General features: G+C 68.8%; 49 protein-coding genes. 23 read left to right on the forward strand and 26 right to left on the reverse strand.

Annotated elements, in window-relative coordinates:
* Nucleotides 1-392 precede the first annotated feature (392 nt).
* Entirely contained in the window at nucleotides 393-1676 is a 1284-nt protein-coding gene (tyrS, locus tag A5789_RS05550) for a tyrosine--tRNA ligase (protein ID WP_063016127.1), read from the reverse strand.
* Nucleotides 1677-1901: 225 nt separating this feature from the next.
* On the opposite strand from tyrS, the gene A5789_RS05555 reads away from it, so the two are divergent.
* Both A5789_RS05555 and A5789_RS05560 read left to right on the forward strand, forming a co-directional pair.
* Nucleotides 1902-2867, forward strand: a complete 966-nt coding sequence (locus A5789_RS05555; RefSeq protein WP_227462771.1) for an NAD(P)H-binding protein — start codon at nucleotides 1902-1904, stop codon at nucleotides 2865-2867.
* Nucleotides 2868-2969: 102 nt separating this feature from the next.
* Complete coding sequence (locus A5789_RS05560) at nucleotides 2970-3938, forward strand: AraC family transcriptional regulator (RefSeq protein ID WP_064905857.1); 969 nt, start codon at nucleotides 2970-2972, stop codon at nucleotides 3936-3938.
* A gap of 74 nt (nucleotides 3939-4012) precedes the next feature.
* Here the strand turns inward: A5789_RS05560 and A5789_RS05565 are convergent, their stop codons facing one another.
* Both A5789_RS05565 and A5789_RS05570 read right to left on the reverse strand, forming a co-directional pair.
* Nucleotides 4013-4411 carry a DoxX family protein gene (locus A5789_RS05565; RefSeq protein WP_064905859.1) on the reverse strand — a complete coding sequence of 133 codons (399 nt, stop codon included), beginning with the start codon at nucleotides 4409-4411 and terminating at the stop codon, nucleotides 4013-4015.
* A gap of 82 nt (nucleotides 4412-4493) precedes the next feature.
* Entirely contained in the window at nucleotides 4494-5162 is a 669-nt protein-coding gene (locus A5789_RS05570) for a FadR/GntR family transcriptional regulator (RefSeq protein WP_063016124.1), read from the reverse strand.
* Nucleotides 5163-5376: 214 nt separating this feature from the next.
* Here A5789_RS05570 and A5789_RS05575 point away from each other — a divergent pair, with 214 nt between their 5' ends.
* The gene (locus A5789_RS05575; protein WP_064905861.1) at nucleotides 5377-7071 is read left to right on the forward strand and encodes a 2-isopropylmalate synthase; all 1695 of its coding nucleotides are present in this window, start codon (nucleotides 5377-5379) and stop codon (nucleotides 7069-7071) included.
* Between the two features lie 4 nt (nucleotides 7072-7075).
* Here A5789_RS05575 and A5789_RS05580 read toward each other — a convergent pair whose 3' ends face one another.
* The 4 genes from A5789_RS05580 to A5789_RS05595 form a co-directional block, all read right to left on the reverse strand.
* On the reverse strand, nucleotides 7076-7699 hold the full coding sequence (locus tag A5789_RS05580; RefSeq protein WP_063016122.1) for a DNA-3-methyladenine glycosylase: 624 nt from the start codon (nucleotides 7697-7699) through the stop codon (nucleotides 7076-7078).
* A 65-nt stretch (nucleotides 7700-7764) separates the two neighbouring features.
* On the reverse strand, nucleotides 7765-8052 hold the full coding sequence (locus A5789_RS05585) for a DUF3761 domain-containing protein (RefSeq protein ID WP_227462772.1): 288 nt from the start codon (nucleotides 8050-8052) through the stop codon (nucleotides 7765-7767).
* 110 nt (nucleotides 8053-8162) lie between these two features.
* Complete coding sequence (gene sigJ, locus A5789_RS05590) at nucleotides 8163-9086, reverse strand: RNA polymerase sigma factor SigJ (RefSeq protein WP_082940481.1); 924 nt, start codon at nucleotides 9084-9086, stop codon at nucleotides 8163-8165.
* Between the two features lie 52 nt (nucleotides 9087-9138).
* Complete coding sequence (locus tag A5789_RS05595) at nucleotides 9139-10395, reverse strand: NAD(P)/FAD-dependent oxidoreductase (protein ID WP_064905863.1); 1257 nt, start codon at nucleotides 10393-10395, stop codon at nucleotides 9139-9141.
* A gap of 167 nt (nucleotides 10396-10562) precedes the next feature.
* Between A5789_RS05595 and A5789_RS05600 the strand changes: the two genes are divergently transcribed.
* The 4 genes from A5789_RS05600 (at nucleotide 10563) to A5789_RS05615 (ending at nucleotide 13587) form a co-directional block, all read left to right on the forward strand.
* Nucleotides 10563-11312 carry a DsbA family oxidoreductase gene (locus A5789_RS05600; protein WP_064905905.1) on the forward strand — a complete coding sequence of 250 codons (750 nt, stop codon included), beginning with the start codon at nucleotides 10563-10565 and terminating at the stop codon, nucleotides 11310-11312.
* A 102-nt stretch (nucleotides 11313-11414) separates the two neighbouring features.
* On the forward strand, nucleotides 11415-12146 hold the full coding sequence (locus tag A5789_RS05605; RefSeq protein WP_063016119.1) for an ABC transporter ATP-binding protein: 732 nt from the start codon (nucleotides 11415-11417) through the stop codon (nucleotides 12144-12146).
* Entirely contained in the window at nucleotides 12143-12928 is a 786-nt protein-coding gene (locus A5789_RS05610; protein ID WP_063016118.1) for an ABC transporter permease, read from the forward strand. Before A5789_RS05605 ends, A5789_RS05610 begins: the two co-directional genes overlap by 4 nt.
* On the forward strand, nucleotides 12925-13587 hold the full coding sequence (locus A5789_RS05615; RefSeq protein WP_051757202.1) for a TetR/AcrR family transcriptional regulator: 663 nt from the start codon (nucleotides 12925-12927) through the stop codon (nucleotides 13585-13587). The genes A5789_RS05610 and A5789_RS05615 overlap by 4 nt, the downstream gene beginning before the upstream one ends.
* On the opposite strand, the gene A5789_RS05620 is transcribed toward A5789_RS05615, so the two are convergent.
* The 3 genes from A5789_RS05620 to A5789_RS05630 are packed head-to-tail and all read right to left on the reverse strand — an operon-like array spanning nucleotide 13571 to nucleotide 16513.
* Nucleotides 13571-13792: a Trm112 family protein gene (locus tag A5789_RS05620; protein WP_063016117.1), complete on the reverse strand. Its 222-nt coding sequence runs from the start codon at nucleotides 13790-13792 to the stop codon at nucleotides 13571-13573. The genes A5789_RS05615 and A5789_RS05620 overlap by 17 nt on opposite strands.
* A 10-nt stretch (nucleotides 13793-13802) precedes the next feature.
* On the reverse strand, nucleotides 13803-14294 hold the full coding sequence (locus A5789_RS05625) for a GtrA family protein (RefSeq protein WP_321190231.1): 492 nt from the start codon (nucleotides 14292-14294) through the stop codon (nucleotides 13803-13805).
* Entirely contained in the window at nucleotides 14291-16513 is a 2223-nt protein-coding gene (locus A5789_RS05630; RefSeq protein WP_064905908.1) for a hypothetical protein, read from the reverse strand. The genes A5789_RS05625 and A5789_RS05630 overlap by 4 nt, the downstream gene beginning before the upstream one ends.
* 397 nt (nucleotides 16514-16910) lie before the next feature.
* Here A5789_RS05630 and A5789_RS05635 point away from each other — a divergent pair, with 397 nt between their 5' ends.
* Entirely contained in the window at nucleotides 16911-17933 is a 1023-nt protein-coding gene (locus A5789_RS05635; RefSeq protein ID WP_082940487.1) for a glycosyltransferase, read from the forward strand.
* Nucleotides 17923-19059, forward strand: coding sequence for a dTDP-4-amino-4,6-dideoxygalactose transaminase (gene rffA, locus A5789_RS05640; RefSeq protein WP_064905868.1), 1137 nt, complete (start codon nucleotides 17923-17925; stop codon nucleotides 19057-19059). The genes A5789_RS05635 and rffA overlap by 11 nt, the downstream gene beginning before the upstream one ends.
* Nucleotides 19060-19078: 19 nt before the next feature.
* On the opposite strand, the gene A5789_RS05645 is transcribed toward rffA, so the two are convergent.
* On the reverse strand, nucleotides 19079-22030 hold the full coding sequence (locus A5789_RS05645) for an AMP-binding protein (protein WP_082940482.1): 2952 nt from the start codon (nucleotides 22028-22030) through the stop codon (nucleotides 19079-19081).
* 88 nt (nucleotides 22031-22118) lie between these two features.
* Between A5789_RS05645 and A5789_RS05650 the strand changes: the two genes are divergently transcribed.
* Both A5789_RS05650 and idi read left to right on the forward strand, forming a co-directional pair.
* Nucleotides 22119-22442: a hypothetical protein gene (locus tag A5789_RS05650; RefSeq protein WP_064905872.1), complete on the forward strand. Its 324-nt coding sequence runs from the start codon at nucleotides 22119-22121 to the stop codon at nucleotides 22440-22442.
* Between the two features lie 22 nt (nucleotides 22443-22464).
* Nucleotides 22465-23028 (forward strand): isopentenyl-diphosphate Delta-isomerase, encoded by a 564-nt coding sequence (gene idi, locus A5789_RS05655; protein ID WP_227462773.1) that lies wholly within the window; start codon nucleotides 22465-22467, stop codon nucleotides 23026-23028.
* Between the two features lie 4 nt (nucleotides 23029-23032).
* Here the strand turns inward: idi and A5789_RS05660 are convergent, their stop codons facing one another.
* Together A5789_RS05660 and A5789_RS05665 are read right to left on the reverse strand one after the other, a co-directional pair.
* Complete coding sequence (locus tag A5789_RS05660; RefSeq protein WP_063016111.1) at nucleotides 23033-24268, reverse strand: globin domain-containing protein; 1236 nt, start codon at nucleotides 24266-24268, stop codon at nucleotides 23033-23035.
* Nucleotides 24269-24485: 217 nt separating this feature from the next.
* Nucleotides 24486-24968, reverse strand: a complete 483-nt coding sequence (locus tag A5789_RS05665; protein ID WP_030518247.1) for an Rrf2 family transcriptional regulator — start codon at nucleotides 24966-24968, stop codon at nucleotides 24486-24488.
* A 151-nt stretch (nucleotides 24969-25119) separates the two neighbouring features.
* Between A5789_RS05665 and ilvA the strand changes: the two genes are divergently transcribed.
* Entirely contained in the window at nucleotides 25120-26340 is a 1221-nt protein-coding gene (gene ilvA / locus A5789_RS05670; protein WP_064905874.1) for a threonine ammonia-lyase, read from the forward strand.
* Nucleotides 26341-26347: 7 nt separating this feature from the next.
* Here ilvA and A5789_RS05675 read toward each other — a convergent pair whose 3' ends face one another.
* The 4 genes from A5789_RS05675 to A5789_RS05690 form a co-directional block, all read right to left on the reverse strand.
* Nucleotides 26348-26671 (reverse strand): multidrug efflux SMR transporter, encoded by a 324-nt coding sequence (locus tag A5789_RS05675; protein WP_030518245.1) that lies wholly within the window; start codon nucleotides 26669-26671, stop codon nucleotides 26348-26350.
* Between the two features lie 53 nt (nucleotides 26672-26724).
* The gene (argH, locus tag A5789_RS05680) at nucleotides 26725-28140 is read right to left on the reverse strand and encodes an argininosuccinate lyase (protein WP_063016109.1); all 1416 of its coding nucleotides are present in this window, start codon (nucleotides 28138-28140) and stop codon (nucleotides 26725-26727) included.
* Nucleotides 28137-29069 (reverse strand): class I SAM-dependent methyltransferase, encoded by a 933-nt coding sequence (locus A5789_RS05685; RefSeq protein ID WP_369817563.1) that lies wholly within the window; start codon nucleotides 29067-29069, stop codon nucleotides 28137-28139. The genes argH and A5789_RS05685 overlap by 4 nt, the downstream gene beginning before the upstream one ends.
* Nucleotides 29070-29578: 509 nt before the next feature.
* On the reverse strand, nucleotides 29579-30781 hold the full coding sequence (locus A5789_RS05690; protein WP_030518242.1) for an argininosuccinate synthase: 1203 nt from the start codon (nucleotides 30779-30781) through the stop codon (nucleotides 29579-29581).
* 318 nt (nucleotides 30782-31099) lie between these two features.
* On the opposite strand from A5789_RS05690, the gene A5789_RS36305 reads away from it, so the two are divergent.
* Nucleotides 31100-31267, forward strand: coding sequence for a hypothetical protein (locus A5789_RS36305; protein ID WP_156055842.1), 168 nt, complete (start codon nucleotides 31100-31102; stop codon nucleotides 31265-31267).
* A 48-nt stretch (nucleotides 31268-31315) separates the two neighbouring features.
* On the opposite strand, the gene A5789_RS05695 is transcribed toward A5789_RS36305, so the two are convergent.
* Nucleotides 31316-32113, reverse strand: a complete 798-nt coding sequence (locus tag A5789_RS05695) for a maleylpyruvate isomerase family mycothiol-dependent enzyme (protein ID WP_064905878.1) — start codon at nucleotides 32111-32113, stop codon at nucleotides 31316-31318.
* Nucleotides 32114-32160: 47 nt separating this feature from the next.
* Nucleotides 32161-32775 (reverse strand): TetR/AcrR family transcriptional regulator, encoded by a 615-nt coding sequence (locus A5789_RS05700; protein ID WP_064905881.1) that lies wholly within the window; start codon nucleotides 32773-32775, stop codon nucleotides 32161-32163.
* Between the two features lie 72 nt (nucleotides 32776-32847).
* Between A5789_RS05700 and A5789_RS05705 the strand changes: the two genes are divergently transcribed.
* Together A5789_RS05705 and A5789_RS05710 are read left to right on the forward strand one after the other, a co-directional pair.
* Complete coding sequence (locus A5789_RS05705) at nucleotides 32848-33717, forward strand: NmrA family NAD(P)-binding protein (protein WP_064905883.1); 870 nt, start codon at nucleotides 32848-32850, stop codon at nucleotides 33715-33717.
* A gap of 173 nt (nucleotides 33718-33890) precedes the next feature.
* Nucleotides 33891-34697 (forward strand): SAM-dependent methyltransferase, encoded by an 807-nt coding sequence (locus A5789_RS05710; RefSeq protein ID WP_063016098.1) that lies wholly within the window; start codon nucleotides 33891-33893, stop codon nucleotides 34695-34697.
* Between the two features lie 10 nt (nucleotides 34698-34707).
* On the opposite strand, the gene A5789_RS05715 is transcribed toward A5789_RS05710, so the two are convergent.
* Entirely contained in the window at nucleotides 34708-35262 is a 555-nt protein-coding gene (locus A5789_RS05715; RefSeq protein ID WP_063016097.1) for a TIGR03086 family metal-binding protein, read from the reverse strand.
* Between the two features lie 77 nt (nucleotides 35263-35339).
* On the opposite strand from A5789_RS05715, the gene A5789_RS05720 reads away from it, so the two are divergent.
* Nucleotides 35340-35942, forward strand: coding sequence for a TetR/AcrR family transcriptional regulator (locus A5789_RS05720; protein WP_064905885.1), 603 nt, complete (start codon nucleotides 35340-35342; stop codon nucleotides 35940-35942).
* Between the two features lie 39 nt (nucleotides 35943-35981).
* Here A5789_RS05720 and A5789_RS05725 read toward each other — a convergent pair whose 3' ends face one another.
* Genes A5789_RS05725 through argC form a run of 6 tightly spaced genes read right to left on the reverse strand, consistent with a single transcriptional unit; the run spans nucleotide 35982 to nucleotide 41898 of the window.
* Nucleotides 35982-36455 carry an arginine repressor gene (locus A5789_RS05725; protein WP_030518235.1) on the reverse strand — a complete coding sequence of 158 codons (474 nt, stop codon included), beginning with the start codon at nucleotides 36453-36455 and terminating at the stop codon, nucleotides 35982-35984.
* A gap of 59 nt (nucleotides 36456-36514) precedes the next feature.
* On the reverse strand, nucleotides 36515-37453 hold the full coding sequence (gene argF, locus A5789_RS05730; protein ID WP_064905887.1) for an ornithine carbamoyltransferase: 939 nt from the start codon (nucleotides 37451-37453) through the stop codon (nucleotides 36515-36517).
* Between the two features lie 2 nt (nucleotides 37454-37455).
* Complete coding sequence (locus A5789_RS05735) at nucleotides 37456-38643, reverse strand: acetylornithine transaminase (protein ID WP_063016106.1); 1188 nt, start codon at nucleotides 38641-38643, stop codon at nucleotides 37456-37458.
* Between the two features lie 11 nt (nucleotides 38644-38654).
* Entirely contained in the window at nucleotides 38655-39590 is a 936-nt protein-coding gene (gene argB / locus A5789_RS05740; RefSeq protein ID WP_064905889.1) for an acetylglutamate kinase, read from the reverse strand.
* The gene (gene argJ / locus A5789_RS05745) at nucleotides 39587-40804 is read right to left on the reverse strand and encodes a bifunctional glutamate N-acetyltransferase/amino-acid acetyltransferase ArgJ (RefSeq protein ID WP_063016094.1); all 1218 of its coding nucleotides are present in this window, start codon (nucleotides 40802-40804) and stop codon (nucleotides 39587-39589) included. The genes argB and argJ overlap by 4 nt, the downstream gene beginning before the upstream one ends.
* Nucleotides 40801-41898: an N-acetyl-gamma-glutamyl-phosphate reductase gene (gene argC, locus A5789_RS05750; RefSeq protein WP_064905910.1), complete on the reverse strand. Its 1098-nt coding sequence runs from the start codon at nucleotides 41896-41898 to the stop codon at nucleotides 40801-40803. The genes argJ and argC overlap by 4 nt, the downstream gene beginning before the upstream one ends.
* Nucleotides 41899-42267: 369 nt before the next feature.
* On the opposite strand from argC, the gene A5789_RS05755 reads away from it, so the two are divergent.
* The 7 genes from A5789_RS05755 (at nucleotide 42268) to A5789_RS05785 (ending at nucleotide 48470) form a co-directional block, all read left to right on the forward strand.
* On the forward strand, nucleotides 42268-42819 hold the full coding sequence (locus tag A5789_RS05755; protein WP_231956633.1) for an ABC transporter ATP-binding protein: 552 nt from the start codon (nucleotides 42268-42270) through the stop codon (nucleotides 42817-42819).
* A complete protein-coding gene (locus A5789_RS05760; protein ID WP_064905891.1) occupies nucleotides 42813-45161 on the forward strand; it encodes an ABC transporter permease in 2349 nt (782 codons plus the stop codon). Before A5789_RS05755 ends, A5789_RS05760 begins: the two co-directional genes overlap by 7 nt.
* A gap of 163 nt (nucleotides 45162-45324) precedes the next feature.
* A complete protein-coding gene (locus A5789_RS05765; RefSeq protein WP_227462775.1) occupies nucleotides 45325-45933 on the forward strand; it encodes a flavodoxin domain-containing protein in 609 nt (202 codons plus the stop codon).
* A 417-nt stretch (nucleotides 45934-46350) separates the two neighbouring features.
* The gene (locus tag A5789_RS05770; RefSeq protein ID WP_064905895.1) at nucleotides 46351-47103 is read left to right on the forward strand and encodes an N-acetyltransferase; all 753 of its coding nucleotides are present in this window, start codon (nucleotides 46351-46353) and stop codon (nucleotides 47101-47103) included.
* Nucleotides 47094-47318 (forward strand): translation initiation factor IF-1, encoded by a 225-nt coding sequence (gene infA / locus A5789_RS05775; protein WP_227462776.1) that lies wholly within the window; start codon nucleotides 47094-47096, stop codon nucleotides 47316-47318. The genes A5789_RS05770 and infA overlap by 10 nt, the downstream gene beginning before the upstream one ends.
* A gap of 263 nt (nucleotides 47319-47581) precedes the next feature.
* Entirely contained in the window at nucleotides 47582-48007 is a 426-nt protein-coding gene (locus A5789_RS05780; protein WP_064905897.1) for an SRPBCC family protein, read from the forward strand.
* The gene (locus A5789_RS05785) at nucleotides 48000-48470 is read left to right on the forward strand and encodes a MarR family winged helix-turn-helix transcriptional regulator (RefSeq protein WP_082940484.1); all 471 of its coding nucleotides are present in this window, start codon (nucleotides 48000-48002) and stop codon (nucleotides 48468-48470) included. The genes A5789_RS05780 and A5789_RS05785 overlap by 8 nt, the downstream gene beginning before the upstream one ends.
* Nucleotides 48471-48792: the final 322 nt, after the last annotated feature.

A 48792-nucleotide genomic window follows, 5' to 3' on the forward strand; every position in this document is an offset into this window, starting at 1 on the left:
GGATGAACGGAACCAAAATAAATATTTGGCACTGACATTCATCGACACACTATTGAGTTCTCAAAGAACACACGCACCAGCAATCTCGCGGGATTCTTCCCGGTCGATCGGTTGGGCAACTTTTACAGCTTAGCTCAGCCAGAAGTTCCCGACCAAATCGGGGTCCCTCTTACCGAACCAGTGTGATTGTCAGGCGCTCCTCGTCCGACCTCGTTGTCCCGGGCCTCTCGGCTCCGGGTCGGTGTCCGTGTCGCTCTGACTTGGAATAAGTTACGTGGCGGAGAACAGAACGTCAAATCGCCACGTCGGCTCGCATTTTCGCAGGTCACCGGCCCGGCTCCGGGCCGGTGACCGACCCGAATCACACGGATGTGACTCAGGTCATGGCCAGATCAGCTCCCGGCTCGGCGGGCGCCGGCGAAGTTCTTCTTGCCGCGCCGCAAAACCAACCAGCGTCCGTGCAGGTAGTCGGTGTCGGCGGGCATCCACTCCGGGTCGGAGATGCGGACGTTGTTCACCGAGGCGCCGCCGTCGGCGACCGCCCGGCGAGCTGCGCCACGACTGTCCGAGAGTCCCGAGGCGACCAGCAGATCGACGATCGTCGATTCGGGGCCGGCCTCCGCCACAATGCCCTCACCCGCGGCTTCGGCCAGCGCGGAGCCGAGTGTCGCTTCGTCCAGATCGTGCAGATCGCCGCGGCCGAACAGCGCCTGGCTGGCCAGCTGCACCGCGCGGGTGTGCGCCTCGCCGTGCACGAGCGTGGTCATTTCGGCGGCCAGGCGACGCTGCGCTTCCCTGGCATGCGGACGTTCGGCGGTCGCGGTCTCGAGTTCGGCCAGTTCCTCCCGGTCGAGGAAGGTGAACCAGCGCAGGTAGCGGATCACGTCGGCGTCGCCGGTGTTCACGAAGTACTGGTACCAGGCGTACGGGCTGGTCATCTCGGGATCGAGCCACAGACTGCCGCCGCCGGTCGACTTGCCGAACTTCTTACCGTCGGCGGAGGTGACCAGCGGGGTGGTCAGGGCGTGGACCTGCTCGCTGTCGAGGCGGCGGTTGAGTTCGACGCCGGCGATGATGTTGCCCCACTGATCGGAGCCGCCGACCTGCAGACGGCAGCCGTGGGCGCGGCGCAGCTGTACGAAGTCGTTGGCCTGCAACAGCATGTAGCTGAATTCGGTGTAGGAGATGCCGTCGCCGTCGAGGCGGCGCTTGACGGTATCCCGCGCCAGCATCACGTTCACCGAGAAGTGCTTGCCGATATCGCGGAGGAAGTCGACGGCGCTGAGGTTGCCCGTCCAGTCCATATTGTTGGCGATGATCGCGCCGGTCGGCGAATCGTCGAAGTCGACGAAACGCTGCAGCTGGCCGCGGATCCGGTCGGCCCACTCGGCGACGGTATCGGTCGAGTTCATCACCCGCTCCCCCACGTCGCGGGGGTCACCGATCAGACCGGTGGCGCCGCCGGCCAGGACGATCGGGCGGTGTCCGGCCTGCTGGAAGCGTTTGAGCGTGAGCAGCGGAACGAGATGGCCCGCGTGCAGACTCGCCGCGGTGGGGTCGAAACCCGCATACAGGGTGATGGGGCCCTTCGCCGTTTCGGCCCGCAGGGCGTCCAGATCCGTGGACTGTGCGATCAGCCCACGCCAGGTCAGTTCGTCGATGATGTCGGCGCTCACGTCCTCCCATCTTTCCGCACCGAGCCCGCTCGGCTGCGCTGGGTCGGCGATGTCCGGGCCGGGCGGGCCGTTCGGTCAGGAATGAACCGCGCCGATGCGTCGGGGGCCCGGCCGATGCTCGACGATCGTCGGCTGGGCAGTCCGCGAGCGGAGCGTGGACGCGTGCGTATGTGTGCGAGCGTCCGGGCCATGGCCGATCGCCTCGGATCCGGATGTACTCGATACATGACAGAGAACACCATGATCGACAACGAAACCCTCGGCACCACAACGGTTTCCGCCGACGCCGGCACCGACCGCACGTCCACCCCGAAGACCGGCCCCGACCACACGGCCGTGGGCCCCGTCGTCGTCTTGGGCGGCGTCGGGAAGACCGGTCGGCGGGTCGTGGCGCGTCTGGCCGAGCGCGGCATCGAGGTGCGCCCGGCCTCCCGTTCGACCGCGATCCCGTTCGACTGGGAGGACCGGACGACCTGGGCGGCCGCCCTGGACGGCGCTCGATCCGTCTACCTGACCTACCAGCCGGATCTTGCCGCCCCGGGCGCCGACGAGGCGGTGAGAGAACTGACCGCGGTGGCACGCCGGGCCGGGGTGCGGCGACTGGTTCTGCTGTCCGGCCGGGGCGAGCCGGAAGCGCAGCGTTGTGAGGAGATCGCCCTGCGCAGCGGCCTGGCCACGACCGTGGTGCGGTGCAGCTGGTTCGCACAGAACTTCAGCGAGGATTTTCTCGCCGAGGAGATCGCGACCGGACAGGTGACACTGCCCGCCGATACGGTCGCCGAGCCGTTCGTCGACGCCGAGGACATCGCCGATGTCGCTGTCGCCGCACTCACCGAGGACGGGCATACCGGTGAGATCTACGAACTGACCGGGCCGCAGGCACTGACCTTCGCCGAGGCGGTGGCCACGATCGCCGCCGCTACCGGTCGCGCGATCGGGTATCGGCCGGTGAGCCTGGACGAATACGCCGCCGCGATGTCGGAGATGGGACTGCCTCGGGAAGTGGTCGACTCGCTGACCTATCTGTTCGGCACGGTTCTCGACGGCCGCAACACCGCCGTCACCGACGGTGTCGAGCGGGCATTGGGGCGGGCGCCGCGATCGTTCGCCGACTATGCCCGCCGGACCGCGGCCGAGGGCGGGTGGCCGGTGACCGACGGTGGCGAGCCGGCCGGTGTGCCGCGCGGGTGATCGGCGATGCCGGTGATCGTGCGTGATTTCCCGGGGTTCCGTTGTCCCGCCGGTGCTGGGAAGCCGGTTGCCGCACCGGCCGCCATGCGCGATCGTCGTGGCATGGATGCCCTCGCCGACCTGCTCGACGGCCCGCGCGCTCGCGGTGCGTTCGTGATGCGCTCGCTGCTGGACCCGCCGTGGTCGCTGCGGATCCAGGACCGGGCGCCGCTCACGGTGGTGGTGGTGACCCGTGGATACGCCTATCTCGTACCGGACGGCGACGATCCGATCCGGCTCGAGGAAGGTGCGGTCGCGATTCTGCGCGGTCCGGATCCGTACACGGTGGCCGACGAACCGTCGACCCCGCCGCAGGCGATCGTTCACCCTGGGCAGACCACGACCACTCCGGACGGTGAACTGCTCTGTGAGACATGGGATCTCGGGGTTCGCAGCTGGGGGACGAACGCGGCCGGAACCACCGCGCTGCTGACCGGAACCTACGAGGTGGCCGGCACGGTCAGCGACCGTCTGCTGCGCGCACTGCCGCCGCGGGCCGTCCTCGACGGTCACGAGGTCGACGAACGTCTGCTCGGCCTGCTGGTCGACGAAGCCGGCCGCGACATCCCCGGGCAGGCATCCGTGCTCGACCGGCTGCTGGATCTGCTGACCATCGCCGCAGTGCGCACCTGGTTCGCACGGGCGGAGGCGCCGCAGTGGTACAGCGCCTACGCCGATCCCGTTGTGGGCCAGGCGTTGCGGCTGCTCGAGCACAATCCCGCCCACGATTGGACGGTCGCCGAGCTGGCGGCGACCGTCGGCGCGTCCCGGGCGGCGCTCGCGCGCCGGTTCACCGAACTCGTCGGGGATCCGCCGATCGCCTACCTCACCGAATGGCGGCTGGCGCGAGCCGCGGACCTGCTGCGCGGGACCGACGCCACCATCGAGTCGATCGCGCGGCAGGTCGGTTACGGGACGGCGTTCAGTCTGAGTGCCGCGTTCAAACGGCGTTACGGGGTCAGCCCCGGCATACATCGGCGCACCGAAACCCTTGCGGCGGAACCGGAACGTGACGCCGGAGCAGGCGGCTGACGAGTCTTCAGCCGGCATGTCGATGGGCCCGCGCCGGGTGTTTTCCGGAGCGGGCCCATCTGGCGGGTGCGAGTTCAGTGTGCGGGGCGGCGTTCGTAGGCGATCCAGGCGAAGACCGCCATCAGGACCAGCGGGAAGATCGCGCCGGCCGGGGCGTCCATGACGAAGGCCTGGGTAGCGGCCGCGCAGACCATGGTGATCGACAGTCCGGCGGCGGCGAGCCAGGACAGGCGCGGCACCAGCAGGCCGATACCGCCCGAAATCTCCACCAGGCCGGTGAAATAGCGGAACCAGTCGCCCCAGCCGATGTCGTGGAAGATGCGGACGGCGTCGGATTGGCCGACCACCTTCGGCAGCCCCGAGGCGATGACGAAGAACAGGCCCAGCACGATCTGCAGGGTCCACAGCACGCGCGTGCGGATCTTGCCGGGACGAGTGGCGACGGACGGGGCGGAGGCGGTGACGGCGGTCATGATTCGGTGTCCTTCCGGATGCTCGGTGTGGGTTCGAGCGCGCTCACCACAGAAGACGGGCCACCCCGGAAGAATTCATCGGTCAGGAGAAAGCGGATCTCAGGGCGCTCAGGTGCACCCGGCTGGCCGTGGCCGCCGTCTGGGCCGACCGATCGCGAATCGCCTCGAACAGCACCTCGTGGGCGTGATGGTCCGCGGCGGGATCGGCCATCGGCCGCATGCGCAGCATCTGCGTCATCGCGCGGTGCACGCGCGGGACGAAGGCGTCGAACAACTGCAACAGCACCTCGTTGTGCGCCGCCGCGATCACCGTGCGGTGAAAGGCGGTATCGGCGTCGACGAGATGGTCGACCGAATCGTCGGATCCGGCACGCACCGCCAGCGCCTTCCGCATGATCCGCAGGTCGGCGGGGGTGCGCCGCTGCGCCGCCAGAGCCGCGGCTTCGGCCTCGATGGCGATGCGGGCCTCGATGACGGCGGCGATGTCGGCACGGCGCAGCACCTCGTCCCAGTCTTCGGCCACCTCCAGCGCGGTGACGAAAACGCCTGCCCCCTGGCGGCTTTCGAGCACGCCCTGACCGGACAGTTCCCGGATCGCCTCGCGCAGCGTGGAGCGTCCCACGCCCAGCTGGGCCGCGAGGGTCGTCTCGCCCGGCAGTTTGTGTCCGAGCGGCCATTCACCCGAGCGGATCCGGTCGAGCAGGAGTTGAGCGGCCTGGGCCGCCAGCGGTTGCCTCTGCACGGTCGCCATCGGCCCTCACCTCTCTACTTGTCTGAGGAGTTGTCACTCGCTATGGTAGCCGACATGGGACAGGGACTGCTTCTCCTCGGCCGCCGCGGCGGGGTCTGAACGACCGGCACCCTGCCCGCGGGTTGCTGGGCTGCGCCGGTCGACACCTCCGACGCAGAAAGCCGATCCCGTGCCCGACCACACTCCCCGCTGGAATCGCCAGCGCCCCTCCGCCATGCCCTCGGATCGTTATCACGATGTGTATCACCATGTTTCGGTGCCGCTGACCGAGCGCAACTGGCCCTCGAAACGCCTCGAATCCGCCCCGCTGTGGGTGCCGGTCGACCTGCGCGACGGCAATCAGGCCCTCGCCGAACCGATGGATCCGGTGCGCAAGCGCCGATTCTTCGAGATGCTGGTCGCGATCGGCTACAAGGAGATCGAGGTCGGCTACCCGAGTGCCTCGCAGGCCGATTTCGACTTCGTCCGCCTGATCCGCGACGCCGAGCTCGCGCCCGCCGACGTCACCCTGGTCGTCTTCACCCCGGCCCGTGCCGATCTCATCGCGCGGACGTTGGAGGCCGTGGAAGGGATCACCAACGACGTGGTGATCCACATGTACACCGCGACCGCGCCGCTGTGGCGCGATGTCGTGCTCGGGCGGTCCCGGGCCGAGGTGGCGGAGATGATCCTCGCGGGCGGCCGCGAGATCGCGCGGCTGGCCGGCGACCGGCCGAATCTGCGATTCCAGTTCTCCCCCGAGGTTTTCATGCTCACCGAACCGGATTTCGTGCTGGAGGTGTGCGATGCGATGACGCAGCTGTGGGACGCGAGCCCGCAGCGCCCGGTGGTGCTGAATCTGCCGGCGACGGTCGAGGTGGCCACGCCCAATGTCTACGCCGACCAGATCGAATACATGGATCGCAATCTGAGCCGCCGCGACGGTGTGATCCTGTCGGTGCATCCGCACAACGACCGCGGCACCGGCATCGCCTGCGCGGAATTGGCGATGCTGGCCGGAGCCCAGCGCGTGGAGGGCTGCGTCTTCGGCAACGGTGAGCGCACCGGAAACGTCGACATCGCGACGCTGGCCCTGAATCTGCACGCCCAGGGTGTGGACCCGATGATCGATTTCTCCGATATCGACGGCATTCGCCGCACCGTCGAGTACTGCACGCGGATGCCGATCCCGGAGCGACACCCCTACGTCGGCGATCTGGTATATACCGCGTTCTCCGGGACGCACCAGGATGCGATCAAGAAGGGTTTCGCCGACCATCGCCGGCGGGCCGAGCTGGCCGGGGTGCCGGAATCCGAGATCGAGTGGCAGGTGCCGTATCTGCCCATCGACCCGGCGGATGTCGGACGCAGCTACGAGGCGGTGATCCGGGTGAATTCACAGTCCGGCAAGGGCGGTATCGCGTATCTGCTGCAGACCGGATACGGACTGGAGCTGCCGCGACGGTTGCAGATCGACTTCGCGCGGCATGTGCAACGCCATACCGACGACACCGGCGCCGAGGTGGGTGCGCGGTGGTTGTGGGAGCTGCTGCAGCAGGTGTACGGCCCGACCGGCGACGGTATCGCCTGCGCCGGAGGCCGGATCCACTGGCGATTCGGCGAGTCCGGCGACGTCGTGATCACCGCGCCGAATGCCGGGGCCGAGGTCGAGACGACCTGCACGGCCGCCGATGCCAGTCGGCTCACGGAAATATTTGCCGCACAGGGCATCTCGATCGAGCCTTTGCAGGCTACCCACCATCGGCTGCCCGCCGGCGCGGGTGCGGAATACGTGGTCTACGGCGAGTTCCGGGTCGGCGGTGACGTTCGATGGACGCTCGGCGTCGCCGATACGGTCGCGGCGGCCGAATCGGCGGCGACGATCGCGGCGGCGCAGCGCGGGCGGATCCGCGCCGAGTTGACGAGCTGACCGCTCAGGCCGACCGCCCGACCTCCGGGGCGCGCGGACTGCGGCGGTAGGCCGAGACCGCCGGGGAGTCGCGCAACCACAGCCGCCACGGGCGGTCGGCGGCCAGGCTCACGCCGACGCGGGGGCCCACCCCGATCGCGGCGGAGTCGGTGATCTCGGGGCCCAATTCCAATCTGATCGGCGCCGCGGGGTCGAACAGGGCGGTGCCGTAGTCGGAGAGCGTAATTCCCAGGGCACTGCCGAAGTTGCCGGGCCCGCGCGCCAGATCGGTATCGGCGCGGGCCGCGGGGCGCCGGGAGCGCGCGACCTCGTGGCCCTCGATCACCTCGCCGGCCCGCAGCAGCACGGCACTGGCGACGCCGTCGGGGCCGCTGGTGACGTTCACGCAGGTGTGCATGCCGTAACTGAAGTAGACGTAGAGCACGCCGGGCGGACCGAACATCACGGCGTTGCGCGGGGTGCGCCCGCGGCCGGAGTGGGCCGCCGGGTCGTGCCACGGTCCGGCCGGGTCACCGCCGTACGCCTCGACCTCGACGATGCGCACGGCGACCGGGCCGGACCGCATCGTCGCGCCCAGTACGCGGCGAGCGGCGGCCAGCGGTTCCACGGCGAGTTCCTCGGCAGACACGGGTTCTCATTCTTACTCGAGCACCCGTGGTGACCGACGCCACGCCCGCCGTGGACCATGCTCGGTCAGAGCCAGCGCTCGACACCGCCGTGATGGGAGCAGGTTCCGCTGCGGTGGCGGCTGTAGCTGTAGGTGCCGTCGCCGCACTGCGCGGTCGCGCCGTCGGGATCCGAGCCGGGACGCGGGACGCAGGCGTGGTCGACGTTCTCGTAATCGCCTGCGGGGCAGGAGATGAAGGCCGGGGCGGCGGTCGCGGTCGCCGTGGGGGCGAAGACGGCGGCAAAGCCGACACCGGCGGCAAGCAGCCAGCCGGTCAGGGTGGTGCGACGGGTGCGGCTCGCTACGCTGTGCACTTGTGAAACTCCTACCATTCTAATTTCGGCCGGAACTGTCCCGGCGGATGACAAAAATAGCGCATCCCATAGCCGCACAGGACATTTCGGGCGAATCAGTGGTAGCGGCTCTACTGCGGCGGGCGCAGCCCGGCGAGTTTGTCGGGGTTCACCTGAAAGCGCAGGTTCTGCACCCGACCGTCGAGGATGTCGAAGGTGAGCGCGCCGACCGGGAATCCGCCGATCTCGCCGACCACGCTCAGTTCGCCGTTCAGCACCACGGCCCGCATCCGGATTCCGGTCAGGATGGGTTTGGCCAGCACACCGAGCAGCCAGCGGGCGACGTGGTCGGGGCCGTGCAACGGCCGGCGGGCCGCGGTGACCTTGCCGCCGCCGTCGTTCCAGAGGGTGACGTCGGGGGCCAGCAGCTGCATCAGCGCGTTGACGTCGCCGCCGTTGGCGGCCGCCAGGAACCGCTCGGTGATCTCCTGCCGCGCAACGGGATCGGTGTCGTAGCGGGGACGGCGGGCCTGCACATGATTGCGGGCGCGATGCGAGATCTGCCGGACGGTCGGCTCGGGGCGATCGAGAAAACCGGCGATCTCGGCGGGTGAGAATCCGAAGACGTCGCGCAGCACGAACACCGCCCGTTCGACCGGGCCCAGTGTCTCCAGCACGACCAGCATGGCCGTGGACACCGTGTCGACGATTTCGACGCGCTCGGTGGCATCGGGTTCGCTGAGCAGCGGTTCGGGCAGCCACGGGCCGACATAGGTTTCGCGTACCGCGCGGGCGCTGGTGAGCCGGTTCAGCGACAGGTTGGTGACCGTCCGCACCAGGTAGGCCTTGGGGTGGCGGACGCGCTCCCGGTCGACCTCGTGCCATTTCAGCCAGGCGTCCTGCAGCACGTCCTCGGCGTCGGCCACACTGCCGAGCAGTTGATACGCGGTGGCGAACAGCAGCCGGCGATGCGTGTCGAACGCATCGCCGGGGTCCGCCGGTGGGTCCGCGGGCCGCGCGGTCACCGCACCGGCGTCCTCGGCGTCACCGTCCATGCGCTCATCCTCTCCCGATCGCTCGAGGGCCCGCAATATCGGGGCAGGTCCCTCACGCCGCGATCCGGCCGGCCGCGCGCGTCGCGCGTCCCCCACGCGACAGCGTGACCGACACATTGGCGCGGCGGCTCAGCCGGAATGTCGGGACCGGGCTGCTGCTCACGAACTCCTTGTAGTGCACCGCGGCGCGGCCCTTCAGGTAGGCGCGGCGGGGGCTGTCGTCGGCGTGCGTGAATCCGATGACCGCATCGCGGCGGCCGAGGCTGACCGGCTGATGGAAGTATCCGAACCGGAACGGCCGCACCGACTTTCCGCGCAGCCGCCGCGCGATGGCGTCCGCGGCGTAGGCCGCGGTCGGCATACCGCTCTGGCAGGTGCCGTGCATCCGCCCCCACGGCTGGGTGATGGCGGCGGCATCGCCGATGGCGTAGATGTCCGGATGCGAGACCGACCGCAAAGTCGGGTCGGTGACGACGGCCCCCGCCGCATCCGTGGTGATGCCGGCCGCGGCGGCCAGGGCGGCTACGCGCACTCCCGCGGTCCACAGCGTCAGCCCGGCGGGCACCATCACGCCGCTGTCCAGGCGCACGGCGTCGGGCAGCACCTTCGTGACGCGAGTTCCGCTGCGGCGCAAGATGTTCAGGCGGTCCAGGGCACGCTCGACGTAGGCGCGCGGGCGCTCGCCCAGCATGGCGGCGGGTTCACCGGTGCTGATCAGGGTGACGGTGAGGCCGGGGTGGGATTCGGCGATCTCGGTGGCGGCCTCGACGCCGGTGAGACCACCGCCGCAGACCGCGACCGCTCCCCCGCCGGCCTCGAGTTCCGCGAGACGCTGCGACATCCGATGCGCCGTGCGCGGATCGTCGAGGGTCCACGCATGCTCGGCCACACCCGGCACGGTGGTGGTGTCGGCGCGGCTGCCGAGGGCGTAGACCAAGGTGTCGTAGCCGAGTTCGACGCCGTCGTCGCAGATCACGCGATGGGCGACCGGATCGATCGCGGTGGCGGAGGCGCGGCGGAAGGCCACACCGGTTCCGGCCAGCAGGTCCGGGATCCGGTGATCGGCGAGTTCGGCGCCGGCCGCGACCTGATGCATACGCAGCCGTTCGGTGAACCGGTCCGACGGGTTGACCAGCGTGATGTGCACCGCCTGCTTGCGGCTGCGGCGCGCGAGCCGGATCGCCGCCAGCATTCCGGTGTAACCGGCGCCGAGGACGACGATCTCGTGCTGACGCCCGGCGTCCGGCTCGAACCGAGTCTCGTGGTTGCTGCGCTGGGTCTTCCGATCACTGCGCTGGGTGTCGCTCATGGTCCTGTCCTTTCGCGGCGGGTCGACTGTGCGATTCGGTGATGGGACAAGTCGGCCGCGACTTTCGTGACACGCCCCGATGTGATGCCGGTCACACCTCCGGGAACAGGCCGGATACCCGCCCGGTTGACATGTCAGGACTTTCGGAAGACGCGAATGAGGTGACCATGGCCGTACAGGTCGAGATCTGGACCGATATCAACTGCCCGTTCTGCTACCTGGGCAAGCGGCGCTTCGAGCAGGCACTGGCCGGCTTCGAACACCGCGACCAGGTGCGGGTCGTGCATCGATCCTTCGAGCTGGATCCGACACTGCCGGCCGGGCACAGCGGCCCCGTGGTCGCCCATATCGCCGAGAAGTACGGCATCAGCGAGGCTCAGGCAGCCGCCAACGAACGCGGCATCGCGGCCCAGGCGCAGGCCGTCGGCCTGCCCTATCGCACCGAGGGACGCGACTTCGGCAACAGCTTCGACATGCATCGGCTGCTGCACTTCGCACTGGAGCGCGGGCGGCAGGAAGAACTGCTCGACGCGTTGTACGAGGGCAATTTCGCCGACGAGCGGCCGGTGTTCGGGGACCGGGAACGGTTGATCGAGCTGGCCTCGCGAGCCGGGCTGGACGCGGCCGAGGTGCGCGCGACCCTCGACGACCCGCGGGCCTACGCCGAGGCGGTGCGCGCCGATGAACAGACCGCCGCCGAACTCGGTGCGACCGGCGTGCCGTTCTTCGTCTTCGACCGCACCTACGGCGTATCGGGGGCTCAGCCGCCGGAGGTGTTCACGCAGGCACTGGAGCGGGCATGGGCAGATCGGGCCCCCGCGCTGCAGGTGCTCGGCGACGGCGAGACCTGCGGTCCGGACGGCTGCGTGGTCGAGCCGGGCGGGACCGCCGCAGCGCCACCGCGCGATCACCACTGATCCCCTCTTGCGTCGCGACCGGACCCCGGGCAGAATTCAACACACAATGAATTCAACGCTCGGTGAATAACCTCGCCGGCCGTGTGACGTGAGAGGTGGACCGTGGCGAACCCCGATTCGTCCCCGGCGATCACCGTCGAGCACCTGCGGGTGCGTCGCGGGGGACATGAAGTGCTGCACGATATTTCGCTGACCGTTCCGGCGGGCAGCATCACCGGCCTGCTCGGGCCGTCCGGCTGCGGTAAGACCACCTTGATGCGCAGCATCGTCGGCACCCAGCTGATCGAGGCCGGCAGTGTGCGGGTGCTCGGCGAGGAGGCCGGCGCCCGCGGACTGCGTGCGCGCGTCGGCTACGTCACCCAGGCGCCGAGTATCTACGACGATCTCAGCGTGCTGGACAACGTCTCCTACTTCGCCGCGCTGTACGGCCGCGACTCCGAAGCGGTGCACGCGGCGATCGAACAGGTCGGCCTGAGCCCGCATATCCGGCATCGGGGCAATCAACTCTCCGGCGGGCAGCGCACCCGGGCATCGCTGGCGTGTGCGCTGGTCGCCGATCCGGAACTGCTGGTCCTCGACGAGCCGACGGTCGGACTGGATCCGGTGCTGCGGGTCGAGTTGTGGAAGCAGTTCCACGAGCTCGCCGCTCAGGGCCGCACACTCGTGGTGTCGAGTCATGTCATGGACGAGGCCGAGCATTGCGACCAGCTACTGCTCATGCGCGACGGCCATCTCCTGGCCCAGCTCACTCCCGACCAACTGCGCGCCGACACCGGCGAAACCAGTTTGGAGAACGCGTTTCTCGCCCTCATCACGATGGGACAGCCGCGATGACAACGACATTCGCCCCGCCGTCACGCCCGCCGCTGCGCTGCTACACCGCGACCTCGGCGCGCATCCTGCGTCAGTTGCGCGCGGACCGGCGCACCGTCGCCATGCTGCTGCTGGTGCCGACGCTGCTCATGGCACTGCTGTATTTCGTCTATCACGAGACGCCGACCATGCCGGGAGCGCCGTCGCTGTTCGACCGCGTCGGCATCAGCATGCTGGGCATCCTGCCATTCATCGTGATGTTCCTGATCACCGCGATCGCCATGCAGCGCGAGCGGACCTCGGGCACGCTGGAGCGGCTGATGACCACACCGCTGTCGAAGCTGGATCTGCTGGGCGGATACGGCACGGCGTTCTCCGTCGCCGCGGCGGCGCAGGCGGGCCTGGCGTGTCTGGTCTCCTTCTGGTTGCTCGGATTGCATGCCGCGGGCAGCGCATGGCTCGTGCTGCTGATCGCCGTGGTCGACGCGGTGCTGGGCGTGGCGCTGGGACTGCTGGCGAGCGCCTTCGCGCGCACCGAATTTCAGGCCGTGCAGTTCATGCCGCTGGTGGTGGGCCCGCAGTTCTTCCTCTGCGGGCTGCTGGTGCCGCGCGATCAGCTGCCGCGCTGGCTGGAGATCATCAGCGATGTGCTGCCGCTGAGCTATGCGGTCGACGCGCTGCAGGAGGTCTCCCGCCATCCGGGCGCGACCGCCGCGATGTGGCGCGATCTCGGCATCGTCGCCGCATTCGCCGCTGTCGCACTGACTTTGGGCGCCGCCACTCTACGCAGGCGAACAGCATGAGCGATGTGACCGAGGGTGTGAGCGCCCGCAGTGGGCGGCGGGCCGGTGAATCGGGGACCCGGGAGGCGATTCTGAATGCGGCACGCACCCGTTTCGCCGAGGTCGGATTCGACAAGGCGTCGATCCGCTCGATCGCGGGCGCGGCGGGGGTCGATCCCGCGCTGGTGCATCACTACTTCGGCACCAAACAGCAATTGTTCTCCGCCGCACTGAATCTGCCGATCGACCCGGAGCTGATCCGCGCGCCGATCCGGGCCGCCGAACCCGACCGGCTCGGCGAGACCGTGGTCCGGACCGTGGTCGGCGCATGGGATTCCTCGGTCGGCGTGCACGCGGTCGCGGCCTTTCGCGGCATCCTTGCCGGCGGCGATGCCGCGCTCGCCCGCAGCTTCCTGCTGGAGGTCGCGCTGAAAGATGTTCGGGAGAAGGTGGATTCGCCACCGGGCAGCGGGACCACGCGAGTGGTGCTGGCCGTGTCGCAGATGATCGGCCTGCTGGTCGCGCGCAAGATTCTGCAGGTCGAACCCGTGGCGTCGATGCCGCTGGACGAACTGGCCGCGGCGGTCGGGCCGACCATCCAGCGCTATCTGACGGGCGATCTGCCCGTCGCCGGCGGCTGGGCGGACTTACCGCCGTCCGGAATCAGCCCTGGGCGGTGAAGGACTCGTGCTCGGCGTCGCCGACCGCACGCGCCTCGTCCACGAGCAGCACCGGGATGCCGTTGTCGACCGGGTAGGCGCGACGCAGGCGCGGGTTGTAGAGCACGCTGTTGCCCTCCGCGTCGCGCACCAGCGACAACGGCCCCTTGTCCTCCGGACAGGCCAGCAGGCTCAACAACGTCGGGTCCAGGGTTTGCTCCGCCATATCCGACAACCTACCCGCCCGCCGAATCCGCGGGCCGGGCCGCCCGGCGGAACGAGATGTGCCGATGCCCGAAGAAGCTGAGCACCGCCACCGCGCCCATCACGACCACCGTGGCGGGGGTCTCCGGCAGGTCGAACACCCCGACCGCGAGCTGCACGCCCGCCATGTTCAAGATCAGCCCGCCCGAGTTGACCGCGACGAATCGCAGGAAGTCGGCGATCAGGTGACCGCGCACTCGAAAGACCAGGGTGCGATGGGCGAAGAAGGCGAACACGATGCTGATCGCGTAGGCCAGTGCCACCGCCACCGCGGGCGGCCAGCCGCCGGGCAGCACCTTCAGCCACATCACCGTCAGCACCATGCCCAGCAGCGTGTTGGCCGCCCCGACCGCGGCGAACGCGATCTCCTGGCGGCGAATCAGTCGCAGCAGCAGACCCGGTGGCGGGATGTCCGGCTCCCCCGCCGCCCGCGCCGCGGCCGTTCCGTCCGCGCCGACGCTCACGGAACCACTTCCGCTGCTTCCTGTTTCACCGGATCGCCGGATTCGCTCGCGCGCCGGCGGGAACGCAAGTACAGCCACTGCATCACCGCCAGCAGCGCCAGGCCGCCGACCGCCGAGGCGACACCGATACGCCAGCCCGGTGGCTCCCAGGAGACCTCCAGCGTGGCGTCCCGGGTGCCGGCCGGGATATCCACGGCGATGATCGATTTCGCGATCTCGCGGATCGGGAGTTCGTGGCCGTCGAGGGTGGCGCGATAGCCGGGCCAGTTCAGCCGCGCGAGTACCACGCGACCGCCGTCGGCCGAGCTCACGCGCACCCGGCTGGTGCGGTCCGATTCCGACAGTGAGGTCGCCTGTACGTCGTGCGCGTCGGAGATGCGGCCGTTCGTGGTCGACACCGGACCCTGCTCCCGCTCGAGCACCCAGATGTAGCGTTCGTGGCCCGGATAGCCGACCCACTTCCAGCCGGGCGGCGCGGGCTGGTTCCCGAGGTCGGGGAACATCGCCCGCTGCAGGACGACACGGTCGAGTTTCATCAGGTCCACCGGGGCGCGACCGGTGATCGGCTCGGCGGTGAACAGCCGCCGGAACGAGTCCGGGCAGACGCTGGAATCCCATCGCATGCACAGCATTTCGCCGAACCAGTAGTGCCCGTTGGGTGTGTAGCCGTTGACGTAGTTGCGATGCACGTCCTTGGCGAAGTTGCCGAACACCAGCGATCCGTAGGCGCCCTGCAGACTCTTGTCCGCCGGCTGCAGCAGTCCGCGGTCGCCGAGCTGAATGGTGACACCGCCGAATGCCGGGAACGCCGCCTCCGCCTCGGAGCGGTGCACGGGCAGATTCCAGCCCATCGGCGTCGGCTGGACCAGACTCACCTGCAGGTAGGCGATCGGGAGCATGGCGACGACGGTCGCCAGCGCGGCCGCCCCACTTCCGCGGCGCGCCCACAGCCACACCACGCCGGCGCCCAGTGCCGCGACCGCGAGCGCGGAGAGCACATGCCACCAGATGTGGTGCGGGTCGGCGGAAAACGTTCGCACCCAGAGCAATCCGATCAGCACCGCCGCCGCCACCGCACGCGGGCGCCAGTCCCGCACCGTGCCGAATCGGCCCAGCAGCACGCAGACCAGGATCAGCAGGCCGACCGCCACCATCGGCAGCACCCGCGCCGGCCAGCGCAGCGGGCCGACCGTGCCCGGTCCGGCCGTCCACATCAGGAACATGATCGCGAACAGCGCCACCGAGATCAGTTCCCGCCACACCCGGCGCGCGCGATTCCAGTCGACGAATGCCAGCGCCGGAATCAGGAACCACGCGATATAGGTGACCGGCAGCGGCTGCACATACCCCCACCAGGAGGTGAACGCAGGCATCGCCGAGGGCAGGCTGGCATTCAGCGATTCCGACCACGGCACCGTGAGGAAACGGTCGTTGTTGATCTGCGAGTTGCCCCGCCAGCTCACCGACGCGGACAACATGCTCGGCAGATACGTCATCAAACCGGCCATACCGGCCGCGCCCGCGACCACCGCCACCCGCAGCACCGGGCGCCAGGCGCGTTGGACGACGAGCTCTCCCACCGCCACGGCGACCAGCATCAGCGCCGCCTCGACGGCCGGAAAGACGTATTCGACCGAAATCGCCAGATACAGGTAGACGAACAACGGAATCGGCCCGTAACCGCGGGTGCCTCCGTAGCGCGACCGATCCCCTGCCGGGCCGCGGGCGTAGCGGACCGCACTGGCCCAGGCGTGCAGCATCCAGGCGGTGCCGGTCAGCGAGGTGACCCAGCTGGCCTCGTCGAAGAACAGGAACCAGCCCGAGAGCGGAAAGGCGATGCCCGCCACGGCGGCCCAGGACGCGCGACTGCCGTAGACCAGGCAGACCCGGTACACGCCGAGTGCGGCGATGATCGAGAAGATCAGTTTGACGACCGTCGCCAGCAGCGCGAGATTGTCCACCGACGGTGCGATCAGATCGATCAGCAGTTGCGGCGGGTTGAACAGGCCCGCCTCTTCCATGGTGTAGTTCCCGGTCATCCATTGCTCGGGCACCATCAGCGGCAGATGGCCCTCGCGCAGGTGCCGGCCGAGCATCACCCACAGCGGGGTGTATTGGGATTCGGTGTCGTCGGTGTAGAAATGCCGCGCGTTGGCGAGCAGCACCGCGACATATCCGGCAATGACCCCGATCGCGGTGACCGCTCCCCATCGGAACACGGTCTGCCGCGGATGCCCCGCGGCGCTCGACTCGGGCCGGGGAGCGGCGGGCCGCCCATTCTCGACGGCGACATCGCGCCGATCCTTCCCGGGCTCCGCGAGCGCCGTCGTCGACACTGCACTTTCCACCACGATTGACAGACCCTACCCGCCCGCGCGCTCGCGGGCATCGCCCCCGGAACCGCCGCCCCTCTCGCGGAGCCGAAGCCGGTGACCAGCAGCGTGTTAGAGTTCACCCCGATTCGGGCTCTGGATACAGGCGAGGAGTTCCGGTGCGCACCGTCATCGAAAGTCGAACCAGCTGATGCCGATTCCGTCCGCAACCGCATATCCCCCTGCCGCCGGGCAGGCTTCGACACCGAATGTTCACCCGCCGGTCACCGGCGGCGGCGAGCGAGTGCATGCGGTCTCGGTGGTGATCCCGGTGTATCGCGGCGAGCAGACCATCGCCGGACTGGTCGCCGAACTGCACGGATTGGCGGAGTCCGCGCGCACGCCGGACGGCAACAGCTTCGCGGTCGAGGAGATCGTGCTGGTCCACGATCACGGCCCCGACCGCTCCGACGTCGTGCTGCAGCGGCTCGCCGCCGAATACCCGCAGGTGCGCGTGATCTGGCTGAGCCGCAACTTCGGCCAGGACGCGGCCACCATCGCCGGCATGGCCGCCGCGCGCGGCGAATGGATCGTCACGATGGACGAAGACGGCCAACACGATCCGGCATTCATCGGCGCCTTCCTCGACACCGCGCTCGCGCAGCGCGCGGACCTGGTCTATTCGAAGCCGACCAACACCCGCCCGCACGGCGTGCTGCGCAACCTCACCTCGCGCGGCGCCAAGGTGGTGCTGGCGACGGTCTTCGCCTTCCCCGATTCCACCCGCTTCGAAAGCTACCGGCTGATCCGCGGCGATATCGGCCGTCAGCTCGCCGAGGTCGCCTCCAACGGGGTGTATCTGGATGTGGCGCTGACCTGGGTGGTGGACAACACCGCGCAGGCGCCGGTGGTCCTGCGCGCGGAGGGCCGCGAAGAGTCCGGCTACAACTACCGCCGGCTGTTCTCGCTGTTCTGGAAGATGGTGCTGTGCAGCGGAACCCGCGGCCTGCGCCTGGTGAGCCTGCTGGGCGTGACCCTGGCCGCCGGTGGTGCGGTGATGGCCGCGGTGGTGATCTGGAATGCCCTGTTCGGCAACGGTCACGACCCCGAGGGCTGGGCCTCGATCATCGTGGTGCTGCTGCTGGTCTCGGGCGCGATCCTGTTCTCGCTCGGCCTGATCGCGGAGTATCTGGGTGTGGCGTTGCACGTGCTGGTGGGCAAACCGCTGTATCTGACGGTAGATTCCCCGACACCGCGTCCGCATGCCGAGGCGCGGGTTCCGACCACGGCCGCAGCAATCGGGGGACACAATCCGGGTGAGCACTGACCGCATCCTCTTCAGCCGTCCCTACCGCGCCCAGGCCGAGCTGACGAATCTGGCCGCCGTCCTGGCCTCCGACCATAGTCACGGCGACGGGCCGTTCACCGCGGCGGCGACGGCGAAATTGCGCGCCATCACCGGCGCCCCGCACACCCTGCTGACCACCTCGTGCACCCATGCGCTGGAGATGGCCGGGCTGCTGCTCGAACTGGGGCCCGACGACGAGGTGATCGTGCCCAGTTTCGCCTTCACCTCCACCGCCACGGCTGTCGCGATGCGCGGGGCCACCTGCGTCTTCGCCGATATCGACGAGCGCGGCAACCTCGATCCGGAGTCGGTGGCCGCGGCGGTCACCGAACACACCAAGGCGATCGTGGTCATCCACTACGGCGGAGTGGGCGCCGATATGGACCGGCTGCTCGAGATTTCCGAGGCGCACGGCCTGGCCACCGTCGAGGACACCGCGCACGGCCTCGGCGGCCGGTGGCGCGGACGGCCGCTGGGCACGATCGGCACCGTGGGCGCGCTCAGCTTCCACGACACCAAGAACGTGCACTGCGGTGAGGGCGGGGCCATCCTGCTCACCGACGAGATCCTGATGGGGCGCGCCGAGATCATCCGCGAGAAGGGCACCGACCGGGCCCGGTTCCTGCGCGGGGCGGTCGACAAGTACTCCTGGCAGGACATCGGATCGAGTTATCTTCCCAGTGAGTTGAATGCCGCGGTGCTCGATGCGCAGCTGGCCGAATTCGACCGGATCCAGGCCGGGCGGATGCGGGTGTGGAACGCCTACGCCGCCGCACTGCCGCAGTGGGCAGCGCGCAACGACGTGCGGTTGATGCAGGTACCGGACGATCGCGAGCACACCGCGCATCTGTACTACCTGCGCACCCCCACCGAGGACACCCGCGACGCGTTGATCGGATACCTTCGCGAACAAGGCATTTCGGCCCCGTTCCACTACGTGCCGCTGCATTCGAGCCCGGCCGGGCAGAAACTCGGCCGCACCACGGTTCCCTGCCCGCGCACCGACGAATTCTCGGCGACTCTGCTGCGCCTGCCGCTGTGGCCGGATCTGAGCGATCAGCAGGTCGCGCGCGTCATCGAGACGGTCACCGCGTTCACGGTGTGAGCGGGAGACCTCGTGGCACCTATCCCAGCAGTGCGGCCGCGACCTCCGGGGTGAGCACTTCGTAGCTCTCCGATTCCCGGTTGTAGTACCAGGTGTTCTCGTCCGGTTCCAGGCGAAGGGCCGATCGCACCGCGTGGGTGGCGGGACGGAAGCTCGAGCTGCGCGGGATTTCGTCGACCACCTGCACGATGTCGGGACGCTGGGCGGGGTCGAGGGAGCGCAGGCCCTCGGTGACGTCGGCGGGTTCGAGGCGGTGGCCCGCGCGCACGCTCACCACGGCGACCGCGAGCGTGGTGCTCGGGGTCCGGCGGCCGAAGGCGACCTCCATATCGACGGCCGTGATGTCGTTGAGCGCGTCCACGATCGGCTGGGAGTAGACCGGCCCGCGGGCGGTCGCGATGACGGTGTCGCGGCGGTCCATCAGCCAGTAGTCGCCGTCGCTGTCGCGGCGGAATAGATTTTCCGTCGGCATCCAGGCATCACCGGCGGTGAAGACCCCGCGCAGGCCGCCGCGGGAGATGTCGACGGTGTCGGCGGCCCGCCCGATCAGCAGGCCCACCTCGTTGTCGGCGGCACGGCGCGCGAAGCCCCGGGTGTCGGTGACGATCTGTTCGGCGATCGGATCGTAGGAGATCAGTTCCACCTTCGCCGTGCCCGGCACCGGCCGGCCCTTGCAGCCGATCTTCACGCCCGCCACATTGGCGAGCACGACGTCACCCTCGATGGAGGCGTAGAACTCCAGCACCCGCGCGGGCGCGAACCGCTCCGTGGTGCGCCGCCACAGGCCGGCCGGCATGCCGGAGCCGATGAACAGCCGGATCGGATGCGAATGGCCGGCGGGGAAGGTCTCCACGTCGAGGATGTCGCGCAGCATGGTCCAGGTGTAGGTGACCACGGTGACGCCGTAGCGGTGCACCTCGGCGGCGAAGCTGGGCGGATCCAGCGAGCGGGCCAGCGCGATCCGGCTGCCACCGGCCACCGCACCGCCCAGACTCACCAGCAGGCCCGACGAATGATGCAGCGGTGCAAGGCAATACACCGTATCCCGGCGGTCCAGGTCGGCCGCCGTCGCGGTGCCGAAGGCCGACAGCGCCCACCGGTGGTTGGTGATGTACTTCAGGTCGAGTTTGTCGCCGGTACCGGTGACCAGGATGAACGCCAGCTCGCGCGCCAATCCGGGATCGGGCCGGAACCAGCCCGGCAGGTCCACCGCCGCCGGGTCGACCTGCTCCAGGTCGACGACGTCCGCGCCGTCCGGGATGTCGAGTGTGCGGGCATTGCCGCCGCCGAGCACCAGGACCCGGGTTCCGGCGGCGGCCGCGGCCCGCAGGTTCTCCGGATCGGCCACGATCACCGTGGTCCCGGTCGATTCGACCGCCCGCGCGGTCTCGCCACCGGGCGCCAGTAGCACCGCGACCGCCCCGATCCGCGAGAGTGCCGCGACCGAGGCCAGCGCGCTCGGGCGGGTTTCCATCAGCACTCCGACGCGGGTGCCGGGGCGTACGCCCGCCGAGATCAGCCCGCGCACCACGTTGTCGATGCGGGCGCCGACCGCCGCGTGGGTGTGCACCCGGTCGTCGAAGAGGAACAGCTCGCGCATCGGCGCGTTGCGCTGTTGTTCGGCGAGCAGGCGGCCCAGCGAGATCCGGGTGTGCGGCTGGATCATGCCGAGCCGGGTCAGCCGGGGCAGCGCACGGGCGGCCTCCCCCGTGAGCTCCTTGGATCCGCGCAGCGCGTTTCCGGCCAGGCTGCCGAACGCCGCGCCGATTCCGGCGCCGGCCTCGGCCAGCGTGGCCGCGGTGTGCACGACCCGGGTGGCCGCGGTGGTCTGGCGGTCGGCGGCGACGTGCTCGTGCATGGGCGCGATCTGTTCGGGCAGGTCTGCGTTCCCGCCCAGCCAGTTCACCCAGTCGCGCACCAGCGGCCAGGTCTGGTTGGTGGCGGTACTGCCCGCCACGAGGCCGAAATGCCCGGCCACCAGCGTGGCCTCGTAGACCTCGGCATTGGGCGCCGCGCGCACGATGCCGCGCACCGCGGCCGGCTGGCCGATATCGTCGACCTCGCCGACGAAGGCGAGGATGGGGCATTTGACTTCGGCCAGCGAGATCGGCTGATCGCGAATGACGAAGCCACCGGACATCATTCGGTTGTGCGCGACGAACTGCTTGAGCAGATCGGCCGCCGCCGGTCCGGAATAGCCCACCCAGCCGTCGTGTTCGAGAAAGCGGCGCTGACGTTCCTTGGGCAGCAACGCTTCTCGATCGTGCAGCTGGCGCAGGAAGTCGATACGGGCCTTCGCCGTCTTCACCGGGTCGAGCAACTGGAAACCGACACGCACCATCGCATCGGTGATCGGCAACCGGGTGAGGACGTGGTCGGCGACGAAATCGGCCACCTCCGACACCAGCCCGTAGGGCAGTCCGAACGGCAGTCCCGCGACGATGTCGACCGGGCTGCCGAAGGTGACGATGCTCTGCACGCCCTTGCCGTAGCGGAAGGCGGTGGCCTGGTAGGCGAACATGCCGCCCTGCGAATACCCCATCAGATGCACGCCGCGGCCGGTCAGTTCGTTGACCGTGTCGATCGCGCTCGACAGGGCGAGGACGTGGTCGGCCAGATCGCGCTGCCAGCCACCTTCCTCCGTGGCGGGCGAGCCGAAATCCAGTACCCAGCAATCGATTCCGGCGCGATGCAGGATACCGACAGCGCCGCCCTCGGCGTTGACGTCGTAGATGTCGGCATTGACCATCAGCGGCGGCACCAGCAGCGCGACGGGCCGGTCGGCGGCCGGGTCGTCCGGGAAGTAGTGGCGCAGCCGGTACATCCGCTTGCGCTCGGTGACCTCGAAGGGCGAGGACTCCACATCGTGGGCGAGGCCGCCGAAACGGATGACCTCGAGACCGTTCTGCGCGGTCGCCATCAACCGTCGCGCCGGTCCCGTCAGGGTTCTCGTATCGAATTTCACAACCACTCCCAGCCCTTGCGCCCTGCGCTCACACCTTCACGCCCCCTGCGTGCGGGTCGAGCCTGCCACATCGACAGCCTACTGCGGGCCTGGTGTGATCGGTCCCATCCGCGATCACAGGTTGCGCACGGACGGGGTGCGGATGCGGCAGGCGGCGCCACGTTTTCGCGAATTCGGTCCCGCATCGCCGACCGTGCCCCGGCCGGTAGGCGACCTGGCCGCGATGGCGCCCGAAGGCCTCTCCTGCGGAGGGGAATTCACCGCGCCGGCGATTTCGGCCATCGCCCGGGCCGATCGCCGCGCGGGCTTCCCCAGCGATATCGGCCCCGGCGACCGGCCGGCGGAGGCCCGGGCCGGCTGCGGCGGCACCGGCGTCGCCGATCGGCATATCGCGAGGGCAGGTCCCTTCACCCGGTGACAGCCGCCGATAAGGTGGGACCGTGACCGGCACCCACATCACCTCCACCGACAGCACGGTCGACCGCGAGTCCCTGCCCGTCGAACTGGTCGACGAGCAGGGCCGCGCGACCGGAATCTGCCCGGTGTCCGATGCCCACACCGCGCCCGGACGGCTGCACCGCGCGTTCTCGGTGCTGCTGTTCGGGCCGGACGGCCGGGTGCTGCTCCAGCAGCGGGCCGCGGTCAAGACCCGGTTCCCGCTGCGCTGGTCCAACACCTGCTGCGGACATCCGGCGCCGGGGCAGTCCCTCGCCGAGGCCGCCGCGGTCCGGCTGGGTGAGGAACTGCGGGTGAGCGCGGAACTGCGCGAGGTCGGCGTCTATCGCTATCGGGCCGACGATCCGGCGACCGGGCGGGTCGAGGACGAGTGGGATCATGTGCTGATCGGCGAGTTCGCCGGCGTGCCCGACCATCCCGACCCGGCCGAGGTGGCCGCGGTGCGCTGGGCGGAGCCCGATCGGCTGGAGGCCGATATCGCCTCCGCCCCAGCGGATTTCACGCCCTGGTTGCACGGAGTGCTCGCCGCCGCGCGCACCGGCCGCTGACCGCTCAAAGATCCAGCAGCCAGTCGTTGGGCGCGAACAGTTCGAAGTGGACCCGTTCGTCGGACACACCGGCCGCCTTCAGCTGGGCCCGTGCCGCCTGCAGGAAACCGGTGCCGCCGCACAGATAGATGTCGGCCTCCTCGGGCAGGTCGATGCCGGCCAGCGACAGCAGGCCCGCGTGCGCACCGGCGGTGGGCTCCTCGTACCAGACGTGCAGCTCGGCATCCGGTAGACCGGCGACCAGATCGGCCTGAGTGCCGCGCAGCGGGTGCGTGGAGGCGGCGCGGTCGGCGTGCAGCGCCAGCACGCGGCGCGGCGACCCGGCGGCCGCGAGATATTCCAGGATTCCGACCATCGGCGTGACGCCGATACCGGCCGAGATGAGCACCAGCGGCGTCCGCGCGGCGGTGTCGATGGTCAGATCGCCGAACGGCAGCGTGATCTGCAGCCGGTCGCCCACCTCGACGTCTGTGTGCAGCCACGACGACACCTCACCCTCGGGGCGGTCGCCGACGGCGGTGACACGGCGCACCGCGAAGGCCAGCCGGCCCGCGCCGGGAGCGTTGACGAGGCTGTACTGGCGCAACTGCCGGGCGCCGTCGGGCAGATCGGCGCCGACCGAAACATATTGTCCCGGAACGAAGCCGGGAAGGGGCGCGGTCGCGTCGGCGGATTCCACGACGAAGGTGACGGTCTCGGCGGGGTCCTCGACGCGCTCCACCACCCGGACCTCACGGAAGACCGCGCCCGGTTCGACACCGGCGCCCGAGTACAACTCGTTCTCGAATCCCATCAGGGTGTCGGCCATCAGCCAGTAGACCCGGTCCCAGGCGGCCGCGACCTCCGGGGTGACCGCCTCGCCCAGCACGTGCACGATCGCCGCGAACAGATGCTCGTGCACGATCGGATACTGGTCGGGCACCACCCCGAGCGAGGCGTGTTTGTGCCCGATGCGGGCCAGCAGCTGGCGCGGATGCGGCAGGTTCGGATCGACGAGGTGGGTGGCGAACGTGGCGATCGAGGCGGCCAGCGCGCGCTGCTGCTCCCCCTGGGCCTGGTTGCCGCGATTGAAGACGTTGCGCAGCAGATCGGGGTGTGCCGCGAAGAGACGCCGATAGAACTCGGCGGTGATGTCGTCGATCCGCGCCCCGATCACCGGCAGGGTCGCCCGCACGATCTCGGCGTGATGCGGTTCCAGTTCGGCGCTGGTGTCCAGGGCCGATGTCGACGCGGTCGTCATGGTGAAACTCCTCTTCGAGCAACAATTCCGGTGCATTACCGGGCGAATTCCACGGTAACCATTTCGGGTGCCTCGAATCCATTTCCGAGCCCGTGTGTTCAATTACGGTTCCGGGTGCGGATTATGTTGTCCGCGCCACATTTTCGTTCGAATACAGCGAAATGCGCTGTGTCGCCGAAGATGTTGGTGCACAGCGCATTACGAGGAGAGTATGGGGTCAGGACACGGCGGGAATATCGGCCGCGAAACCGCCGAACGGCAATTTCGGCGAGGCCGACAGATGCAGTAATTGCTGCGTCCGTTGATCGACCAGATCACTGAGTGTGTAGCGGTCGAGTTCTCGATAGAACGACTCCTGCGCCTCCGCCAGGATCCGCCGCAGGCGACACGCCCCGGCCATCGGGCAGGGGTGCTCGCCCACACAGTCGACCACCTCGGCCGCCCCCTCGAGGCCGCGCACGATCTGCCCGACGGTGGCGGTGCGACCGGCGTCGGTGAGGAAGATGCCACCGGCGCGGCCGCGCTGCGAGGCCACCAGGCCCAGTTCGGAGAGTTTGGTGACGGCCTTGGCGACGTAGTGCTCGGAGGCGTTGACCTGCCGGGCGATCAGCTTCGCGGTAACCCGCTCCTCGACGCCGCTGCTCACCGCGAGCCGCATCATCGCCCGCAGCCCCAGATCGGTGAATCGCGACAACTGCATTCCCCCAGGCTACTTAATTCCGCCTTTCAAAAGCGCATTCAGCGGTGTGGGTTCAATTACCCCGCATCGTGCGGATTTTGCGGGCCGGCTCACATCACCATCGCGCGTCCGGCTGCGAGGATTCACCGCAGGCGTCTGGCAGCATGGCCGCATGGAGCTGATCGGATTCGATCGCATCAGCGCGGCCCGGGAGATGCTGGCGCCCGTCATCCGCCGCACCCCGGTGATCGCCTCGCGGGTGCTGTCCGAGCGGACCGGCGCCGATGTGCGGCTCAAATGCGAGAATTTGCAGCGGACGGGGTCGTTCAAGCCGCGCGGCGCGTACTTCCGGATCGCGAATCTCGCCCCTGCAGAACGCGCCCACGGGGTGGTGGCCGCGAGCGCCGGCAATCATGCGCAGGGAGTTGCTTGGGCCGCAACGACTTTGGGCATCGCCTCGACGGTGTTCATGCCGGTGGGAGCGCCTCTGCCCAAACTCGTCGCCACTCGCGCCTACGGCGCCACCGTTCATCAGGTGGGCGAGACGGTCGACGAGGCGCTGCTCGCGGCCCAGGAATTCGCCGGTCGCAGTGGGGCGACGCTGATCCATCCCTTCGACCATCCGGATATCGTCGCGGGCCAGGCGAGCGTCGGATCGGAACTGCTGGAACAGTTTCCGGACGTCGGGACCGTACTGGTGCCGACCGGGGGTGGCGGACTGCTCGCGGGTGTCGCCGCGGCCCTGCACCCGGCCGCACCGCAGGTGCGGGTGATCGGCGTGCAGGCGGCGCTGGCGGCAGCCTGGCCAGATTCGCTGCGTACCGGGGAACCCGTTGCCCTGCAACGTATGTCGACCATCGCCGACGGCATCGCCGTCGGGCGACCCGGTGAGGTGCCGTTCGCCCATGTCATCGCCCATCAGCCGACGATCGTCACCGTGGGCGAGGACGCGCTCTCGGCGGCCGTGCTGCTGTGCCTGGAACGGGCGAAACTCGTCGTGGAACCGGCGGGCGCGGCGGCGGTCGCGGCGCTGCTGAGCCTGCCCGCCGAGGAACTGCGCCTGCGCGGACCGGTCTGCGCGATCATCTCCGGCGGCAACGTGGATCCGATCCTGCTCACTCGCATCATCGGCCACGGGCTCAGCACCGGCGGGCGCTACCTCGCCGTGCGGATCACCATTTCGGATCGGCCGGGCAGTCTGAGCCGGTTACTCGATGCCGTCGCCGGCACCGGCGCGAATGTGCTCGACGTGGTGCATTCGCGTACTCCCGCCGCTCTGGCCATCGACGAGGTGGAGGTGCAGCTGACCCTCGAGACCCGCGGCCCCGCCCATCGCGACGATGTTCTCGACGCGCTCGAGCGGGCGGAATACGCTGTGCGCGTTCAGGACTGAGCGCGCGTCAGTGCGCGCCGCCCAGTTCCAGCGCCAGCACCCCGGCGATCAGCAGCGCGATGCCGCCGATCTGCACCGCGGACAGCGGCTCGTCGAGAAACAGCACGCCGATCGTGGCGACCAGCGCCACCCCGATCGCCGACCACACCCCGTAGGCGACACCGACCGACATCCCCCGCTTCAGCGCCTGCGACAGGAAGATGAACGCCGCCACGTAGCCGACCACCACGACGAGGGAGGGCACCAGCTTGGTGAACCCCTCGGACAGCTTCAGCGACACCGTCGCCGACACCTCGGTCACGATGGCCAATCCGAGAAAGAGGAACATCATGGCGCGCACGATATCGGGCGCGGTGACCGAAGCGCGGGCAACTACCCGCTGGGTCAGCGCAACCAGGTACGGGCTTCGGCGGCGGTGGCGCGGACCTCGCCCAGCTGTTCGGCGACCCGCACCCCGGCGGTGCCACCGCGGGAGTTGCGGGAGGCGATGGACCCCTGCACCGTGAGCACCTCGCGTACCTGCGGCGTCAACGCCGGATCCACGGCGGCGAACTCGGCATCGGTGAGCTCGTCCAGGCCGACGCCCCGGGCCTCGGCGGCGCGCACGCACGCACCGGCCGCCTCGTGCGCCACGCGGAACGGAACGCCCTGGCGCACCAGCCATTCCGCGATATCGGTGGCCAGGGTGTACCCGGCGGGCGCCAGTTCGGCCATCCGCTCGGTGTGGAAGGTCAGGGTGGAGACGAGACCGGCGATGGCGGGCAGCAGAAGTTCCAGCTGCGCCACCGAATCGAACAGCGGCTCCTTGTCCTCCTGCAGGTCCCGGTTGTAGGCCAGCGGTTGCGCCTTGAGGGTGGCGAGCAGGCCGGTGAGGTTGCCGATCAGGCGACCGGCCTTACCGCGGGTCAGCTCCGACACGTCGGGATTCTTCTTCTGCGGCATGATCGACGATCCGGTGGACCAGGCATCGGCGAGGGTGATGTAGCCGAATTCCGGTGTGCTCCAGATGATGATCTCCTCCGCCATGCGCGACAGATCGACAGCGATCATCGCGAGGACGAAGGCGGCCTCGGCGGCGAAGTCGCGCGCGGAGGTCGCATCGATCGAATTGGCCGCGGCCGCATCGAAATCCAGGTCGGCGGCGATGGCCTCGGGATCGAGCCCCAGCGACGATCCGGCCAGCGCGCCCGAACCGTACGGGGAGATCGCCGCGCGCTTGTCGAAATCGCGCAGCCGGTCGACGTCGCGCAACAGCGGGTGCGCGTGGGCGAGCAGCTGGTGAGCCAGCAACACCGGCTGGGCCGCCTGCAGGTGGGTCTTGCCGGGCATCACCGCATCCGGATGCGCGGCGGCCTGCTCGACCAGGGCGTCGACGACCTCGAGCACGCCGAAGGCGATGCGGCGCACCGCATCACGCAGCCACATGCGGAACAGGGTGGCCACCTGATCGTTGCGGGAGCGTCCCGCGCGCAACCGGCCGCCGAGTTCGGCGCCGACCCGATCGATCAGACCGCGCTCGAGCGCGCCGTGCACATCCTCATCGGATTCGGCCGGAGTGAAGGCGCCGGAGGCGACATCGGCCGCGAGCCGGTCGAGTCCGTCCAGCATGTCCGCCAGATCGGCCTCCGACAGCAGTCCGGCCTTGTGCAGCACACGAGCGTGGGCCTTGGACGCGCGAATGTCGTAGGGCGCCAGCGCCCAGTCGAAATGGGTCGATTTGCTCAGCGCCGCCATGGCCGCGGCGGGGCCGGAGGCGAAACGCCCACCCCACAGCGCGCCCTCGTTGGTGGCTTGGCTCATCGGTTCTCGTCTCCTCGTGTGGCGGTCATCAAAATGTGGCGGTTCAGTTCGGCGCGAGCGGCCTCGGGCTGCTCGCGGCCGTGGTCGGACAGGACTGCGACCGGATCGCCGACCGTCACGGCCCAGCCGTGCGCGGTGAACCAGTCGCGCGGGTCGGTACGGCCCTCCCAGGGGTACCAGAGTTCTTCGAGGTTCAGCGTGATCCCGGCCTCGGCGAGCAGTCGCTTGCGGCGCTCCCGCATCGCTTGCAGTGCGGGCGAATCCTCGCTCCGTCCGCGTCCGATGTTCAGGGCGATCCGGCTGCCGGGCGCGCTGAGCGCCGCGATATCGCCGAACAGCCGGTCCTGCGCCTCGCCGGGCAGGTAGCGCAGCAGTCCCTCCGCCAGCCAGGCGGTCGGTGCGGTGGGATCGAAACCGTTGTCCCACAGCTCCTTCGGCCAATCCTGGCGCAGATCCACGCCGATCGCGCGCCGGTCGACGGCGGGCTGCTCATCGGCGAGCACGGAGTTCTTGAACTCCAGCACCTTCGGCTGGTCGATCTCGAAAACCACAGTGCCGGAAGGCCATTCGATCCGATAAGCACGGGCGTCGAGTCCGCTCGCGAGGATCACGACTTGCCGGATGCCGGCGGCGGAGGCGGCAGCGAAGTACTCGTCGAAGTAGACCGTGCGAGCGATGAGCATCGCGGCCAGCGAGCTGTAGGCATGCCCGCCCTCGCCGGCGGGATCCGCACCGGCCGATGTCGCCGCGACCTGAGCGCGCATGATGTGGCTCCAGCCCGAACCGGCGGCCTCGACCAGACGCGCGGCGTAGGGATCACGGAACAGCGCATCGGGGCGCCGGGTCTCGGCCGCCCGCATCGCGGCCACACCGATGGCGGTCGCGCCGACACTCTCGGTGATATCCCAGCTGTCGTCGTCACTGCGCACGGACATCTCCTCCCGTTCGGGCTGCGTCGCCTTCTACACGATGCGCACCCTGCGGTCGTGCGGTTTCACCCGGTGGCAGGCTACTCCGCGCCTGGTGGGGCGCCGGACTCCGCACCACGGATGTACACGCTCGGCGAGGAGTGGGTGCGGCCGGATCACGCCGACTTCCCGCCGGAGGCGATCCGGCATTGCGGCGACGATTGCCAAACGCAACGGCATTCGGTAGGTCACCGCGAGTCTTCGCGATCCGTCGGCCGGTGCTGTGCGTCGGCGCCTCCGACCGGATACTTGTGAACCTCTCGCGCCCGAGCGTCGCGCTCGCGAGAGCAGCGGCCCTACGGGGCATCGCAGCGCACCTCCGGCTCGACACACGCGCCGACATGGACACCCTGCTCGGCGGCTCGGCCATCGACCGAACGATGACCGAGCGCTCGCGGCGACGACCGGCTTCCGCTGCTCCCGACCGGCCGCACGACTCGGCCGATCGTGCGGCCGAGCCCGCCGGCTTCCTACTTCTTGGACAGGTCCCGGCGCGCGGCGACCTTGGAGGACAGGCCGTGGATCTGGACGAAGCCCTTGGCCAGCGACTGGTCGAAGCTGTCGCCCTCGTCGTAGGTGGCCAGGTTGAAGTCGTAGAGCGACTCCTCGCTGCGGCGGCCGTTGACGACGACGTTGCCGCCGTGCAGCACCATGCGCACCTCACCGGAGACGTGCTGCTGGGTGTCGCGCACGAAGGCGTCCAGAGCCCGCTTGAGCGGGGAGAACCACAGGCCGTCGTAGACCAGCTCGCCCCAGCGCTGCTCGACCTGACGCTTGTAGCGGCCGAGTTCGCGCTCGACGGTGACGGCCTCGAGCTCCTGGTGCGCGGTGATCAGCGCGATGGCGCCCGGCGCCTCGTAGATCTCGCGGCTCTTGATGCCGACCAGGCGGTCCTCGACCATGTCCAGCCGGCCCACGCCCTGGCGACCCGCGCGCTTGTTGAGCTCGGTGATGGCCTCGAGCACGCTGACCGGGCGGCCGTCGATCGCGATCGGCACGCCCTTGTCGAAGGTGACGATCAGTTCGTCGGGCGCCTCGAAGTTGACGGTCGGGTCGACGGTGTAGTCGTAGACGTCCTTGGTCGGCGCGTTCCACAGATCCTCGAGGAAGCCGGTCTCCACCGCGCGGCCCCAGAGGTTCTGGTCGATCGAGAACGGCGACTTCTTGCTGACGGTGATCGGCAGCGCGTTCTCCTCGGCGAAGGCGATGGCCTTCTCCCGGGTCCACGCGTAGTCGCGCACGGGGGCGATGACGTTCAGATCGGGCGCGAGCGCGCCGATGCCGACCTCGAAGCGAACCTGGTCGTTGCCCTTACCGGTGCAGCCGTGCGCGACGGTGGTCGCGCCGTGGTACTCGGCCGCCTCGACCAGGTGCTTGACGATCAACGGGCGGCTGATCGCGGACACCAGCGGGTAGCGACCCATGTAGAGGGCGTTGGCCTGCACGGTCGGCAGGCAGTACTCGTCGGCGAATTCGTCCCGGGCGTCGACCACGATGGCCTCGACCGCGCCGCAGTCCAGTGCGCGCTGGCGCACCACATTCATGTCCTCGCCGCCCTGACCCAGATCGATCGCGACGGCGACCACCTCGGCCCCGGTCTCCTTGCCGATCCAGCTGATGGCAACGGAGGTGTCCAACCCGCCGGAATAGGCGAGTACGACGCGATCGGCCATATCTGATGCTCCTCAGGTTCGTGCGTATGCGTAGGGGGTGCGCGATGTCACCGGTGCGATGTGCCGCCGCTACCCGCCCTCGGACGGCTCACATCAACTGCAAATGATTATGCATGATGATGCAATCCCATTCATAACCGGGGTGGGCGTACCACCGCCCGAGCACCACGGCGCCCCCACCGGCCCACCCGACGGATCGGACAACCGCGGACATTCACCCCGAAACCCGTGAGCGTCAATGAGATTGCCGCAACCGGGTATCACCGATATGTCACCCTGATAGCGAACGACCCCAGATGCCCCGGGAAAGGCGGACCCATGCTCTCCACGTTTGCGGGTTATTTCGGCACGATCGGCTCGGACGTGCTGGCGATCGGCCAATCGGTGATCACCCTCATCTCCGACCTCATCGGCGCGGGCGGCGCGGGCACGCCGGGCGGCGGCTTCGGCGGGAACTACCCGCCCGGACAGTATCCGCTGGCCTGAGCCGCGGGACCCGAGCGCCGGGCCGGCGGTTCGTTGCGGGCCCGCTACTCACCCGAAGCTGACCCGATCGAGCCAGAAGTCGAACAGTTCCCGCTCGCCCAGAATCTCGATATCGGCGTCCTCGACCGGCCGGCGCCGATAGACCACCAGCAGGAGTTCGGTGAGCGGCCCGCGAATCGCGACCGCGGCGCGCTCATGGGCGCGCCGCCAGCCGATGGCATCGCCGGTGAGATCGACGATCCATTCGGCTTGCAGCTCCTCGGACGTGTCGGTGGCATGGAAGTGCAGCGTGCGACCGGGCCCCAGCAGTTCCCGCGCCTCGGGCTTGTAGTCGAACATCACCGGCAGCGAGCCCAGTTCCAGCCATTCGTCGATGGCGTCCGCGGCCACATCCGGCGCGGCGTGATATTCGGCACCCAGCGCGAGCGTGGCATCCGCGCGATGGATCAGCGTTTCGTGGGTGAAGCGGCGGGCATAGAAGTCCGTGGTCGGCACGACCGGCACCGGCGTCCAGAGCGCGAGGCCGGGCCCCGCCTCGAGCAGTTCGGCGGACAGCTCCGCGGCACCCTCGGCGAGCCAATCACGTAATTGTTCGGGGTCCTCGTCCAGATATCCGGACAGATCCCAGAACGCGAAGTCGTTCTCCGGCAACGGTTCTCGAACCCGGCCGGCCACGGCCGCCCGTGCCCACCGCTGCGCACCGCCGAGGTGGCGTCCCAGCTGGCCCACGGTCCAGCCCGGACAGGTCGGGACGGGAAGCGCGGTATCGGCATGCGCGAGTGCGGCTCGCAGCAAGTCGGTCTGGGCAACGATCTCATCGCAGTACCGCTCGAAGGTCAGAGCCATGCGCACACCCTACGGACGGGCACCGACAGATTCACGGACTCGACGCGTCAGGCGTCTCCAAGTACTCCGGTGACGATCCGGCGAATTCGGTCGTGGTCCGGATCGGTCGTGGCCGGTTGCCGTTCGGGCCACTCGTGCGGCGCTTCCTCGATGCCGAACAGGACCGCCGTGAAGCGCGGATGGATTGCGAGAGAGAAGATTTCGTCCACGGCGGCGAGCGCTTCGGATTCGGGCAGCTGCCACTTCGCCGCCACGAATGCGGTGAGATTGCGGCGGGTGGTCGCGAAGATGGCGTCGTAGAAATCGGCGGCGGCCGCCGGTACCCGCTCCGCTTCGGCGATCACCAGCCGGCAGGTGCGCACCGACTGGACCCACACCACCGACCGGAGGAATCCGACGCAGTATCCGGTCACCGCGTCCAGTCGGTCGTCACCGTAGTCCTCGGGAGTCCCCAGCCGGTTCAGATGCAGGCCGCGCACGAAGTCGACGACGGCGAGGAACAGCGCGTCCTTGTTCTCGAAATGCGCGTACAGGGTTCGCTTCGAGGTTTCGGCGCGCGCGGCCAGCACATCCATCGACGTCCGCTCGAACCCCACCTCGAGGAAGACGTCCTTCGCCGTCCACAGGATGTGTTCGCGCAGCCGATCACCACGCCTCGCCATGCGGTCTTCCCTTCCGTCAAAGTACACGGTACGGTGTAGTTTACTTACGTCGCACTCGTTCAGGAGTAGTTCATGATCGTCGTAACCACACCTACAGGCAGTATCGGACAGCAGGTCCTCGATCTCGTGGCCGGCAGCGACCAGCCGATCCGGGTGATCGCCCGCGATCCGGCGCGCCTGGCCCCGCACATCCGCGAGCGGGTCGAGGTGGTCCAGGGATCGACCTCCGATCGCGAGGTCGTCGCCGCCGCGGTGAAGGGCGCCGACACCGTGTTCTGGCTGGTTCCGCCGAATCCGTCGGCGCCCAGCGTGCCCGGTCACCTGCTGGAATTCGTGACGCCGCTGTGCGAGGCGCTCGACAGCCTCGGCCGGATCGTCGCCGTCTCGAGCCTCGGTCGCGCCAACGGCCGCAAGGCGGGACAGATCTCGGCGATTTTCGCGATGGACGCGCTGATCGAGAGCAGCGGGGTGCATTACCGGTCACTGTGCCCGCCCGGATTCATGGACAATATGCTGCGGCAGGTCGATCCGATCCGGAACCTCGGCACCTTCTTCGGCACCGTATCCGGCGATCACCGGTTGCCCGCCTGTGCCACACGGGATATCGCGGCCGTCGCGGCCCGGCTGCTGCTCGACGATTCCTGGACCGGACAGGACAGCGTGGAGATCCGCGGTCCGGAAGATCTGTCGCACAACGATATGGCGCGCATCATGTCCGAGGTACTCGGCCGCCCGATCGGCTACCAGCAGGTCTCGGCGGCCGACTACACGGCATCGCTGACGGCGCACGGGATGAGCGCGGCCTGGGCGCAGGGGCTGGCGGATATGTCGGCCGCCGTCGACGACGGCCTCTACGACACGCCTCGCACACCGGAGTCCTACTCCCCCACCGGTTTCCGGCAGTGGTGCGAGGAGGTGCTCGCTCCGGCGGTCGCCGGCTGATTCGCCCGATTCGGTCGTCGGGTCCGGAATGTCACCCGCGCCATCGGCGGCCGCCGTTCCGGACCCCCAAACCCTTTGATCGGCAACGCCTTCCGGTCGACGCGGAATCCGTGCACGAGCGCTTGATTTCGAATACCATCCGATCGAGACGATCCCGTGCCGACAGGAATGTGATGAACGCGTCCGACAGCAGTGCGACCTCCGATGCCGAGGCGCCCAGCAGTGCCCGCATCTACGACTACGCACTGGGCGGCAAGGACAACTACGAAGTCGACCGCCGCGCGCTCGAGAAGGTCATGGAAGGCTTTCCGACGGTACGGATCGCGGCCCGGCACAACCGGCAATTCATGCACCGCGCGGTCGACGCCCTCGCCGATGCCGGGGTGAAACAGTTCCTCGACATCGGCACGGGCATCCCGACCGAACCCAATCTGCATCAAGTGGCGCAGGAGCGGGCCCCGGAGGCCCGCGTGGTGTACGTCGACAACGACCCGGTGGTGCTGGCACACGCGCGTGCCCTGCTCGCGGGATCGCCCGAGGGCCGCACCGCCTACATTCAGGCCGACCTCACCGATCCCGAGGCGATCCTGGCCGCATCGGAATTGCGCGAGACCCTCGACCTGGCCAGTCCGGTGGCGTTGAGCCTGGTCGCGGTGCTGCATTTCCTGTCCGCCGAACAGAATCCGGCCGGCGTCCTGAAGACCCTGCTCGACAACCTCGCGCCCGGCTCGTTCGTCGTCGCGTCACACATCACCGCCGATCTGGACCCGGAAGGGATGGACCGGGCGCTAGAGATGTATCGCCGCAGCGCCGTATACGCGCAGGCCCGCACCCGCGACGAATTCGCCGCCTTCTTCGACGGCCTCGAACTGCTGGATCCGGGCGTCGTCGCGGTCAACCGCTGGCGCCCCGGCATCGAACCTCCGTCCTGGCTCGATGCCCAGGTCAACTGCTGGGGCGCGGTCGCCCGCAAGCCGTAGCGTTCGACGCTCAGCCGCGCCAGTCCGGGTCGCGGCCGAGGAGGGCGACTATACGGTCCAGTGGCGGGCGTGATTCGTCCTCGGCCAGCCGGGGCCGGTAGGCGCCGCCGGGGCCGGTGAGCGGGCTGCCGGGCGCGGTGATCGACCGGGCGATCGGCAATGCCACCGCCGTCAATCGCGGCGGGACGGGACAGGGACGGTGCAGCGCCCGCGCGAGGTCCCAGCGGTGAGTGAGCATGTCCACCAGATGGATGCCCAGCACTCGTTCGGTGGCGAGCGGGCCGGACCGCGGCAGTTCCACGACCTCACCGGAGCGCTCGATCGCCGCGATCCACCGGGCCGTGACGTGCGCGAACGCGGCGCGCGGATCGTCGATGAATTCGGCCGAGGTCCCGAGCACGGAGGAGTTGACCGCCTCGTGCCGCTCGTTCATATGCGTGATCAGATCGGCGACATTCCATCCCGCGCACGGCGTCGGCGCGGTGAGATCCGCGTCCTCGAGTGTGACCACATCGTGGCCGATCAGGGCCAGAGCCATCGCGTCCAGCCGCAGAAGTTCGCTCATCACAACACCTTTCATCGTTTAGCGTACGAGCGTTCGCCAAATGACTATAGCGAACGATCGGACGCTATGCTGAACGGATGTCACCTCGCCGTTCCGCCGTCGACGCATCTCGCACGCGAGAGCGCATCCTCTCCGTCGCCGTCGAGCAGGCCTCGCTGAGGGGCCTGGAGGGTGTGACGATCGGATCTCTCGCCGAGAGCCTGGAGATGAGCAAGGCCGGCGTCGTCGGCCCCTTCGGCTCGCGGGAACAGCTGCAACTCGCCGCCCTGGAACAAGCCGGGAAGATCTTCCGCGAGGCGGTGATCGCACCGCTGGAGGGATTGCCGCCGGGCACCGAAAGGCTGGGGCGGATGATCGACAACTGGATCGTCTATCTGGCCGAATGCCCTTTTCCCGGAGGCTGTTTCGTTACCGCCGCCTCGACCGAACTCGACGGCCGGCCGGGAGCGCTCCGCGATCGCCTCCGCGCGTACGTGGACGGCGCTCGCGCAGCGCTGGCAGCCGAAATCGTTGCCTGCCGAGCAGAATCGGACGGCCCCCATCGCCCGGTGGACGAACTGGTCACCACTGTCATCGGAATCACGATGGCGGTCAACCAGGAGATTCAACTGCTGGACGATCCCCGCGCGGCCGATCGCGGGCGGGCGGCGCTTCGAGCCGCCTTGGGGCTGGCGCCGTGAAGCAGACGTCCGAGCCGGGTCGATCTCCGATTCGGCCGTCTACGCCAAATGTTCGATCTTCGCGGCCAGTTCGGCACCCGTCATGGGTTCGCGGGCGATGACCGCGATGGTGTCGTCACCGGCGATGGTGCCGACCACTTCGGGCAGTGCCGCGCGGTCGAGTGCGCTGGCCAGGAAGTGCGCCGCACCCGGCGGCGTCCGCAGGACAGCGAGGTTGCCGCTGTGGTCGGTGGAGACCAGCAGGTCGCCGAGCAGTTTGGAGAGCCGGGACGTGCCGCCGGTGACGCCGCGCACGGGGCTGCCGTCCTCGGGGACGACGTAGATACCGGCGCCACCGTCGGCGGCGCGCAGTTTCACCGCGCCGAGTTCGTCCAGATCACGCGACAGGGTGGCCTGGGTGGTTTCGATGCCCTCGTCGGCGAGCAGGGCAGCCAACTCGGTCTGGCTGCGAACCGCGTTGGCGGACAACAGTTCCACGATGCGCTGCTGGCGCCCGGCGCGGGTGCGTGCGATGGCCGGGCCGGTGCGCGGACCCTCCGATCCGGCGCCCGACCCGTTCGTTCTCGCAGTGCTCACGCCGCACCGCCCGATCGTCGCTCCAGCAACCACACCAGCAGCGCCTTCTGCGCGTGCAGCCGGTTCTCGGCCTCGTCCCACACGACACTGTGCGGGCCGTCGAGCACCTCGTCGGTGATCTCCTCGCCTCGATGCGCCGGAAGGCAATGCAGCACAACCACATCCGAGGCGGCATGGGCGAGCAGTTCGGCGTTCAGCTGGAACGGGCGGAACGGGCCGACCCGGTCGAGGCCGTCGTTCTCCTGCCCCATCGAGGTCCAGGTGTCGGTGACCAGGGCGTCGGCGCCGGTGGCCGCCGCGACCGGATCCTCGGTCAGGGTGATCGTGGCGCCGGTTTCGGCGGCCCGCTTGCGGGCGGCCTCGAGCACCCAGTCGTACGGCTGGAACCCCTCGGGCGCGGCGATGGTGATATCCAGTCCGGCGGTGACGCCGCCCAGCAGCAGCGAATGCGCCATATTGTTCGCGCCGTCGCCGAAGTAGGTGAGTTTGCGCCCGGCGAGTTCGCCCTTGCATTCGCGCAACGTCAGCAGATCGGCCAGCACCTGGCACGGATGGAACTCGTTGGACAGCGCGTTCACCACCGGAACCGTTGCCGCCGAAGCCATCTCGTCGAGCCGGTGCTGTTCGAAGGTGCGCCAGACGACGGCGTCGACGTAGCGCGACAGCACCCGTCCGGTATCGGCGAGGGTTTCCTCGCGGCCCAGCTGGGTGTCGCGGCCGTCGACCACCACCGCGTGCCCGCCGAGTTGCGCGATGCCCATCTCGAAGGAGAACCGGGTACGGGTGGAGTTCTTCTCGAAGATCACACCCACCCCGCGCGGCCCCTCCAGCGGCCGACGGGAAATCGGCGCGGCCTTCAATTCCGCTGCCAGCGCTAAGATTTCGGCCTGTTCGGCGGGCGTGACGTCGTCGTCACGCAGGAAATGCCGCACCATGGTCACTCACTCTCCTGGGAAGCCGCGTCGAGGATGCCGGGCAGATCGGCGAGGAAGCCCTGCGCCTGTGCCTCGGTCAGGATCAGCGGCGGGGCCAACCGGATCACATTCGGCTTCGGCGGGTTGATCAGATAGCCGGCGGCACGCGCGGCCGCCTCGACCTTCGCCGAAACGTCCTCGGTCAGTTGGATTCCGATCAGCAGCCCCGCGCCGCGCACGTGGTCGACCAGCGGATGGCCGAGTTCCTCGATGCCGTCGATCAGCGTTTTGCCGACCGATTCGACGTGCGCGGCCAGCCCCTGCTCGTCGATGGTCCGCAGCACCGCCAGCGCCGCCGCGGCGCTGACCGGATTACCGCCGAAGGTGGTGCCGTGCAGTCCGGGGGTGAGTAGTTCCGCCGCCCGGCCCTGCGCCAGCACCGCGCCGATGGGCAGACCGCCACCCAGCCCCTTGGCCAGCGTGATCACATCGGGCACGATGCCCACGGCCTGATGCGCGAAAAACGGTCCGGTGCGGCAGATTCCGGTCTGCACCTCGTCGAGGATCAGCAGCGCGCCGTGCTCGGAGGTGATCCGGCGGGCCTCGGCCAGATAGTCCAGCGGCGGCACCACCACACCGCTCTCCCCCATGATCGGCTCGAGGAAGACCGCGGCGGTATCGGAATCCACCGCGGCGGCCAGCGCGGCGGCGTCACCGTAAGGCACGTGCACGACACCGGGTGGCATCGGTTCGAACGGCGCCCGCTTCGACGGCTGCCCGGTGAGCGCGAGCGCGCCCATAGTGCGGCCGTGGAAGGCCTCGTCACAGGCGACGATCTTGTGCCGTCCGGTGAGGCGCGCGATCTTGAACGCCGCCTCGTTGGCCTCGGTGCCCGAATTGCAGAAGAACGCCCGGCCGTGTCCGTCACCGAAATGCGCGAGCAGCTTCTCGGCCAGTTCCAGAACCGGCTCGCTGACATACAGATTCGAGACGTGGCCGAGGGTGCCGAGCTGCTGGGTGACGGCCTCCACGATCGCCGGATGCGCGTGGCCCAGGCTGTTGACCGCGATACCGCCCAGGAAGTCGACGTAGCGGTTGCCCTCGGCGTCGTAGACGACCGCGCCCGAGCCGCGCACCAGCGCCACCTTCGGGGTGCCGTAGTTGTTCATCAGCGCGGACGACCACCGCTGCTGCAATTGCTCTGTGCTCATGACGTTGTCGCTCATGACGTTGTCGTTCCTGCCGTCTCGGGTGGGGTCACCATCGTTCCGATACCTTCCCCGGTGAACAGTTCCAGCAGTACCGCATGCGGTACCCGGCCGTCGATCACATGTGCGGTCGGGACACCGGCCTGCACCGCGCGCAGGCAGGCCTCCATCTTCGGCACCATGCCCGCGTCCAGGCTCGGCAGCAATGCGGCCAAGGCGTCGGTGTCGATATGGGTGGTCAGCGATGAGCGGTCGGGCCAATTCGTGTACAGGCCTTCGACATCGGTGAGTACCACCAGCTTCTCCGCGCCGATGCCCTGGGCCAGCGCGGCGGCGGCGGTGTCGGCGTTGATGTTGTGCACCACGCCGTCGGCATCGGGCGCGATGGTCGAGACCACCGGAATGCGCCCGGCGCGAACGAGATCCAGCACCGCGTCCGGGTTGACGGCGGTGACGTCGCCGACCAGGCCGATATCGGTCTGCTCGCCGTCGACGGTGACGGTGCGGCGGGTGGCGGTGAACAGCCGCGCGTCCTCACCGGAGATGCCGACCGCGTACGGGCCGTGCGCGTTGATCAGCCCGACCAGTTCCCGGCCGACCTGACCGAACAGCACCATCCGCACCACATCCATCACCTCGGGGGTGGTGACGCGGAAGCCGCCGCGGAATTCGCCCTGCAGCCCCAGCTTCTTCAGCATGGCGCTGATCTGCGGGCCACCGCCGTGCACCACCACCGGGTGCACGCCGACGGTGCGCAGGAACGCCATATCGGCGGCGAAAGCGTGTTTGAGGGTGTCGTCGATCATGGCGTTGCCGCCGTATTTGACGACCACGATCTTGTCGCGGAACTTCTGCAGCCACGGCAGCGCGCCGGCCAGCACGTGCGCCTTGTCCAGCGCCGACAGGTCCTGGGTGGTCACCGGAACCTCCGGTGTCGCTTCGGTGGTCATGAGCTGTAGGCCGAATTCTCTTCGACGTAGCCGTGCGAGAGGTCGGTGGTGCGCACGGTGGCGGTACCCTCGCCGAGCCCCAGTTCGACCAGCACCGCGATATCGGGCCCGGACAGGTCCACCTCACGTGCGCCGGGAGCGCCGGTTCCGTTGACGCACACCGGATTTCCGTTGAACGACACGGTCACCCGATCGGGATCGAGTTCGATGGGGGCGATGCCCACCGCGGCCAGCACCCGGCCCCAGTTCGGATCGGAACCGAAGAACGCGGTCTTGACCAGCGAGTCGCGGGCGACCGCGCGAGCGGCGATCAGCGCCTCGTCCTCGCTCACCGCGCCGGTGACGGTGATCTCGACGCGCTTGGTGACGCCTTCGGCGTCGGCCATCAGCTGCGCGGCGAGGTCGTCGCAGACCGCCAGCACCGCGGCGTCGAGCTCCTCCTGGCTCGGGGTGACGCCGCTGGCGCCGTTGGCCAGCAGCAATACGGTGTCGTTGGTCGAGCAGGAGCCGTCGACGTCGAGCCGGTCGAAGGTCAGCCGGGTGGCATTGCGCAGCGCCGTATCCAGCTGCTGCGGGGTAGCGGCGGCGTCGGTGGTGACCACGACCAGCATGGTGGCCAGCGACGGGGCGAGCATGCCCGCGCCCTTGGCCATCGCGCCGACATTCCATTTGTCGGCGTGATGGAACGCGGCCTGCTTCGGCACGGTGTCGGTGGTCATGATGGCGTGCGCGGCGTCGGTGCCGCCGGACAGGCCGCCCGCCATCTCGTGCACGATCTCGGTCACGCCGGGCAGCATTTTGTCCATCGGCAGCCGGTCACCGATCAAACCCGTTGAGCAGACCGCGATTTCGCCCGCGCCGGTTTCGGTTCCCCAGTTGCTCAACGCTTTCGCCAGTTCCTCGGCGGTGGCGTGGGTGTCCTGGAATCCGCCCGGGCCGGTGCAGGCGTTGGCGCCGCCGGAATTGAGGATCACCGCGCGCAGGCGCCCGCTGGTGAGTACCTGCTGCGACCACAGCACCGGCGCGGCCTTCACCTTGTTGCGGGTGAACACACCCGCCGCGGCATAGTCGGGCCCTTCGTTGAAAACCAGTGCCAGATCGAGCTTTCCGTTGGCCTTGATGCCGGCTGCGATGCCGGCGGCCCGGTATCCGAGCGGTGCGGTCACACCCTGGGTGCGGACCAGTTTGCCGCCGGCGATATCGGTGTCGGTCACGGTGCCACTCCTACGGTGGAAAGTCCGGCGGTCTCGTCGAGACCGAGAGCGAGATTCATCGATTGCACCGCGGCGCCCGCGGTGCCCTTGGTCAGATTGTCGATGGCGCCGATCACCACCAGCGTGCGGGCGGCGGTGTCGACGGCGACCTGCAGGGTGATGGCGTTGGAGCCGACCACCGAACCGGTCTGCGGCAGTACGCCTTCGGGCAGCAGGTGGATGAACGGTTCGTCGCCGTATGCCTTGTCGTAGACCGCGCGGGCGGCGGCCAGGTCGGCCACCGCGCCCGCGGCGTCGGGACGCAGGCGCGCGGTGCAGGTGGCCAGGATGCCGCGCGGCATCGGGGCCAGCACCGGCGTGAAAGAGACTGTGACATCGCCGATGTCGGCGCCCGTCGCCGCGGCCGCGGCCTTCAGGTTCTGCGCGATCTCGGGGGTGTGCCGGTGCGCGCCGGCGATGTTGTAGGCGCGGACCGAGCCCATCACCTCCGAACCCAGCAGCCCCACGTCGAGTTTGCGGCCCGCGCCCGAGGTGCCGCTCACCGCGACCACGGTCACATCCGGTTCGACGATGCCCGCCCCGACCGCCGGCGCCAGCGCCAGACTCGACACCGTCGGATAGCAGCCCGGTACCGCGATCCGGGTGGCCCCGCGCAGCTGTTCCCGGGCGCCGGGCAGCTCCGGCAGACCGTAGGGCCAGCTTCCGGCATGCGGGGATCCGTAATAGGTCTCCCAGTCCTGGGGGTCGGTGAGCCGGAAATCGGCCCCGCAGTCGATGATCACCGTGGACTCCGGCAGCTGCTGCGCGATGGCGACGGACTGCCCGTGCGGCAGCCCGAGGAACACCACGTCGTGCCCGGCCAGCACCTCCGCCGTGGTCGCCTCGAGGACGCGATCGGCCAGCGGCAGCAGATGCGGCTGCAGCTGTGCCAGCGTGGTCCCGGCATTGGATCCCGCGGTCAGCGCCCCGATCTCGAGGCGCCCGGCTCGGTACTCCGGATGCCCCAGCAGCACACGCAGGACCTCACCGCCCGCGTATCCGCTCGCACCAGCTACCGCGACCCGCACCACGGGCCCACTCGAGGTATCCGCCATGTGATGATTATGCACGATCATGCAAGCTCATTCACGGGCGGGTTGCGGATCCGTGGGCACAGGATCGCTCCGGTCGGTGAAGACCCAGTTCGGCAACGATATGTGACAACCGGCCCTTCCCGCCGTAACAGCCGGTTCGCGACGCTGAGATCATGAATCGCCGCACCCACGCGGATCCGTTGCTCGCGGCCGAGGCCGCCGCGGCATCGGGTGCGCCCGCGCTACGAATGACAGGAGTCGGTAAGACCTACGGCTCCGGTGCGGGCCAGGTGGTCGCGCTGCGCGATGTGGATCTGAAGATCCGGCCGGGCGAGTTCGTGGTGCTGCTGGGTCCGTCGGGGTCGGGTAAAAACCACATTGCTGAACCTGGTGGGCGGGATCGAGGAGCCCTCGGGTGGTGTCGTCGAAGTGGCGGGCATGGATATCGGCGCGCTGAACGACAAGCAGCGCACCGCGTTCCGGCGGGACCGCGTCGGATTCGTCTTCCAATTCTTCAATCTGGTCCCGACCTTGACCGCGCTGGAGAACGTGGAAATACTGGCGGAGTTGACGGGGCCGGATGCCGCCGCCCGCAGTCGCGCCGCGCTGAACCTCGTCGGTGTCGCAGATGTCGCCGAGCGATTTCCCGGACAGCTGTCGGGTGGACAGCAGCAGCGAGTGGCCATCGCCCGGGCGATCGTGAAGGAACCGCCGCTGCTGCTGTGCGATGAACCCACCGGCAGCCTCGACCTCACCACCGGCCGACAGGTGCTGGCCGTATTGCGCGGTCTCGCGCGGGAGGGCCATCACACCGTCCTGATCGTGACGCACAACTCCGAAATCGCCCGGATGGCCGACCGCGTGGTGTGGCTCCAGTCGGGTGAGATCAGCCGTTCCGAGTGGGTGGACCATCCGGTCGAGGCGTCGGAGTTGCAGTGGTAGGCCGGACGCTGCTACGCAAGCTGCGCCGGGATCTATGGCGGCAGCGCTGGCAGTTCCTGGCCGTCGCCACGGTCCTGGCCATCGGCGTCGCGGCGTTCGTCGCGGCCGCGAGCGCCTACCGCAATCTCGATCAATCCTTTTCCCGGGCCTACAGTGCGCAACGACTGCCCGACGCGGTCGTCTCCGGCCCGGGCGCCGGACAATCCGTTGCGGCATTGGAGGCGCTACCGGGCGCGCCGGTGGCCGAGGTCAGGCATCAGAGCGAGGTCGGCATTCGCATCGGGGGGCGGACCTTCCTCGGCCGCGCGATCGGTATCCCGGACGGGGCACAGCCCGAGGTCTCCCGGCTCTCGATACGGTCGGGAACATTGCCGTCGGCGGGCCGGCTCGTGGTCGAACAGCACCTCGCCGATCACTACGACCTGCATCCCGGCGACAGCGTCGAACTTCTGAATCCCGGCGGCTGGCAAGCGATTCCGGTGGCGGGTTCGGCGTTGTCGACGGAGTACTTCTGGCCCGCCCGCTCCACGCAGGAGATCATGACCACCCCCGAGCACTTCGGCGTCGTGTTCCTTCCCGACCGCGATCTGGTCCGGAATCTGCCCGATCCGGTGGAACAGGTCGCGTTGTACGCAACGGATCGTGCTGCGGCGGGTGATCTGGTCAATGCAGCCGAACGCTACACGCGAGCACACGGACTGCAGCTTGTCCCGCGTGATCAGCAGCCGTCGTATCGAGCGTTGCAGGACGACGTCGAGGCATTCGGGACCTTCGCGAATCTGTTGCCGTGGTTGTTCCTGGCCGCAGCCGTGCTCGGTACCTACGTGCTGCTGTCCCGCGTGGTGGCAGCGCAGCGGGCAGTCATCGGAACCCTCGCTGCCAACGGCTTCTCCCCCGGGCTACTGCGCCGGCACTACCTCGGATACGGCGTGGCGTGCGCGGTGCTCGGCATCGTTCCCGGCGTGGCCGGGGGCTATCTACTCGGCGGCTGGATCACCACCCGCTATACCCAGGCTCTCGGACTGCCCTTGCATGTGACCGCATGGCATCCGGGCATCCTGCTCGTCGCTTCCGCCGCGACCCTGGCCGCCGCGACCGTTGCCGCGTGGGCGCCCGCGCGGGCCGCAGCGCGAATGTCGCCCGCCGAGGCCATGCGAGTCGCGCCGCCGTCCCGGCGCGGAGGACGCAGCGTCCTCGAACGCCTCGTTCCACCGCTCGAACGCGCACCGGCACGCTGGCGGATGATGCTGCGGGCCGTGCTGCGGAATCGTCGCCGCGCGGTGTTGACCATCGTCGGTGTGGCCGTCTCGGTGAGCCTGGTGATGGTCTTCGCCGGGTTGCGCGACACCGTCGCGACACTCATCGACCGGCAGTACGGCCGGATCATGCTGCAGGACGGCGAGATCGCGACCGCCCCCGGCGCTACCGATTCGGTGCTGACCCGCGTCCGGCAGGACCCCGACGTCGCCGCGGCCGAGCCGATGGGCCGCTACGACGTGGCACTCTCGGCCGGGGATCGTCACTACGACACCCTCGTGATCAGCTTGCCGCCCGCGACGCAGATGCACCGGTTCATCGCAGAGTCCGGTTCGAACCAGTTGTCCAGCAAGGGTTTACTGCTCGGCTCGGTGCTGCACGACACCCTGGGCGTCTCGGTCGGGGACACCGTCGATGTCGCCGATACCGCCACCGGACAACACCTATCGGCACCGATCGCCGGATTCGTCGACGAGCCGCTGTCCCCGGTTGTGTACGTTTCGGCCGACTACCTGAGGCAGGCTATCGGTCCCGTACCGGATACGGGCGTGCTGGTGAAACTGCGGCCCGGCGTGACCGATGAGCGCGCCGTCTCCGATCGGCTCACCGCGATCCCCGGTGCGGTCGCGTACCTTTCCACGGCCACCGTGGCCTCGGCCATGCGGCAGGCATTCGCGATGTACAACACGCTGGTGGGAATCATGCTGATTTTCGCCGCAGCCATGGCCGCGGCGCTGCTTTTCAACGCGATGTCGGCCAACATCGGCGAGCGGCTGGGAGAACTCGGCGCCCTGCGGGCAGCGGGGATGGGTACCGGAATGCTGTCGCGCCTGATCGCCGCCGAGAATCTCGTCCTCGTCGTGGTCGGCATTCCGCTCGGCATCGGATGTGGCATCCTGCTCGCCCGCAGGCTGCTGGCCACCTACGAAAATCAGGGCGCCCGTCTCGAATTGGCGATGAGTTCGCCGACACCGGCACTTGTCGCGTCAGCCGTTCTGGCCGCCGCGATCACCGTCCAACTTCCCGCACTGCGCCGCGTCCGCAACCTCGACATCGCCCGCATCGTTCGCGAGCGCTCACTCTGACGAGGAGCGCTCCGGCCGGCGTGGCGGACCGCCCGAGCAGCACCGGAGCCATCCGGCTGTCCCGCTGCCGCCGGATCGCATCCGTTGCGCGGAAGCCGACGACGAAGGTCGCCGAAGCGATGGGACCGAGGACCCTGCCCGAACGATCACCCTGGACGGACAGTTGGTCTATGGCATCCGATCAGAGCGAGCACACGGTACTCATCGTCTACGCCTCCGCACGGGTTCGACCGCCCAGATCGGCGAGTTCATGGCGCGCCGGATGCGGGAGGCGGGATTGCACGTCCGGGTGGAGCCGGTGGATCGGGCACCGGACCCCGGCTGCTTCGAGGCGGTCGTACTGGGCAGCGCGATCCACAACGGAGGCTTCCTCCCCGGTTTCGCCGACTACATCGAGCGCTATGCGAAGACGTTGAAACAACGCCCGAACTGGTTGTTCAGCGTCGGCATGGGGCCGGCCCTGCGTGGCCCGGTGGGAGCGTTCTTCAAACGGCTCACGCCGCCCGTCGTCACCGAATGCCGGACCTCGGCCGGCAGCAAGGGATATCGCGGTTTCGCCGGTGTCGTCGTCCGGCCCCCTGAGCTGCGCAACCGGCTGCTGATCCGCCTGTTCGGTTGCCCGTACGGCGATCTACGCGATTGGGCCGCGATCACGGCTTGGGCCGACGAGATCGTCTCGTGGATCGATGATGCCCTGCCCGCCACTCGATTACCGGCGACCCGCGATCCGGCGGACACCACGATCGGCGAAGGCAATCCGGGCCCGGCCTGAGCCGCACCGGATCCCGTCGGCACACAGTTTCTGTCGGCCGCTGAATGTGTTGTGCTACAGAATCATTCGATATTCCCGAGCTGGCCACGCCGCCGATCGGACGACGGCGACGATGATCGCGCTGCCGATGACGCCTCAGCAAGGCCGGGTAGGCAGCCGGTGATCATCGCGGCGATCGGCTGAATGTGGCGATCTTCGCGGGCGATCACGGCGTTCCGGACTTCGGGCGGGATGTTCGGAAAATGGGTTGGCGCGGGATATCGGAGTTGTTAACCTTCTGCGGTCCGACCTGATCACGCGAGGGGGTGAGTCCCATTTTCACGACATTCCTTGGGCGCTCCCCGTTCTCACGATCGGACGATTGACGCACGTCGTCATCGGGAGTGCTCGTCCGAGCGATCCCGAGAGGGGACGACAATGCACTCTTCGGAACTCATGGTGACGCGCATCGCGGACCGGCAGTGGCATGCGCTGGCCGGCGACCGGATGGTCGGTTGTGGCGAGGCATCGCCGCGGCCCGATGGGCGACTGTTTCTCAGCATCGACTCCTGGCAGGCCGACGCCTTCGACCGGCTCGCCGCCGCCATGCTGGCCGACCTGCCCACACCGCTCTACACGGTGGTCGACGAGGCCGACCTCGAACTGACCGCGCACTGGCGCCGGGCGGGTCTCGCGATCCGGCGGCGCGAATGGGAATACCGGGTTCCCACCGATCCGGCGATCACGGGACTCGATTCGGCATCGCCGCCGGGTATCGAGATCCTGAATTTCGGTGCGGCCGAGGCGTATTCACTGCGCGAACTGGACCGCGCCGTACGCGCCGAAGTCGAGGCCGCCGCCGGTTGGCAGACCATGCCGGCCGAGGTGATCTCCCCACCGATCGATCCCGCGAACTATGTGGTGGCGGCCCAGGCCGGCCGCTATGCGGGGCTGTGCCGGGTGACGCAGCCGACTCGGCTACCGCGCATCGGCCTGATCGCGGTTCGCGCCGACGCGCACCGGCGCGGCATCGCTCGCGCCCTGTTGGGGCGGGCGCTGGGCTCGCTGCATCGCGCCGGAAAGGCTTGGGCCTCTGCCGAAATCGACGAATCCAACGCGGCGGCGACCGCCCTGTTCGAAGGCATCGGCGCCGAGCGGTCGAACAGCGCCCTGGAGTTGGTGTGGCGATGAAGAAAGGAGCGATCGAAGTTCAGGGGCACGTCGTGGAATGCCTGCGCAACGCGACTTTCACGGTGGAACTCCCCAACGGACACAAAGTCCTCGCCCACCTCTCCGGCAAGGTCCGGATGAACTACATCAAGATCCTCCCGGACGACCGGGTCCTGGTGGAGCTGAGTCCCTACGACCTGACCAGGGGTCGAATCCTGTTCCGTTATCGGAGTTGAGGCCCCATAGGGCGAGGTAAGTCGACGATCTGCGCACCCGTTTCCGTGTGCGCAGGTTCGCCGCCTACCGGGCCGAACTAATCGTGCAAACCTCCGCGGAAATGCGCGAAAACTGCCTATTTCGCCGAGGTTTGCACGGTTGGTTCGGGGCCCGCGCGCCTGGACTGCTCAGCCACGACCGACCTAGCGGGTATCGGCCATCTCCTAGGATTGTTGCTGCAACAACAGTTATTGTTGTCGCAGCAACAATCAGGGAGGCAGCCATGATGTACTCGTTCACCGAAGAAGCCGTGGTAACGGGCGAGATCGACCGCATCTGGGCGGTGGCCACGGACGTGGCCCGCTGGGCCGAATGGGATCCGCACGAGGAGAAGGCGCGTATCGACGGGCCGTTCGAAGCGGGAACCAAGGGGTGGGTGAAGCCCAAAGGAGCACCGGCGGGACCGTTCACGATCGTCGCGGTGGAACCCGGACGGTCGTGGACCAGCGAGGCGGGCCTGCCGTTCGGTAAGTTGCGGGGCCGGCGCACCTACGAGCCACTCGGCGACGGCACCGTGCGGGTATCGGAGAACGTCGAAGTCCACGGGCCGATGGGACCGCTGTTCAAGCTCATCTGGGAAAAGGGTATGCGCGCCGATATGCCGCGCACCTTCGCGGCCCTCGCGGCGGAGGCGGCACGGCATGACTGAGCGATCGGCACAGGCCGTACCCCGGGGCCCACTCGTCTCTCCGGGGTTCTGGTTGCATCACGCCGCCCTGGAATGGCGGGCGACGCTGGAGCGAAACCTCCGTCCGCTCGGACTGACGCCCACTCAGTTCAATCTGCTGGCCTCCACCGGATGGCTGGCCCACCGCGGCAGCCTCCCCACTCAGCAGCAGGCGGCGGATATGGCGGGCGTCGATCGAATGATGGCGTCCCGGGTGATCCGCGCCCTGGAGGAGCGCGGCTTGCTCCGGCGTCACCCCGACCCCGCCGACGCCCGCGCATTCCGACTCGAAATCACCTCCGCCGGAGGGAAATTGACGAGCACGGCGATCCAGGTCGCCGTAGACACCGACGAACAGATCTTCGGCGCCGACGCAGACCTCCTGCGCGAACACCTCCGCCCGATCGCCGCCCACCGAGTACCGGCGGACCGACCGACGAAGTGAAACCGACACCGAGCGACCCGGTCCGGCAGCGCCCGCGAACTACGTTGTCCGCCGGGCGAAGGGGGCTGCGATCCGACGACCGGATGGCAGCCGGATCCGATGCCGGGCAGCATCACCGGCTCGCGGGTGCTGATGGGGCACCGACCGGCGAGGGCGGGCCGAGCCTCGTTCGCCGCGTTCTCGGCACCCGGAACCCTTTCCGCAGCCGAACTATTCGTGCAAACCTCCGCGCGATCGGGCGAAAACGGGCTGTTGCGAAATGGGTGGTGGCGGCGTGTAGCGCCGCGGCCCTTTCATTTGGTTGGTTGTGCTGACAGGTGTG

Source organism: Nocardia sp. 852002-51101_SCH5132738 (assembly GCF_001665695.1).
Lineage (GTDB): Bacteria > Actinomycetota > Actinomycetes > Mycobacteriales > Mycobacteriaceae > Nocardia > Nocardia nova.

What these genes read in the sequence shown, in the direction of transcription:
- A5789_RS05770 (WP_064905895.1), top strand. Translation starts at nt 46,351, where the DNA reads ATGCACTCTTCGGAACTCATGGTGACGCGCATCGCGGACCGGCAGTGG.
- A5789_RS05715 (WP_063016097.1), bottom strand. Translation starts at nt 35,262, where the DNA reads ATGAGCGAACTTCTGCGGCTGGACGCGATGGCTCTGGCCCTGATCGGC.
- A5789_RS05600 (WP_064905905.1), top strand. Translation starts at nt 10,563, where the DNA reads ATGGCCGTACAGGTCGAGATCTGGACCGATATCAACTGCCCGTTCTGC.
- A5789_RS05575 (WP_064905861.1), top strand. Translation starts at nt 5,377, where the DNA reads ATGCCCTCGGATCGTTATCACGATGTGTATCACCATGTTTCGGTGCCG.
- A5789_RS05735 (WP_063016106.1), bottom strand. Translation starts at nt 38,643, where the DNA reads ATGAGCACAGAGCAATTGCAGCAGCGGTGGTCGTCCGCGCTGATGAAC.
- A5789_RS05555 (WP_227462771.1), top strand. Translation starts at nt 1,902, where the DNA reads ATGACAGAGAACACCATGATCGACAACGAAACCCTCGGCACCACAACG.
- A5789_RS05570 (WP_063016124.1), bottom strand. Translation starts at nt 5,162, where the DNA reads ATGGCGACCGTGCAGAGGCAACCGCTGGCGGCCCAGGCCGCTCAACTC.
- A5789_RS05620 (WP_063016117.1), bottom strand. Translation starts at nt 13,792, where the DNA reads ATGGCGGAGCAAACCCTGGACCCGACGTTGTTGAGCCTGCTGGCCTGT.
- A5789_RS05690 (WP_030518242.1), bottom strand. Translation starts at nt 30,781, where the DNA reads ATGGCCGATCGCGTCGTACTCGCCTATTCCGGCGGGTTGGACACCTCC.
- argC (WP_064905910.1), bottom strand. Translation starts at nt 41,898, where the DNA reads ATGGCGGATACCTCGAGTGGGCCCGTGGTGCGGGTCGCGGTAGCTGGT.
- A5789_RS05675 (WP_030518245.1), bottom strand. Translation starts at nt 26,671, where the DNA reads ATGATGTTCCTCTTTCTCGGATTGGCCATCGTGACCGAGGTGTCGGCG.
- A5789_RS05615 (WP_051757202.1), top strand. Translation starts at nt 12,925, where the DNA reads ATGAGCGATGTGACCGAGGGTGTGAGCGCCCGCAGTGGGCGGCGGGCC.
- A5789_RS05565 (WP_064905859.1), bottom strand. Translation starts at nt 4,411, where the DNA reads ATGACCGCCGTCACCGCCTCCGCCCCGTCCGTCGCCACTCGTCCCGGC.
- A5789_RS36305 (WP_156055842.1), top strand. Translation starts at nt 31,100, where the DNA reads ATGCTCTCCACGTTTGCGGGTTATTTCGGCACGATCGGCTCGGACGTG.
- ilvA (WP_064905874.1), top strand. Translation starts at nt 25,120, where the DNA reads ATGGAGCTGATCGGATTCGATCGCATCAGCGCGGCCCGGGAGATGCTG.
- A5789_RS05595 (WP_064905863.1), bottom strand. Translation starts at nt 10,395, where the DNA reads ATGAGCGACACCCAGCGCAGTGATCGGAAGACCCAGCGCAGCAACCAC.
- A5789_RS05660 (WP_063016111.1), bottom strand. Translation starts at nt 24,268, where the DNA reads ATGACGACCGCGTCGACATCGGCCCTGGACACCAGCGCCGAACTGGAA.
- A5789_RS05785 (WP_082940484.1), top strand. Translation starts at nt 48,000, where the DNA reads ATGACTGAGCGATCGGCACAGGCCGTACCCCGGGGCCCACTCGTCTCT.
- A5789_RS05720 (WP_064905885.1), top strand. Translation starts at nt 35,340, where the DNA reads ATGTCACCTCGCCGTTCCGCCGTCGACGCATCTCGCACGCGAGAGCGC.
- A5789_RS05710 (WP_063016098.1), top strand. Translation starts at nt 33,891, where the DNA reads ATGAACGCGTCCGACAGCAGTGCGACCTCCGATGCCGAGGCGCCCAGC.
- A5789_RS05560 (WP_064905857.1), top strand. Translation starts at nt 2,970, where the DNA reads ATGGATGCCCTCGCCGACCTGCTCGACGGCCCGCGCGCTCGCGGTGCG.
- A5789_RS05705 (WP_064905883.1), top strand. Translation starts at nt 32,848, where the DNA reads ATGATCGTCGTAACCACACCTACAGGCAGTATCGGACAGCAGGTCCTC.
- A5789_RS05610 (WP_063016118.1), top strand. Translation starts at nt 12,143, where the DNA reads ATGACAACGACATTCGCCCCGCCGTCACGCCCGCCGCTGCGCTGCTAC.
- A5789_RS05665 (WP_030518247.1), bottom strand. Translation starts at nt 24,968, where the DNA reads ATGCAGTTGTCGCGATTCACCGATCTGGGGCTGCGGGCGATGATGCGG.
- A5789_RS05700 (WP_064905881.1), bottom strand. Translation starts at nt 32,775, where the DNA reads ATGGCGAGGCGTGGTGATCGGCTGCGCGAACACATCCTGTGGACGGCG.
- argF (WP_064905887.1), bottom strand. Translation starts at nt 37,453, where the DNA reads ATGGTGCGGCATTTCCTGCGTGACGACGACGTCACGCCCGCCGAACAG.
- sigJ (WP_082940481.1), bottom strand. Translation starts at nt 9,086, where the DNA reads ATGGACGGTGACGCCGAGGACGCCGGTGCGGTGACCGCGCGGCCCGCG.
- A5789_RS05695 (WP_064905878.1), bottom strand. Translation starts at nt 32,113, where the DNA reads ATGGCTCTGACCTTCGAGCGGTACTGCGATGAGATCGTTGCCCAGACC.
- argB (WP_064905889.1), bottom strand. Translation starts at nt 39,590, where the DNA reads ATGACCACCGAAGCGACACCGGAGGTTCCGGTGACCACCCAGGACCTG.
- argH (WP_063016109.1), bottom strand. Translation starts at nt 28,140, where the DNA reads ATGAGCCAAGCCACCAACGAGGGCGCGCTGTGGGGTGGGCGTTTCGCC.
- A5789_RS05780 (WP_064905897.1), top strand. Translation starts at nt 47,582, where the DNA reads ATGATGTACTCGTTCACCGAAGAAGCCGTGGTAACGGGCGAGATCGAC.